Origin of the sequence: Pontibacter ruber (genome assembly GCF_023630205.1) — a bacterium.
Lineage (GTDB): Bacteria > Bacteroidota > Bacteroidia > Cytophagales > Hymenobacteraceae > Pontibacter > Pontibacter ruber.
Genome location: NZ_JALPRR010000006.1, coordinates 115,343 through 166,763, shown reverse-complemented (window position 1 = coordinate 166,763; position 51,421 = coordinate 115,343). Strand labels below are relative to the sequence as shown.

General features: G+C 50.7%; 45 protein-coding genes (1 of these 45 only partly in view). 20 read left to right on the top strand and 25 right to left on the bottom strand.

The window, feature by feature from the left end; all coding sequences use genetic code 11:
• Positions 1-350: hypothetical protein (locus tag MJ611_RS20465; RefSeq protein WP_250432317.1), on the bottom strand; the 350-nt coding region annotated here is incomplete at its 3' end.
• A 259-nt stretch (positions 351-609) separates the two neighbouring features.
• On the bottom strand, positions 610-903 hold the full coding sequence (locus MJ611_RS20460) for an HNH endonuclease (protein WP_250432316.1): 294 nt from the start codon (positions 901-903) through the stop codon (positions 610-612).
• Between the two features lie 158 nt (positions 904-1,061).
• Here MJ611_RS20460 and MJ611_RS20455 point away from each other — a divergent pair, with 158 nt between their 5' ends.
• The gene (locus MJ611_RS20455; protein WP_250432315.1) at positions 1,062-2,312 is read left to right on the top strand and encodes an MFS transporter; all 1,251 of its coding nucleotides are present in this window, start codon (positions 1,062-1,064) and stop codon (positions 2,310-2,312) included.
• Positions 2,313-2,412: 100 nt separating this feature from the next.
• On the opposite strand, the gene MJ611_RS20450 is transcribed toward MJ611_RS20455, so the two are convergent.
• From MJ611_RS20450 to MJ611_RS20435, 4 genes are read right to left on the bottom strand one after another with little or no spacing between them, the layout of a single operon-like run.
• Entirely contained in the window at positions 2,413-2,835 is a 423-nt protein-coding gene (locus MJ611_RS20450; RefSeq protein ID WP_250432314.1) for a response regulator, read from the bottom strand.
• A 30-nt stretch (positions 2,836-2,865) separates the two neighbouring features.
• Entirely contained in the window at positions 2,866-3,660 is a 795-nt protein-coding gene (locus MJ611_RS20445; RefSeq protein WP_250432313.1) for a sensor histidine kinase, read from the bottom strand.
• Positions 3,657-4,316 carry a hypothetical protein gene (locus MJ611_RS20440; RefSeq protein WP_250432312.1) on the bottom strand — a complete coding sequence of 220 codons (660 nt, stop codon included), beginning with the start codon at positions 4,314-4,316 and terminating at the stop codon, positions 3,657-3,659. The genes MJ611_RS20445 and MJ611_RS20440 overlap by 4 nt, the downstream gene beginning before the upstream one ends.
• Positions 4,316-4,645, bottom strand: coding sequence for a hypothetical protein (locus MJ611_RS20435; protein ID WP_250432311.1), 330 nt, complete (start codon positions 4,643-4,645; stop codon positions 4,316-4,318). Before MJ611_RS20435 ends, MJ611_RS20440 begins: the two co-directional genes overlap by 1 nt.
• Positions 4,646-5,082: 437 nt before the next feature.
• On the opposite strand from MJ611_RS20435, the gene MJ611_RS20430 reads away from it, so the two are divergent.
• The 3 genes from MJ611_RS20430 (at position 5,083) to trxA (ending at position 6,897) form a co-directional block, all read left to right on the top strand.
• Positions 5,083-5,655, top strand: a complete 573-nt coding sequence (locus tag MJ611_RS20430) for a hypothetical protein (RefSeq protein ID WP_250432310.1) — start codon at positions 5,083-5,085, stop codon at positions 5,653-5,655.
• Entirely contained in the window at positions 5,636-6,520 is an 885-nt protein-coding gene (locus MJ611_RS20425; protein WP_250432309.1) for a glycerophosphodiester phosphodiesterase, read from the top strand. The genes MJ611_RS20430 and MJ611_RS20425 overlap by 20 nt, the downstream gene beginning before the upstream one ends.
• Before the next feature lie 68 nt (positions 6,521-6,588).
• Complete coding sequence (gene trxA, locus MJ611_RS20420; protein WP_250432308.1) at positions 6,589-6,897, top strand: thioredoxin; 309 nt, start codon at positions 6,589-6,591, stop codon at positions 6,895-6,897.
• A gap of 158 nt (positions 6,898-7,055) precedes the next feature.
• Here the strand turns inward: trxA and MJ611_RS20415 are convergent, their stop codons facing one another.
• Positions 7,056-8,501 (bottom strand): sensor histidine kinase, encoded by a 1,446-nt coding sequence (locus MJ611_RS20415; RefSeq protein WP_250432307.1) that lies wholly within the window; start codon positions 8,499-8,501, stop codon positions 7,056-7,058.
• Positions 8,416-9,792 (bottom strand): sigma-54-dependent transcriptional regulator, encoded by a 1,377-nt coding sequence (locus MJ611_RS20410; RefSeq protein ID WP_250432306.1) that lies wholly within the window; start codon positions 9,790-9,792, stop codon positions 8,416-8,418. Before MJ611_RS20410 ends, MJ611_RS20415 begins: the two co-directional genes overlap by 86 nt.
• A gap of 298 nt (positions 9,793-10,090) precedes the next feature.
• On the opposite strand from MJ611_RS20410, the gene MJ611_RS20405 reads away from it, so the two are divergent.
• The 8 genes from MJ611_RS20405 (at position 10,091) to MJ611_RS20370 (ending at position 21,751) form a co-directional block, all read left to right on the top strand.
• Positions 10,091-11,341: an efflux RND transporter periplasmic adaptor subunit gene (locus MJ611_RS20405; RefSeq protein WP_250432305.1), complete on the top strand. Its 1,251-nt coding sequence runs from the start codon at positions 10,091-10,093 to the stop codon at positions 11,339-11,341.
• A 141-nt stretch (positions 11,342-11,482) separates the two neighbouring features.
• Positions 11,483-12,202 carry an ABC transporter ATP-binding protein gene (locus MJ611_RS20400; protein ID WP_250432304.1) on the top strand — a complete coding sequence of 240 codons (720 nt, stop codon included), beginning with the start codon at positions 11,483-11,485 and terminating at the stop codon, positions 12,200-12,202.
• The gene (locus MJ611_RS20395) at positions 12,183-14,582 is read left to right on the top strand and encodes an ABC transporter permease (RefSeq protein WP_250432303.1); all 2,400 of its coding nucleotides are present in this window, start codon (positions 12,183-12,185) and stop codon (positions 14,580-14,582) included. The genes MJ611_RS20400 and MJ611_RS20395 overlap by 20 nt, the downstream gene beginning before the upstream one ends.
• Before the next feature lie 133 nt (positions 14,583-14,715).
• Positions 14,716-15,027, top strand: a complete 312-nt coding sequence (locus tag MJ611_RS20390) for a hypothetical protein (RefSeq protein WP_250432302.1) — start codon at positions 14,716-14,718, stop codon at positions 15,025-15,027.
• A gap of 23 nt (positions 15,028-15,050) precedes the next feature.
• Positions 15,051-16,946, top strand: coding sequence for a M61 family metallopeptidase (locus MJ611_RS20385; RefSeq protein WP_250432301.1), 1,896 nt, complete (start codon positions 15,051-15,053; stop codon positions 16,944-16,946).
• A gap of 131 nt (positions 16,947-17,077) precedes the next feature.
• Entirely contained in the window at positions 17,078-18,433 is a 1,356-nt protein-coding gene (locus tag MJ611_RS20380; protein WP_250432300.1) for a TolC family protein, read from the top strand.
• A 256-nt stretch (positions 18,434-18,689) separates the two neighbouring features.
• Complete coding sequence (locus tag MJ611_RS20375; protein ID WP_250432299.1) at positions 18,690-20,942, top strand: TonB-dependent receptor; 2,253 nt, start codon at positions 18,690-18,692, stop codon at positions 20,940-20,942.
• Positions 20,942-21,751, top strand: a complete 810-nt coding sequence (locus tag MJ611_RS20370; RefSeq protein ID WP_250432298.1) for a DUF4249 domain-containing protein — start codon at positions 20,942-20,944, stop codon at positions 21,749-21,751. Before MJ611_RS20375 ends, MJ611_RS20370 begins: the two co-directional genes overlap by 1 nt.
• 85 nt (positions 21,752-21,836) lie before the next feature.
• Here MJ611_RS20370 and MJ611_RS20365 read toward each other — a convergent pair whose 3' ends face one another.
• The 4 genes from MJ611_RS20365 to MJ611_RS20350 form a co-directional block, all read right to left on the bottom strand.
• Positions 21,837-22,652: a purine-nucleoside phosphorylase gene (locus MJ611_RS20365; RefSeq protein WP_250432297.1), complete on the bottom strand. Its 816-nt coding sequence runs from the start codon at positions 22,650-22,652 to the stop codon at positions 21,837-21,839.
• Positions 22,653-22,889: 237 nt separating this feature from the next.
• Positions 22,890-24,656 carry a signal peptide peptidase SppA gene (gene sppA, locus MJ611_RS20360; protein ID WP_250432296.1) on the bottom strand — a complete coding sequence of 589 codons (1,767 nt, stop codon included), beginning with the start codon at positions 24,654-24,656 and terminating at the stop codon, positions 22,890-22,892.
• A 322-nt stretch (positions 24,657-24,978) separates the two neighbouring features.
• Positions 24,979-26,247 carry a replication-associated recombination protein A gene (locus tag MJ611_RS20355; RefSeq protein ID WP_250432295.1) on the bottom strand — a complete coding sequence of 423 codons (1,269 nt, stop codon included), beginning with the start codon at positions 26,245-26,247 and terminating at the stop codon, positions 24,979-24,981.
• Between the two features lie 556 nt (positions 26,248-26,803).
• Positions 26,804-27,946 (bottom strand): AI-2E family transporter, encoded by a 1,143-nt coding sequence (locus tag MJ611_RS20350; RefSeq protein WP_250432294.1) that lies wholly within the window; start codon positions 27,944-27,946, stop codon positions 26,804-26,806.
• Positions 27,947-28,022: 76 nt separating this feature from the next.
• On the opposite strand from MJ611_RS20350, the gene MJ611_RS20345 reads away from it, so the two are divergent.
• Positions 28,023-28,934: a DMT family transporter gene (locus tag MJ611_RS20345; protein ID WP_250432293.1), complete on the top strand. Its 912-nt coding sequence runs from the start codon at positions 28,023-28,025 to the stop codon at positions 28,932-28,934.
• A 49-nt stretch (positions 28,935-28,983) separates the two neighbouring features.
• Here the strand turns inward: MJ611_RS20345 and MJ611_RS20340 are convergent, their stop codons facing one another.
• From MJ611_RS20340 to MJ611_RS20315, 6 genes are all read right to left on the bottom strand, one after another.
• Positions 28,984-31,023: a multicopper oxidase domain-containing protein gene (locus MJ611_RS20340; RefSeq protein WP_250432292.1), complete on the bottom strand. Its 2,040-nt coding sequence runs from the start codon at positions 31,021-31,023 to the stop codon at positions 28,984-28,986.
• 294 nt (positions 31,024-31,317) lie between these two features.
• Positions 31,318-32,523: a multidrug effflux MFS transporter gene (locus MJ611_RS20335; RefSeq protein WP_250432291.1), complete on the bottom strand. Its 1,206-nt coding sequence runs from the start codon at positions 32,521-32,523 to the stop codon at positions 31,318-31,320.
• Positions 32,524-32,616: 93 nt separating this feature from the next.
• A complete protein-coding gene (locus tag MJ611_RS20330; RefSeq protein ID WP_250432290.1) occupies positions 32,617-33,261 on the bottom strand; it encodes an NAD(P)-dependent oxidoreductase in 645 nt (214 codons plus the stop codon).
• A gap of 105 nt (positions 33,262-33,366) precedes the next feature.
• Positions 33,367-33,831: a hypothetical protein gene (locus MJ611_RS20325; protein ID WP_250432289.1), complete on the bottom strand. Its 465-nt coding sequence runs from the start codon at positions 33,829-33,831 to the stop codon at positions 33,367-33,369.
• A 79-nt stretch (positions 33,832-33,910) separates the two neighbouring features.
• Positions 33,911-34,891 carry a YpdA family putative bacillithiol disulfide reductase gene (locus MJ611_RS20320; RefSeq protein WP_250432288.1) on the bottom strand — a complete coding sequence of 327 codons (981 nt, stop codon included), beginning with the start codon at positions 34,889-34,891 and terminating at the stop codon, positions 33,911-33,913.
• A gap of 133 nt (positions 34,892-35,024) precedes the next feature.
• A complete protein-coding gene (locus MJ611_RS20315; RefSeq protein ID WP_250432287.1) occupies positions 35,025-35,567 on the bottom strand; it encodes a GNAT family N-acetyltransferase in 543 nt (180 codons plus the stop codon).
• A 244-nt stretch (positions 35,568-35,811) separates the two neighbouring features.
• On the opposite strand from MJ611_RS20315, the gene MJ611_RS20310 reads away from it, so the two are divergent.
• Entirely contained in the window at positions 35,812-36,087 is a 276-nt protein-coding gene (locus MJ611_RS20310; protein ID WP_250432286.1) for a glycine zipper domain-containing protein, read from the top strand.
• A gap of 207 nt (positions 36,088-36,294) precedes the next feature.
• On the opposite strand, the gene MJ611_RS20305 is transcribed toward MJ611_RS20310, so the two are convergent.
• The 5 genes from MJ611_RS20305 to lpdA form a co-directional block, all read right to left on the bottom strand.
• Positions 36,295-37,515 (bottom strand): DEAD/DEAH box helicase, encoded by a 1,221-nt coding sequence (locus tag MJ611_RS20305; protein WP_250432285.1) that lies wholly within the window; start codon positions 37,513-37,515, stop codon positions 36,295-36,297.
• 147 nt (positions 37,516-37,662) lie between these two features.
• A complete protein-coding gene (locus MJ611_RS20300; protein ID WP_250432284.1) occupies positions 37,663-38,781 on the bottom strand; it encodes a fatty acid desaturase family protein in 1,119 nt (372 codons plus the stop codon).
• Positions 38,782-39,026: 245 nt separating this feature from the next.
• Positions 39,027-40,139 carry a fatty acid desaturase family protein gene (locus MJ611_RS20295; protein ID WP_250432283.1) on the bottom strand — a complete coding sequence of 371 codons (1,113 nt, stop codon included), beginning with the start codon at positions 40,137-40,139 and terminating at the stop codon, positions 39,027-39,029.
• Between the two features lie 343 nt (positions 40,140-40,482).
• Positions 40,483-41,241: a DUF3108 domain-containing protein gene (locus MJ611_RS20290; RefSeq protein WP_250432282.1), complete on the bottom strand. Its 759-nt coding sequence runs from the start codon at positions 41,239-41,241 to the stop codon at positions 40,483-40,485.
• Positions 41,242-41,388: 147 nt separating this feature from the next.
• Complete coding sequence (gene lpdA, locus MJ611_RS20285) at positions 41,389-42,783, bottom strand: dihydrolipoyl dehydrogenase (protein ID WP_250432281.1); 1,395 nt, start codon at positions 42,781-42,783, stop codon at positions 41,389-41,391.
• Positions 42,784-42,984: 201 nt separating this feature from the next.
• Between lpdA and MJ611_RS20280 the strand changes: the two genes are divergently transcribed.
• Positions 42,985-43,593 (top strand): tetratricopeptide repeat protein, encoded by a 609-nt coding sequence (locus MJ611_RS20280; protein ID WP_250432280.1) that lies wholly within the window; start codon positions 42,985-42,987, stop codon positions 43,591-43,593.
• 645 nt (positions 43,594-44,238) lie between these two features.
• On the opposite strand, the gene MJ611_RS20275 is transcribed toward MJ611_RS20280, so the two are convergent.
• Positions 44,239-45,561, bottom strand: a complete 1,323-nt coding sequence (locus MJ611_RS20275) for a peptidoglycan DD-metalloendopeptidase family protein (protein WP_250432279.1) — start codon at positions 45,559-45,561, stop codon at positions 44,239-44,241.
• Positions 45,562-45,836: 275 nt separating this feature from the next.
• Between MJ611_RS20275 and fabG the strand changes: the two genes are divergently transcribed.
• The 5 genes from fabG (at position 45,837) to MJ611_RS20250 (ending at position 51,100) form a co-directional block, all read left to right on the top strand.
• On the top strand, positions 45,837-46,583 hold the full coding sequence (gene fabG / locus MJ611_RS20270) for a 3-oxoacyl-[acyl-carrier-protein] reductase (protein ID WP_250432278.1): 747 nt from the start codon (positions 45,837-45,839) through the stop codon (positions 46,581-46,583).
• A 175-nt stretch (positions 46,584-46,758) separates the two neighbouring features.
• Complete coding sequence (locus MJ611_RS20265; RefSeq protein ID WP_250432277.1) at positions 46,759-48,840, top strand: vWA domain-containing protein; 2,082 nt, start codon at positions 46,759-46,761, stop codon at positions 48,838-48,840.
• A gap of 23 nt (positions 48,841-48,863) precedes the next feature.
• The gene (locus MJ611_RS20260) at positions 48,864-49,463 is read left to right on the top strand and encodes a GNAT family N-acetyltransferase (RefSeq protein ID WP_250432276.1); all 600 of its coding nucleotides are present in this window, start codon (positions 48,864-48,866) and stop codon (positions 49,461-49,463) included.
• A gap of 139 nt (positions 49,464-49,602) precedes the next feature.
• Positions 49,603-50,331: a DUF2625 domain-containing protein gene (locus MJ611_RS20255; RefSeq protein WP_250432275.1), complete on the top strand. Its 729-nt coding sequence runs from the start codon at positions 49,603-49,605 to the stop codon at positions 50,329-50,331.
• A 157-nt stretch (positions 50,332-50,488) separates the two neighbouring features.
• Positions 50,489-51,100 carry a pseudouridine synthase gene (locus MJ611_RS20250; protein ID WP_250432274.1) on the top strand — a complete coding sequence of 204 codons (612 nt, stop codon included), beginning with the start codon at positions 50,489-50,491 and terminating at the stop codon, positions 51,098-51,100.
• Positions 51,101-51,167: 67 nt separating this feature from the next.
• Here the strand turns inward: MJ611_RS20250 and MJ611_RS20245 are convergent, their stop codons facing one another.
• Positions 51,168-51,421, bottom strand: partial view of a porin family protein gene (locus tag MJ611_RS20245; RefSeq protein ID WP_250432273.1) — the 3' end only. 334 nt of this gene lie beyond the right edge of the window; 254 of the gene's 588 nt are visible here — the last part of the coding sequence; the start codon falls outside the window, past its right edge — the gene reads right to left on this strand; it ends in the stop codon at positions 51,168-51,170.

Below are 51,421 nucleotides of genomic sequence, written 5' to 3'. Positions count from 1 at the left end.
AAGATATTTAAAATAAACTTTATCCATTTGTCACCTCTGACTATCTGTATCTCAATTACCTGTAACTCAGATTCAGGGGTTAATCTACATAATTCATAGATGTAACCATGCAAATTGTCCCTGCCAAACCATGAAGTTGAAAATGGTGTCTTCTTAAAGCCTTTTTTCTCTAATAAAGGAATCCCAATTTCAAGAACAATTTGATTTCTAGCTTCGAGTAATTCCTTTGTTGTTGCTTTGTAAAAAAGGCCCATTCTTTCTTCTTTATGCCAAGTTGAGGCTTTATTTGTTGAATTAGCGCTAACTACTGTATATACGCCACTATGACGTTTATCTGCACTATATACCAAGTACCGGAGTACGCCAATCTACTGCTCTCATGCGTCACAATGCCTCAACTAAAGCATGATTGCTTCTAGTGACAATATATAGCATACACAATATAACAAATTTCTTGTTATCACAAGGCTATTTTCGTCACACAGGAAACCAAAATATAGGGCAGGCAAAAGTAGAGACAATTGTAAAACTGTAACCAAATCATACTTAAGCTAAAGTATACTTGGCATCACCCAAAACATCAATCTTCAAGTCCTGTGTCCAGCAACCCTACCTCCTGCGGCGGCTGCGTTTGTTTGAGATGCGGTTCAGGCGTTTGTTGCGCACCCACTTCAGGTACTTTTGCAGGGGCTCTGCTGTCTGCAGGGCAGGTATGGTGTTGTACTGGGCTGCCAGCTCTCTGTTGCTGAAGGTAAGGTGAATGGTGCTGTGGCAGGGTTGGCAAAGATCGGCAGTGGCTCCATAGCGGCCTCCCTCCTCCCGCGGCACCAGATGATGCCGCGTTAGGTACTGCACCTCGCGGGCGCATAATTCGCACACCAGTTCTTCTATCTTCTTTGCCATTCCGCTAACGTTATTCGCTGCTAATATCTGCAAGACTTAAACATTTACGCCTGAAGTATGGTTTAGTCAAATTCGGTTGAAAATATTCGGGTAAAAGAAAGGAATGAATGAGCAGGTAATCCCGTATTTTTGCCAGCTTTATTATCAATGTTTAAACTATGAAATCAGATAACAGAACAATACATTTAGACCAGGATAGCACGGAAGGATTGGTCCCGAAGACCGTGATCCGGGAAGGACTCCTGATCTATTTACTTGCGGCCATCCAGTTCACGCACGTGATGGACTTCGTGATCATGATGCCGCTGGGCCCGCAGCTGATGCGCGTTTTCAATATCTCTCCAAGTGAGTTTGGTTTGCTGGTATCGGCTTATACTTTCAGTGCAGCGGTAGCAGGCTTCCTCAGCGCCCTCTTCATCGACCGCTTCGACCGCAAGCATGCTGTGCTGGGTCTGTACCTTGGCTTCGCGGTGGGTACCCTTGCCTGTGCCCTTGCCCCTACTTACATCATGCTGCTGGTAGCCCGCGTGGTGGCCGGTGCATTCGGGGGTGTGCTGGGTGCGCTGGTACTGGCCGTGATCGGGGATGCCATACCGGAGCACCGACGAGGTGCGGCCACAGGCAAAGTAATGGCAGCCTTCTCGGTGGCGTCTATTGCCGGTATTCCGGTTGGCTTGTACCTGGCCAGCGTAACCAGCTGGCATGCTCCTTTTTACCTGCTGGCGGGCCTAAGCTTCCTGGTGCTGCTTGTAGCAGTGCGTTTCCTGCCCAACATGCGCGGGCACCTGACCAACGCCGTGCCGGATAACCCGTTCCTGGTGCTTAAAGAAATTGTGGCAAAACGCAACCTGCAGTGGGCCATGGCCCTGATGATTACGCTAACGATGGCTGGCTTCCTGATCATTCCGTTCGTGAGCCCTTATATGGTTGCCAACGTTGGGTTTACCGAGCAGCAGCTCAGCTACATTTACCTGTTTGGTGGCCTGGCAACGGTTTTCACCTCGCAATGGGCAGGCCGACTGGCCGATAAGTATGGAAAGCACCGGGTGTTTGCCATTGCAGCCATTTTGTCGATACCTGCCATCCTGCTGATAACGACCCTGCCTCCTGTGCCGCTCTATACTGCTCTGGTTGCTACTACGCTCTTTTTCATCTTTTTCGGGGCGCGGTTTGTGCCGGCCATGTCGCTGATCACCTCCAGTGTGGAGCCGCATCTGCGTGGTAGCTTTATGAGCATCAACTCTTCGGTACAGCAGATGAGCGCCGGGGTGGGCGCCTTCGTAGCCGGGCTCATTGTGCAGGAATCTGCCTCGGGCAGCCTGATGCGCTACAGTTGGGTGGGCATTATGGCCAGCGTTATTACCCTGGTAGCTGTAGTGGTAGTGCGCCAGATCAAAACCGTGGGATAGTACAAAGTATAAACCATAAAAGTATGATTCATAAAAAAGGACGCAGGTGGCTGCGTCCTTTTTTATGAATCCTGTATTTCAGACTATTGCCGGTATAATTTCACCTGCTTAAGTGGTGATGGTTTGGCAGGTTGCAGTAATACTCCTGGTTGTTTCTAAGTGCCTGTAGCGCCTTCCGGAGCTCCTCCGGCTCTGCATTTTTGAGCAGGTAACCGTGTACTCCTTCATTCATCAGCTTCACAACTAGCTCCTCCTCCCCATACATCGACATGATCAGGATACGCACCTGCGGATATTTGCTGATCAGGTAACGGGCAGTTGCAATTCCGTCCATTTCGGGCATCTCCAGGTCCAGCATCACCACATCGGGCATGTTATTTTCGATACGCTCCAAAAGCTCAACTCCGTTAATGGCGTCGCATAGCACGGTTACTTCTTCAAAATTCTTGAGTAGTTCCATCACACCTTTTCGGAAAAGCGTGTGGTCATCGGCAATTGCAAGTGTAAGTGGTTGTAGTTCCATGTAGCTGAACTATAAGTAGTATAATCAAATCTATGAAATTGTAAGCAGAATTTCTGCATTTGTTCCGGCTCCTGGCGCTGAAAAATAGGTAAGCGTCCCTTTTAACAACCTTACGCGGCTCTGCAGGTTAGTAAGCCCGAGTCCCAGAGCGCCTCCCGCACCTCCGTCTGCCCCGGCTTTGTACTCAAAGCCCTTGCCATTATCGGCGTAGGCCAGCTTTACTTTTCCGCCTTGGTGTAGTACCGATAAGGTAATTTCAGTAGCCCCGGCATGTTTCAGGGTGTTGTTCAGCAGCTCCTGTACAATGCGGTAAAGCAGCAGTTGTTGTTTCTTATCCAGCTGCACGCCCTCCAGATCGGTGGTAAGCTTGAGCGTGATGTGGGCAGCAGGCGGAATAGAGTATTTTAACGCTTCTAGCGCCTGTACCAGCCCCACTTTTTCCAGCACCACCGGCATAAGGTCATGTGAGATACGGCGGATATTTCCGATCACATCATCGAGCAGCACTTTGGCATTCTGTACGACCTCCCCGGTCGCTTCTGGCGGACTGTTCTGTTTGCCCAGCTGGCTGATGTTGAGGCGCACCAGCGAAAGCATGCCCCCGATCTCATCGTGCAGGTCGCGGGCTACGCGTCTTCGTTCCACTTCCTGCGCCTCCAGCGCTGCCTCCAGCAACTGGTGCTGCTGGCTTGCCTGTAGCTGCTGCAGGTGGTCCTGGTGCAGCAGCATGCGCCGCTGGTACTTGAACACGAACAGGATGATACCTACTGCCAGAACCAAAAGCACAGGCGTGATGATCAGCAGGGGCTGAAGTATCCCGATCATGCCGACGCCCTCTTAAGCATGAAGATCAGACTGGCATAATAAAGTATGTTCAACACCAAGGTTATGGCAATGCAAATGCGTGCGGCATCATACGATATGGCAAGGGCCTGATTGAACATGGCAGAAGACATGGTAGTGCCGGCCTTGTAGATCAGCATTGCACAACTCAGCAAAAAGATCGGGTCCCGATCCAGGTACTTGATGTTCAGGTCATTCGATACTTTGTAAAAGTATAAAACAGCCAGGACGATCAGCAGTGCGTTTTCTACAATTTTGGCAATAGAGTTCATCTGGGTTATACTTTCGAAGAAGACCGCATTGACAATACTGAAAAGAACAAAGCAGATTGCTGCTGCCAGGATACCCCGCTTGTAAGCAGTTTGCCTGAAACTGCAATAATAGATAGCTGCCAGCACACAGAACTCTATCGGAGCATAGAGATGGTGTAACCAGAGGTTGTTTTTGGTACCCAGCATCACCGTTACCTTACCTGCCACCTCTATGGCAACAATAAGTATAACATGTAAATAAAGTAGCCTGAACTGCCAGTTCTTGTGCCTTGCAAACCAGAGCAAGCCGAGCAAAAACGGCAGAATCGGACTGATTGAAGAAACTTGTATCAGCCAGGGGTAAATATTCCGAAGAAAGAACTCCATTAACCGTTAAGTTCTCCTGCTGGTGTGCAGTCCGGCGGGCATACTACGGATCCATCTGCAACTGTGCCTTCCTGCATGTCTTTGCCGTTTGCGTCTGCACCGATCAGTATGAGCTGCTTTTGCCCTTTTTCATCCCGAGCATAGTACATCCGGATGCCCATGCAGCCGGGCTGGTCCAGTATCTGCTGTAGAATGTCGCGGCCGAAGAAGTGTGCTTTTACGACTACGCCCTCTGCACCGGCCACTGCTTTGGAGCGGTAATTTCTTGTCCAGGAGGCAGCCTGTGCCAGTTCTATCGGTGCTCCTTCGCTTCCATTAAAATTTGCCATTGTTTATCTGGGTATAAGTAAATTTTACTCTAAATATATAGAAACTTATATATTAAAAGTCTTACTCTGAAGTAATTTTTTGCTAAAAATCAGAGAAAGCGTCAGTTTATACTTTGTACCTGCAGATGGTGGCCTCACCTGCCTTGTACGCTTTCCTTGTTTTACCTGCCCCTGCCTGCTGCTTACAAAGAAAATATCGCTAAAGCCCCTTGAGTGAGAGCCAATTGTCAGGTACATCCTCTTTAAATGTAACATTAGTAATTATACTCGGTTAAAGGACTCATAAACCAGGCAACTAAACCGGTACTGGTAGAAGTACCCAGGCCTGTAACATGCGTATTGCAGAGGCCATGTTCGTTTAAGTATGAAAACGTGTACTCTCCCAGACTTTTCCAAAGAATTATACTTCTGCAGTTCGATAACATGCAGCTAAACCCGTGCGAAAACTAACCTATCTCCCGCTATACTTGCTGCTACTGCTCAGTCCTTTTTTTGTCAGGGCGCAGGAGCAGGCAACAAATAAAAAGATCATACTTGGTGCCTCTGTTAACACGGGGCTCTCCTACACCGGCTTTGGCATTACGGCTGGTGTCAGCGCCCGCCGTCATAACTTGGAGCTGGTACTGGGCCCGAAGCTATCCTTCACAGAAACCTACCGCCTCACCACCGGGCCCTGGGGCGCAGCAGCCAGTTTATACTTTTACCCTTCCATAAAAAACACCCGGCTGCAAAGCTTTGCCAACCTGGACCTGCAAACCCTTATCCGGAACCCGTACTGCCCCGACAGCAACTGCGACGACAACTTCAGCTATACCCACGAATACACAGTTGGCTATGGCCTGAGCTATGGTTTAAACCGCAACCTGAGTTTGTTCAACGCCATAAATGTTGGCTTCTACCACGAGTCGCTCTACAATGCCAGCCTGCGGAATCGCATGCACGTTAGAGGATTAAACACGATGGTGAAACTAGGCCTGACCTACCGCTTTCATGGAAAAGAGAATCTGTAGACTGCTGCTGTCTGTTGTCATGCTGCTGGTACTTGCCGGGTGCGAAAAGATCGACCTGAATAAAATAGACAACCTCAACAACGGCAAAATCCTGGTGATCGGGCACGGGGGCGGGGGCTTTCAATCCTACTTCAACCCACTGCCTGATAACAGCATGGCCGCTATCAACAGGGCCATCGAGGGCCTGAATGCCGATGGCGTGGAACTGGACGTGCAACTAACCAAAGACAACCAATTGGTGCTTTACCACGACCAGCAGTTACCCACCCTCACCAACTGCTACGGCTGTGTAACCGAGGCTACCTATGCCGAGTTAAAGGACTGCCGCTACAACCACAATGCCGGCACCAACCTGGCCTCCGGAGAACGGCTTGTGCTGCTGGAAGATGTACTGGCTCGTTACGCTACCTTCGCCCGTAAGCCTCTGATTTTTCTGGACATCAAGATGATGAATGCCTGTAATCCAGCAGCCGAACCCACCCCGCTTGCCTTTGCGGCCGCACTTTCAGATCTTATCCTTAAATACGACGCGCAGGATTGGGTCTTTGTGGAAAGCAACTCGTTGGACCTGCTCCTGCTCCTGCAGGAAGAGCATCCGGAATTCAGGTTGCTGCTTTACACAAAAGAAATTGATAAAGATATAGAGGTAGCTGCCCGGAACGGATTTTATGGTATTACTACCTTCAATAACCTCATCTCGAAAGAGCAAACAAAACGTGCGCACCAGCAAAACCTGATGGTAAACGTACTGGGCGTAAAGTCCAGAACAGGATTGACGGAAGCCATTAAAAAGAACCCGGATGGCATACAGACCGACAACATACAGTTGCTGGCCGAATTACTGCGCCGGCATGGCGACGACTAACCGAAACACCTTATGCCGGTTGAAGCGTATGTTCAGTAACAACAAGCGCTACATTTATACTTTGCACTATGGCTAAAAAATCATTTAACGAACTCATCAACAGCCCGGGCATGCCGGTGCTGGTAGACTTCTACGCCGACTGGTGCGGCCCCTGCAAAACCATGAACCCTATTGTGCAGCAGGTGGCCAGTGAGTTTGCAGGTAAGCTGAAGGTACTGAAAGTAAATGTTGATACCAATCAGGCAGCCGCTGCGCAATACAGGGTACAGGGTGTGCCTACGTTTATACTTTTCCATAAAGGGCAGATCGTCTGGAAACAGGCAGGTGCCGTGCCCGGCCACCAGCTCTCACAGATCATCCGGCAGCATGTGGGCTAAACTCTGAATAATTGAAATCTGAATAACTGGAAAGTAAAGTATGATGCACCTGTTCACTGCCGCATGGTAGTAGCATTTATACTTTGAGTAAGCTGCTCCCTGTGCTTGCGCATCTACTATGGCACTCTACTTCATTCAATTATCCAGTTATTCAAAATTCAGTTATGAAACACCAAACTAAACGTAGTCGGCCCTCCTGCCGGGCTGCTGACGCGGATGGTGCCGCCGTGCTGGCGCATGATCTGCCGTGACAGGCTCAGGCCAATACCGGAACCCTGCTTTTTGGTCGTATAAAATGGCAGAAAGATCTTATCCAGCACATCTTCCGGTATGCCCGGTCCGTTGTCCTGCACATCTATCCGGAAGCGGTTTCTGTCCTGCTCATCCCGGTAGGCAATTACCTCGACGTGCGGCTCCGGAACCTCCTGGCAGGCTTCCATCCCGTTCTTGATCAGGTTGATGAGCACCTGCTCCAGTAGTTCCTGGTCGGCCTCAAGTATGGCCTCTTCATTCGGGAGATAAAAAGAGAGCTTTACCCGCCTGGCTTCCATGTCGGGTTGCAGCAGCGTGTTTACACTTTTGAGCAGTTCTTTTACTTTAACCTTGTGCAGCTCCGGGGTTGGCACACGCATCAGGCGGCGGTAATTCTTAACGAAGTGGAGCATACCGGTGCTGCGCTTTTCTATCGTTTGCAGGCCTGCCCGGATGTCATCCAGGGTTTCCTCTTCCGGTACTTCGCCGGCTGCATACTTTGCTATTACTTCTTCCTCTATCAAGCCTCCTACAGTAGAGGTCAAAGAAATAACCGGTGTTACCGAATTCATGATCTCGTGGGTCAGCACCCGGATCATTTTCTGCCAGGTCTGCAGTTCCTGTTCTTCAAGCTCGGAGCGGATGTTCTGCAGCGATACGATTTTAAGTTGCTGCCCCTGCGAGGTCAGCGTGGTGGCGTGCACCGTCAGCAGCAATTGTTCTTCCCGGACCTGCAGGGTAAGCAAGGTTTTCTCGTTATGCCCGATCTGTTGCAGCACCGTAACCAGCTCCTCACTAATGCGGCTCAAGGCCTGAATGTTGTGCAGGTGCGGCGTATGCAGCATGTCTTTTGCTACCTGGTTTACCAGCCGTACCTCGCCCCTGTCATCAAAAGAAAGTATACCGATGCCCACGTGCTCTACCATCGCCTGCAGGTAAAGGTGGTCGGCCTGCTTTTCTGCCTTTATCCGCTGGAAAGAATCGGTAATATCGTTGAAGGCCTGGTAGAGATGGCGGTAAGTCGGGTTGCCGCCTTTTGCGGCAAAACGCTGGGTAAAATCTGAATGGCGGATGGCTTCCAAAAAGCTGGCGATGTCGCGGTTGGTGCGCTCGACGTAGTGCACCAGGTCGTAAAGCTGAAAAAGCACGAGCAGCAGCAGGCACAGCGCTGTAACATACCAGTCGGTGCGGTACAGCACGAGCAGCGTGCACAGGATGATCAGCACGAGTAAACCTACCCGCAGGAGCAGGTATACCCTGAAACGGTTATAAGCCATGTTTTTCGATGCGGCGGTAAAGGGCCGTTCGGGTGATGCCCAGTTCTTTTGCGGCGTGCGTGATATTTCCGGCATGTTTTACCAGCGCCTTCTGCACCATCATTTTCTCGAGCGCCTCTAAGGTATAATCGCTGTCTGTAATGCCGGTGGTGGCAGCTTTCTGCGTGTTGCCGCCGGGGGCAAAATAAAAGTCCTCTTCCTGCAGTTCGTCCTTGTCGCAAAGTATAACAGCCCGCTCCATGGCATGGTCCAGTTCCCGTATGTTGCCCGGCCAGTGGTACTCGGTCAGGCGCCTGATGGTTTCCGGGGCAAGTTTTACGCCTTCTCGGTTATACTTGCGTCCGTATACTTTCAGGAAGTGCTGCGCCAGCAGTTTTATGTCCTCGCGGCGCTCGCGCAGGGGCGGCAGGTATATTTCCACGGTGTTGATTCTGTAAAGCAAATCCTGGCGGAAGGTGCCTTCACGTACCATGTCATACAGCGGCATGTTGGTGGCGCAGATCAGGCGGATGTCCACGGGGCGAGGCTTGTTAGTACCCAGACGGACCACCTGGCGGTTTTGCAGCACGGTCAGGAGTTTGGCCTGCAGTGCCAGCGACAAGTTGCCGATCTCATCCAGGAACAGGGTGCCGCCGTTGGCAGCTTCGATGCGTCCCATTCGGTCTTCTTTGGCGTCGGTAAAGGCGCCTTTGGCATGGCCGAACAATTCGCTTTCAAACAAAGTAGCGCTGATGGCGCCAAGGTCCACGTTCTCAAAAGCGTGATCGGCGCGTTTTGATTTGCGGTGCAGGGCGCGGGCCGCTACTTCTTTGCCGGTTCCGTTCTCGCCAAGTATAAGTACGTTGGCGTCGGTGCCGGCTACTTTATCGATGGTCTGGTATACCCGCTGCATGGCCGGCGATACCCCGATAAAATCCGCATAGTGGTAGGCAGTATCGTTTTTTTCGGAGGCTTCTGCTGTGCGCTGTCCTTTCTGAGTTCCCTGCTCGCAGGCTGTTTTAAGTATGCTGACCAGTTTTTCGTTCTGCCAGGGTTTCAGCACAAAATCGGTGGCTCCTTCTTTCAGGGCGCGTACGGCCAGTTCAATGTCGCCGTAGGCAGTCATCAGGATCACCTTCACCGAAGGCACCAGTTGCAGGATCTGCTTCAGCCAGTGCAGGCCCTCTTTGCTGGAAGTAGCGCCTTTGCTGTAGTTCATATCCAGCAGCACCACATCAAACTGGTGTTCCTGCAGCAGCGCCGGAATGGCATACGGGTCGGATGTAGTAACAACGGTGGTAAAATGCTGTTTCAGGAGTAAGCGGCCTGCAAGCAGAATATCCTCTTCATCGTCTACTATCAGTATTTTACAGGCAAGTTTACGCATGGTCCGCCAGTGAATAAGAAAAATTTATACTTGGTTCGGGGTAAAAGTAAAACTTTCTGAATCAAAAATCCAAGTACTGAACGCTGGAGAAAAAGCTGTTGCTTCACCTCGCTTTATTACCTGTACGGATTACGGATTACAGGTGTCCGCATACAGACAGATACCTGTTCGCAATCGGACACTTGGCACATAGCACAATGGCTATACACCTGCATAAACTGCTGTAAAGCAAACAAATACAAACATGGCACACTTGTTGGCAAAAGGATTTTACAGACTATGAAAATTTTTCTTTCCTATGGATCGCGTTATTGAAAAAAAGAAATACTCTCCTAAAAAGATCGCTACCATTGCCGGAGCTACACTGATTTTGGTGGTGGTACTCTACAACCTGCTGTTTGCCGAGCACTCCTCCAAACTGAACGTAGATACCCAGCGCATCACCGTGGGCAGCGTGCAGGACGGCGTATTCCAGGAGTTCATCGCTATCGACGGTTCTGTAGACCCGCTGAAAACGTTCTTTCTGGATATAACCGAAGGTGGTCGTGTGGAGAAAATTTACACCGACGACGGCCGCACCGTAGAAAAAGGCGACACGATCCTGAAGCTTTCCAACACCACCCTGCAGATCGACTTCATGACACGCGAAACGCAGTTGTTCGACCTGATGAACGAGCGCCAGAACTCCGAGATCACAATGAAGCAGGACCTGATCCGCAAGCAGAATGAACTGGCTGAGACAGAGTACAACCTGGCACTGGCCGAACGCGCCTACAAGCGCAACAAAATGCTGATCGCAGAAAAAGTGATCTCGCAGGAAGAATTCGAAGCATCCAAAGACCAGTACGAGTACCTGAAAAAGCGCAAAGCCCTCGGCGACCGCTCCGTAAAACAGGATGCCCAGCTCATGAACGAACGCCTGAAGCAGCTCGATGAGTCGATCCGTAGGATGGACGCCAACATCAACATGGCCCGCAACACGCTCAACAACCTCTATGTGATCGCGCCGACAAACGGGCAGCTCTCAACGCTGAAAGCGGAAGTAGGCGAGTCGAAAGCGCCGGGCGAAAACATCGGCCAGATCGACGACCTGAACGGCTACAAAGTTAAAGCAGCTATCGACGAGCACTACATTTCCCGCATCTACCCGGGCCTGAAAGGCAGCTTCGATTTCAACGGCAAAACCTATGACGTAACGGTTGCCAAAGTGTTCCCGGAAGTACAGGCCGGCACCTTCCAGGTAGACATGGAGTTTGCCAGCGGCACACCTGAAGGCATCCGTCGCGGACAGACCCTGCAGATCAAACTTAACCTGAACGACGGCGCCAAAGCGGTGCTCCTGCCACGCGGCGGATTCTACCAGAGCACCGGCGGCAGCTGGGTGTTTGTAGTGGATAAATCAGGTGATTTTGCTACGAAGCGAAGTATAAAACTTGGCCGCCAGAACCCGCAGCATTACGAGGTGCTCGAAGGCCTAAAGCCGGGTGAAAAAGTAGTACTCTCCTCCTACGACAGCTACGGCGACATCGACCGGCTGGAGCTAAAATAATTGTTGATTGCTTACTGCTAATTGTTTTTCCTTATATGATTGAGAAAACAACGATCAACAATTAACAATCAGCAATTAAAAACCCATTAGTACAAAATAAAACGAAGAAAAACGAAACGTATAACATCAACTATCAAACCCATGAACAAGGTAGCCAACATCATAGAAGCAAAGCAGTTAGAGAAAAAGTATGTAACCGACACCGTGGAAACAACTGCCCTGGCAGGCGTGGACCTGCGCATAGCCAAAGGCGAGTTTGTGGCGGTAATGGGTCCATCTGGTTGCGGCAAATCCACACTGCTCAACATCCTTGGCCTGCTTGATTCTCCTTCCGGGGGCACGCTCACTTTCCTGGGCCAGGACATCAGCCGAGCTTCCGAGCGCCAGCGTGCCAAGCTGCGCAAGCAGAACCTGGGCTTCGTGTTCCAGAGCTTCAACCTGATTGACGAGCTGACCGTGGAAGAGAACATTGGTCTGCCGCTGGCTTACCTGGGTGTGCCGCGTGCCGAAGCGCAGCGCCGTGTAGAAGAAGCGATGGAGCGTATGGGCATCGCTCACCGCCGCAGCCATTTCCCGCAGCAGCTGTCGGGTGGTCAGCAGCAGCGTGTGGCCATAGCCCGTGCCACAGTATCTAACCCCAGCCTTATACTTGCCGACGAACCTACCGGTAACCTCGACTCGGTGCACGGCCGCGAGGTAATGGCGCTGCTCTCCGAACTGAATGAACAGGGCACGACCGTGGTAATGGTAACACACTCCCCTTCCGATGCCGAGTACGCACACCGCATCGTCAACCTGTTCGATGGCCAGATCGTGACCGAAAGTATAAATGCCCGCAAACATGCTGCAGAACTACTTTAAGATTGCCCTGCGCAATCTTGTCCGCAACAGGGTATACTCTGCTATCAACATAGCCGGGCTGGCTATCGGCGTGGCTTCCTGTATCCTTATTTTCCTGTATGTAAAAGATGAGCTGAGCTACGAAAGCCACTTTACCAATGCAGACAGGATTGTGCGGGTGGCCGGAGAGATAAAGCTGGCGAGCCAGGAAGCTAACAAATTTTCCTTGTCGCCGGCGGCCCTGGAGCCGGCCCTGCGCCGCGATTTTCCGGATATCGAGCATGTAACGCAGCTTGTGCAGGAGCGCAAGCAAACCGTCTGGTACAAAGACAAGAGCTTTAACGAAGACCAACTGGTTTTTGCAGACAGCTCCTTTTTCCATGTTTTTGATTACCCGTTTGTGGTTGGCGACCCAAACACCGCTCTGGACGAGCCGCAAACAATTGTGCTGAGCGAGGAGATGGCAGCCCGCTATTTCGACGATCCTGCACAGGCCATAGGAGAAGTACTCAAATTCAGCCGCCACTCTTACAAGGTAACGGGGGTTTACCGCGACCCGGGCCACTCCCACATCCGGGCAAGAGCTTTCCTGTCCAGGAGCACGCACGATGCCACCCTGGACGAAGAAGAGCGAACAAACCAGTGGTTTGCCATGGGTCGCTATACCTACGTGCTGCTGCAGAGCCCGGAACAGATCCCGGTTTTCCAGGAGAAAATGGATGCTTTCGCCCAACGCCACGTTATCCCGTGGATAAAAGAGCATGAATCAGATGCCAGCATGCGCTTTGTACTGCAGCCGCTCCGCTCCATCCACTTCGACACGGTATACGGCGCCGACATGACAGCGCCCGGCAACATTTCTTATGTGTATATTTTCGGAGCAGTGGCTGTTTTCCTGCTGCTCATTGCCTGCATCAATTACATGAACCTGGCCACCGCCCGCTCGGCCAAGCGCGCCAAAGAGGTTGGATTGCGCAAAGTAGTAGGTGCCTTCCGTAGCCAGATCATCGGTCAGTTCATCGGCGAGTCGCTGCTCATCACCCTGATTGCCGTGGTCCTGGCGTTGGCGCTGGTACAGACGCTGATCCCGGCTTTCAACTCCTTAACCGGTAAAAACTTCGACTCAAACTTTGTGCTGCAGCCGGAGTTCCTGCTCATTGTGCTGGCCATTGTGGTGTTTGTAGGGGTGGTAGCCGGCAGTTACCCAGCTTTCTTCCTTTCCAATTTTAAACCGGCCGATGTACTCAAATCGGACCAGGCACCGAAAGGCGGCAGCGCTTCGCTGCGAAGGGTATTGGTGGTGGTTCAATTCACCATTTCGCTCATCATGATCATCAGCACGATCGTTGTGTTCACCCAAATGCATTTCCTGCGAAACCGCAACCTGGGCTTCAACAAAGAGCAGATCATGGTGATCGATGTTCCGGGCGGAGACTCTACGCTGGTAAAACAACTGCCGAGCTTAAGGCAGCAACTTCTAAGCAACCCGCTCATCGAGAAAGTTTCCAACGCAAATGACATTCCGGCGGAAGAATTATCCAAGCACATGATGCTGGCCGAGCTGGATGGAAAAATGGCTGAGCGTACGTTCCAGATCATGTCTGTGGATTACGACTTTCTGGATGTGATGGGCATAGAACTGAAAGAAGGCCGCAACTACGACCGCCGCATGAAAACCGATGAGACAGAAGGAGTAATCGTGAACGAGGCAGCGGCCCGCTGGATGGGCTGGGACAACCCGATTGGCAAGCGCATCGAGTACAATGATCGTGACCTGCAGGTGATCGGGGTAGTGAAGGATTTCCATGTGCAGTCGCTGCATACCAAAGTAGAGCCCCTGGTGCTGAAGTTGCGCCCGCAGTCTGCCGGATACGTGCTGGTGCGCTTAAAACCGGAGAACATGGCTTCTACGGTTCGTTTTGTCGAAAACCAGTGGCAGGCATTTGATCCGAAGCACCCGATGGAGTATTTCTTCATGGACGAGCACTTCGACAAGCAATACCGCGCCGAGGCCAAAATGCTGACCGTGTTCGGCTACTTTGCCGGGCTCACCATACTTATCGCCTGCCTTGGCTTATTTGGCTTGGCATCGTTCACGGCCGAGCAGCGCACCAAAGAGATCGGCATCCGCAAGGTGCTGGGTTCTTCTACAAGCGACATTGTGGTGCTGCTTTCCAAGGATTTTGCGGTGCTGGTGCTGATTGCTATTGTGCTGGCAAGCCCGATCGCATGGTATGGCATGGACAAATGGCTGCAGGATTTTGCTTACAGAACAGAACTGAACTGGTGGACCTTTGCCCTGGCTGGTTTTGCCGCATTGCTGATCGCACTTGTTACGGTGAGCTTCCAGGCTGTGAAAGCGGCTAGCTTGGATCCTGTTAAAGCCATACGGACGCAGTAATGTATCCGGAAAAACAAATTGTTTGTGTTGAGTGAGGTGAAACTTCGGCGGGTTAAACAAAAGGTTTCCCGCTGAAGCAACCTTTCGGCCACAAACATCATCTTTCCGGTGACCAACACCATAAACTAAAACTATGAAAAGTATCTCTGCTCTCTTGCTTACCTCATTTTTTACCTGGATAATAAGTGTGGCTGATTATACGCCGGGCTTAATGGCTGCTTTCCTGCAGTCTACGGGTGTAGAACTTGCACCCGAACAGTTAACCACGCAAGAGAGGCGCATTGCACGTATCATCTCGGGAAATATCGGCATTCAGCAGGAAGGGCTACGGCAAACGGACAACAATCAGGAAACAGATAACTCCGACTGCTGCCGCATTTTGAATGACATAAAGCTGGCAGTGACCAAACCCTTACACAAGGCCTGCTCGTTAGCTAAGCTATAGTTAACCAGCCACAGAACCTGATCATGACGCTAAAAAGAACCATATTACTACTTGTCCTGGGAATTAACCTGAGCATTGCCGCACGGGCAACCGAACAATCCCGCGCAGCAGATAAGTATGTCTTTACCATTAACCTTACCCAGGTAAAAGATGATATGGTGCAGGTTACGCTGCTGGCACCGCCCATCAAGCAAAACGACATCGTTTACAACATGCCCAAAATTGTGCCGGGCACATATTCGGTTTCCGATTTTGGCAGGTTCCTGACTGATTTTAAAGCCTACGATGCCAAAGGCCGGCCACTGCAGGTAGAGCAGGTAGACGAGAACCGCTGGCGCATACGCAACGCCACCGCGCTGCACAAGATCACCTACTGGACCAACGACACCTTTGACGCGGCAAAAAGAGACAATGCCATTTTTGAGCCGGGCGGCACCAACATCGAAGAGAACAGGAACTTCCTGCTCAACACCTTTGGCTTTATCGGTTATTTCGATAACATGAAGCAGGTGCCGTACGAGCTGAACATCACCAGGCCGGAAAGCTTCTACGGCTCCACCCCGCTGAAGGCGGTATCGTCGACGGCTACTTCTGATACCTACGTAGTGCCCACCTACATGGAGCTGGCCGATTCGCCGCTGATGTATAACAAGCCCGACACAACCGTACTTAACCTCGGCAACACCGAAGTGCTGGTATCGGTTTACTCGCCCAGCGGCCGCGTAACGTCCAAGCCTGTTGCCGGCAACGTGAAGGATATCCTGGAGGCGCAACGCAGTTACCTCGGCGGTACCCTGCCGGTAGACAAGTATGCTTTCCTGATCTATGTGCCGGAGCGGCCGGGCATTTCCGGATCTTACGGGGCACTGGAGCATTCCTATTCATCGGTATATTTTCTGCCGGAGATGCCGGAGCAGCAATTCAGCAGCACCATCCGGGATGTGGCAGCCCATGAGTTTTTCCATGTGGTGACGCCGCTTGCCATCCATTCGGAAGAGATCCACAACTTCGATTACATCGAGCCAAAAATGTCGAAGCACCTGTGGCTGTACGAAGGCGTAACCGAATACTTTGCCACGCATGTGCAGGCTTATGAAAAGCTCTACCCGCAGGAAGAATACCTAGAAAAACTGCGCGACTACATCATCACTTCAAAGGCCTACTACAACGACACGCTGCCTTTTACCGAACTGAGCCGCAACTGCTTGGACGAGTACGAAGAAGAATACCCCAATGTATACCAGAAAGGCGCCCTGATCGGCATGTCGCTGGATATAAGATTACTGGAACTGTCGGGAGGAAAGTATAGCCTGCGCAACCTGATGCAGGACCTGGCCAAAACCTACGGCAAAGACAAGCCTTTCAAGGATGACGAGCTGTTCGACAAGATCACGGAGCTGACCTTTCCGCAGATACGGGAATTCTTTGCAAAGTATGTGGAAGGCCCGGAGCCGCTGCCCCTGCAGCAAACATTCCGCACGGTGGGCATTCGCTACGAGCCGGTGTCCAAGCAACTGGTGAACTCTTACGGGGGCTTTATACCCGGTTACGACAGAGAGGCCGACAAGATCACGGTGGCAGAAGACGAAGAGATGGATGCGTTCGGAAAGAAAATGGGCTTCAAGGCCGGCGATCAGCTTCTGGCGATGAACGGCAAAGAAATTACACCCTTGAATGTGCGTGAGATTATCGGGGAAGACCTGCAGCAGGCAAAACCCGGAAGCAGGATCGAATTTATGGTTGGCCGCAAAGACAGCAAAGGAAAGCTGCAGAAGAAAAAACTGAAAGGCCGCGTTACAGCCGTTGAACGCGAAGTGCTGCACGTGCTGGAACCCGACACAAACGCTACCCCGCAACAGCTGCAACTACGCTCTGTATGGCTGAACGAAGGAAACACAAGCGGGGAGGTAGAAAGGTAGAAAGTTAAAGAGGTAGAGAGGTAGAGAGTTAAAATGCAATTAAGCTGCTTACGTCTGACTTATAACTGCTTATTGGTAACTGTTTACTGATCACTGTTTCCTGCAAAACGCCACTAGTATAAAATAAACCTATGAAAAATGTTACAACCGGAGCCCTGCTCAAAAAGCTGGGAGGGCTACTCTTTTGCGCTTTTCTGATCGTGGAAGTGCAGGCGCAACAGGCACTCACACTGGAGCAAAGCCTGGAACTGGCACGGCAGCACAACGTAGCCCTGCGCCAGGCGCAGCACAATGCCACCAAGTCCAACATCAACCTGCGCCGGAGCCAGTTTGCCTACTTGCCAACCGTTTCAGCCCAGGCCGACGCCAGCCGCGTGAACGGTCTGACCTTCGATAACGTGTCGGGGGAAGTGAAACGGGGTAATACCACCACCTCCAACCCCTATATGGTCGGGCAACTGGTGCTGTTCGATGGTTTTACACGGTACTTTGAATTAAAGCAGGCAGACAAATATGCGGAGGCCGGAAAGTACCAGCAGGCACAGGCCGAGATTGACCTGGAAGCCAATGTAACGGGCTATTTCCTGCAGGCTATACTTGACCGGGAGAACGCCACCATCACCAGAGACCGGATCACGCTCCTGCAATCGCAACTGGAAAAGATAGAGAAACTGGAACGGGCCGGGGTTCGCACAGAAGCCGATGTGTACCAGATCAAATCGCAGCTGGCCACCGAAAAGCTCAACCTCATCACAAACGAAAACAGCTACCGCCGCTCCATGCTGGCCCTGGTGCAGGAAATCAACGCCGGCGCCGAAACAGCCTACCAGTTGCAGGTACCAACTGCTCCCGTTGACATCAACTCAGAGCTACTGCCACTGGAATCCGTAATGGAACGTGCCGTTGCTTATTCGCCACAACTGAAAGCTGCAAAAGCCAGCCTGGAGGCTTCCAGGCATGGCCTGAGTGTAGCCCGCAGCGGCCTGTCTCCTACCCTGTCGGTGGAAGGAATTCTGGGATCCCGCTTCTCGAGCAACGTGAAAGAACTGAAGCAGGAAACCAACACGTTCGAGCAGATTAACTACTTCGATCAGCTGGATCAGAACCGGCAGAAGATCGTGCAGTTGAGCCTGCGCATACCGGTGTTCAATGGCTTTACCAGCCACCTGGATGCACAAACGGCCAAAGTAGATATGCGCAAAGCCGAGCTCGATTATATAACTTCGCAAAATACCCTACGCCAAACCATAGAGCAGGCGTACCAGGAGGTACTATCGGCACGCGAACGCTACAACACAGTGCAGGCAAGTATAGAATATTCCGAAAAAGCCTTTGAGGCAGCCAAACGCAAGTATGAATCCGGCACCCTCGACTTCTTCTCCTACATGGAATCACTTAACAATAAGAACAGAGCCCAGATAGAGCTCCTGCAAAGCAAATGCGAGTTTTATTTCCGGCACCGCATCCTCGAACTCTACCAGGGCTAAGCCATTTCATATTACTGATACCTGAAAGGCCGGACCCATTGGGTGCGGCTTTTCTTTTATAGCCTCAAAATTATGCGGCCTCTATAAACAATCAGGTCCTGAGGGCGTTACTTAGGCAACCTTTCGGGTTATACTTTCAGTTTATACTTTATAATAGATAACTTGCATTGCTCTAGAAATACTGCCTGTATCCATGCGACTACCTGCCTACCTGTTACCTCTTCTTTTGCTGCTGTTTTGCCTTTATTCCAAAGTTATGGCCCAGTCCAATTATACTATCAGCGGCTATGTGCGTTCGGCAACAGGCAATGAACCCTTAGTGGGGGCTACTGTAGGCGTACCAAGTATGAACGTGGGCACCATCACCAACGAGAACGGATTTTACAGTATCAGCCTGCCACCCGGTAGTTATACCCTGCAGGCGAGCTATGTTGGGTACCAGACCAGTTCCTGGCCTGTGGTGGTAAGTAATGTGAATCAAACTGTGGCCATCACGATGACAGCGGCTGCCAACCAACTGAAGGAGGTGGTAGTAGAAACGAACACACTGGAGCAGAAGCTGAACCAGAACCAGATGAGCGTGGAGAAGCTGACAACGCGCGAAGTTAAATTGCTGCCGGCCCTTTTTGGGGAGGTAGACTTGCTGAAGACGCTGCAACTGAAACCGGGTGTCCAGTCAGGTGGCGAAGGAACATCCGGACTGTACGTACGCGGCGGTGGCCCTGACCAAAACCTGGTGCTGTTGGATGATGCCATCGTATACAATGCTTCGCACTTGTTCGGTTTCTTCAGCGTATTCAACTCAGATGCAGTTGAAAGTGTAGAGCTATACAAAGGAGGCTTTCCGGCTGAATTCGGAGGCAGGCTATCGTCGGTGGTGGATGTTAAGATGAGAGAAGGCAACCAGGAACGGATCAGCGCCACGGGCGGCATCGGTTTAATTGCTTCCCGCCTGACCATTGACGGGCCCATCGTAAAAGATAAAGCATCATTTATCGTATCCGGTCGCCGTACGTATTCCGACATCTTCACGCGGCAGATCAACCGGTTAAAGGAAGGTGACGAAGACTACAACCCGATCCCGGATTACTATTTTTACGACCTGAACGGCAAGGTGAATTATAAACTTGGCGAGGACGATGAGTTAAGCCTGAGCGGCTATTTTGGGCGTGACTTTTTCGGGTTCAAGGACGATGACTTTAAGTTTGGCTTTGACTGGGGCAACAAAGTAGCGGCACTTAGCTGGCGCCACAAGTTCAGCCCGCGCCTGTACGCCAACACCACGGCCAGTTCCTCCAGCTACCAGTATACCATCAAGAACGAGATCAATGTTTTCTCCTTTCGCCTTACCTCCGACATCAAAGACTTTGGCCTTAAAACAGATTTCGACCTGATCCTGGATGGCGGCCACAGCCTGAAGTTCGGAGCGATGGCCTCCAAGCATGATTTTACCATTGGGCGCCTCAACTTCGACAGCGAAGACAACAGCATCTCGCTTGGGGCCGGCAGTAACTATAAAGCCACAGAATTCGGCACCTACGTGTCAGACGATTACCTGATAAATGCCAGATGGTCGTTGAACTACGGATTACGCTTTTCCGGCTTCAACAGTGGGGGCAAAACGTACGTTGGGCTGGAGCCACGGGCCTCTGCCAAGTATAACATCAGCGAGAGCGTGGCCCTGAAAGGCAGCTTTGCCAGCATGATGCAATACATTCACCTGGTAGCCAATTCAGGGGCCTCCCTCCCTACGGATGTGTGGTATCCATCTAACCCGGGGGTGTACCCGCAACGCTCGCAGCAAGTGGCCTTAGGCATTAGCAAGCTGTTTGGCGCGGGGCGTTTTCTGCTTACCAACGAAGTATACTACAAATGGATGCGCCGGCAGATCGACTTCCGTGACGGCGCCAACTTGTTTGTGAACGACAACCTGGAGCAGGAATTTTTGTTTGGTAAAGGCGAGAGCTACGGCAACGAACTATACTTTGAAAAAATCAATGGCAAAACCACCGGCTGGGTGGGCTATACGCTTTCCTGGACTTACCGTACGTTCCCGGATATCAACGAAGGCCGCCGCTTTCCGACCCGCTACGACCGCCGTCACGACATCAGTGTGGTGTTGCTGCACAAGCTAAACAAACGGCTGAGCCTGACGGGAGCCTTTGTGTATGGTACAGGTAATGCTTACTCGCTGCCGGTAGCTCGCTTTGCTTTCCAGGATGTAGAGGGGGAGAACCCATCGGTCGTGCCTATTTACTCTGACCGCAACAGCTTCCGGCTTGCGCCATTTCACCGCCTCGACCTGGGCGTAGTGCTGAAGATGCGGCCAAAGCACGGCGAATCCGACCTGACGTTTAGCGTGTACAATGCCTACAACCGGCGCAACCCATACTTTGTATACTTTGAGCAATTAAAAGACGAGCAGGACCAGGAAACCCTGAATTTTCAGGCGAAGCAGGTGTCGTTATTCCCGGTTATACCGTCTGTTACCTATAATTTTAAGTTCTGATGAAACTGAAATCAAGCCTATATTTCCTGTTGCCCCTGCTGTTGCTGCTTACCGCCTGTGACCTGGAAAAAGCCATTGACGTGGAGCTGCCGCCTCACGAGGCGCAACTGGTAGTGGAGTGCTACCTGGAGCCTGGCAAACCCATGCGCGCCACGGTGCTGGAGAGCGTGAGTTATTTTGACGAGCCGCAGCCCCCGCTGGTACCCGATGCTGAGGTATTCATCACCTACAACGGCAAAACCACCCGTCTTAATTATGCCCCTTTTATAGACAAAGAGATAAACAAATTCTACACCCACCGCTCTGATGAACTGGTGGAAGGCAAGCCCGGTGAAATGTATAGTCTGGAAGTAAAAGATGGCAAAGGCCGCCGGGTAACCGGCTTCACCACGATGTTGCCGCGGGTTCCTATCGATACCCTGGAATACCGTTTTAACGAGAAAGAAGAGGCGCTGCTGCTTACGTCTTACCAGGACGACCCGAATAGCCGCAACTTTTACAGGTACATGACACATATCGATAGCCTGCATGAAGGTTCTGATCGGGAGTTTACAGTATCAGATGAGCTGACCAACGGCACACGTGTTACACTCGGCTCGGCTTATGACTATGATAAAGGCGATTCGTTAACAGTTACGCTTTACCACATCGAGGAGCAATACTATAATTTCCTCCGCTCTACCTCCGATGCTAAAAACGCCAACGGCAACCCGTTTGCACAGCCTTCTAAAATCGCATCAACCGTGCAGGGCGGAATTGGGGTATTTACCAACCTGGCCTATGACCGGCAGACGGTGATCATTAAATAAGAAATAACCTGATCTGGAAGTATAAAGTATAAATAGGAAGCGGGGCCATCTGGCCCCGCTTCCTATTTATACTTTATACTTTACGTTATTGCTGACGTACCAGCTCACGGATCAGCATGGCTAAGCGGGGTTCCGCCACAGCAGCGGCATCCAGGATGTCTTTCAGTACTACTTTCTTGATACGATCCGGCGTACCCATATCCGTGATCACTGAAATGCCAAATACCGGCATGCCCATGTGGCGCGCTGCAATTACTTCCGGCACCGTAGACATACCCACGGCATCGGCACCGATACGGGCAATGTAGTTATACTCTGCTTTGGTCTCCAGCATGGGGCCCGGCACGCTGGCATAAACCCCTTCGCGCAGGTCAAAATCGGCATCCTCTGCAATTACCATCGCCTGGCGGATCATGTGCTCGTCGTATACATCGCTCATATCCGGGAAGCGCGGACCCAGCTCGTCAATATTTTTGCCGATAAGCGGGTTAGAGGGCTGCAGGTTGATGTGGTCGGTAATCACCATCAGGTCTGTTGTATTGAACTGCGGGTTCAGGCCACCGGCTGCGTTAGACACAAACAGTTTCTTCACGTTCAACAGCTTCATCACGCGGACCGGGAACACCACCTGGTTCATGGTATAGCCTTCGTAGTAATGGAAGCGTCCCTGCATCACGATCACGTTGCGGCCTGCCAGCGTTCCCAGGATCAGCCTGCCAGAGTGGCTTTCCACTGTCGACACCGGGAAGTGCGGGATATCCGCGTAAGACAAACTATACTTTATTTCGATCTCCTTTACCAAAGCGCCAAGGCCGGTGCCTAGTATAATGCCGAATTCCGGAGCAAAGCCCTCTGTGTGTGCCTGTATATAAGCTGCTGATTCCTGTAATTGCTGTATCATAATTTTAGGTTAATGTGCGGTCTTGTGATGAATGAATGTGCGAATTAGAGCATTTTATACTTTAGAATAAATGACATTTGTCAGGTGTCGGGTTTATTCACTCTCTCAAAATTCTACCTTTATACTTGCCGGCAAGTTGCAAAAAATACACCGGCTATAAAACAAAAGCCGCTCCCGGGTTATCCGGAAGCGGCTTTTGTAAATCACTTATTTGATTACTCAGTCATTCAAAGTTGCTTATTGAATGCTGAGGTCGAACGGCATACGTGCCTGTACGCCCTGAATGTGCTCTACTTTCTTGTACATCTTGTAGATCGGGTACAGCTCGCCCAGCTCAGCTTTCACAGCGCTTTCTTTCACCTGCGAACCGGCATCTCCGAACAGCTCGTCGAAGAACGTCTTGCGGCGTGGCAGCTCTTTCAGGCGATAATCATCCTTGATACCGGCTTTGGCGGCGGCAATCTCGATGGCAGTTTCCAGGCCACCGTGCACGTCTACCAGCTTGCGCTCTTTCGCTTCGATACCAGACCATACACGGCCCGAAGCATACTCTTTCAGCTTGTCCTGCGGCATATGACGGCCCTGAGCTGCTTTGCCGGTAAAGGTCTCGTAGATCTTGTTGATCTCGCGCTGTACCACTTCCTGCTCAAACGCAGTCATGGGGCGCGTTACAGTTGGCATATCAGAGAACTTGCCGGTGCTTACGCGGTCCACTGTAATGCCCAGTTTGTCGTTGAAGAAGCCCTGCATGTTCGGGATCACACCAAACACACCGATACTACCGGTGATGGTGTTCGGGTGCGCAACGATCGTGTCGCAGCCCATGGCGATGTAGTAACCGCCGGATGCTGCCACATCAGACATGGATGCGATGATCGGCTTCTCTTTTTTCGTTAACTGTACCTCACGCCAGATCACATCTGAAGCCAGCGCACTACCTCCCGGCGAGCTGATGCGCAGCACTACGGCCTTTACGTTATCATCTACACGGGCCTGGCGGATAGCTTCCGCAAAGCGCAGGCTACCGATGTTGTCTTCGTCGCCTTCGCCATCCACAATATCGCCTTCAGCATAGATCACGGCAATGCGGTTCTTAGAAGATTTTGCATCTTCGTCCTTCACGTCAGCTTTTTTATACTTTGCCAGCTCTACCAGTTGCAGCTTATCTCCTTTCTTGATGCCGGCTTTCGCCTTCATATAATCGATGGCCTGGTCGTAATAACCAACGTCAGTGATCAGGCCATACTTCTTGGCGTCTTCGGCTTCCCGGATCAGCAGGTTATCCGAAACATTCTTCAGCTCCTGGTAAGTTTTGCCTCTTGATTTGGCAATGTTACGCAGCTGGTAATCGTTGATCGAGTTCAGGAAAGAGTTCAGCTGAAGGCGGGCCGGCTCGCTCATTTTATCAAGGAAGAATGGCTCCACCGCACTTTTGAATTCGCCTACTTTGAAGATCTGCGGCTTGATGTTCAGCTTTTCCAGAGTGCCTTTGAAGAAGTATACTTCTGAGCTCATGCCATTGAATTCCAGCGCTCCCAAGGGGTTCAGGTAGATCTTATCTGCCACAGAAGCCAGGTAATAGCCTTTTTCGGTGGTGATGTCGCCGTACGAAACGATGAATTTGCCCGATTTCTTGAAGTCGATGAGTTCGTTGCGGATTTCTTCCAGCTTACCCATGCCAGCGTCGATGAAGCCCAGGTTCAGGAAAATACCTTTGATGTTGTCGTCTTTCTTAGCCTTGCGGATAGAAGCTTTGATCTGGTCCAAGCCGTCGCTGCTGGAGAAGCCGCCGAAAGAAAAGCCAAGTTCCTGCAGCGGGTTGTTCGGGTCGCGCTCGGCAATGGGCTTATCCAGCTTGAGCTCCAGCACAGAATTCTCCACGATTTCTACCTCACTTTTGGAGGCAGAACTGGCTGCGATCCCGATCAGGATCAGGATGGAAATGAAGAAGAATATGAGCAGGCCAACAATGGTAGCGAGCACATATTTCAGGAAATTTAACATATAAGAAACAGGTTTGTTGTGTTGTTTTTGAGTAGCAGAAGAAAGTTGCCTCTGCATACAATATGCAAATTTACCGCATATAGTTCAATACCGGCTTACCCCTTCCCCACTATTCGACTAACCTGCCGTTTTTATAGACAAACGATTAGAGTTAGAGAGTTAGAAAGTTAGAGAGTTAGAGAGTTGGTTTTTCAGTGCAATTTATACTTGCAGGCCTCAGAGGCTTTTAGCCTTTCTACCACAGCTAGCAAGTACAGCTATTCTCCTTCTTTACTTTTCTACCTCTTTACCTTTCTAACTTTCTAACTCCTAAACTCTCTAACTAATAATTATACTTCTTCCCCCACTGCGCCTGCAGTTGCTTGCGCATTTCGTTTTCGCGGCCGTTCTGGCCGGGTTCGTAAAAACGCGTCTGGCTAAGGCCTTCGGGCATGAATTCCTGCTGCACAAAATTGCCTTCGTAGTCGTGGGCATACTTGTAATCGTTGCCGTAGCCGATCTCTTTCATCAGCTTGGTAGGCGCGTTGCGGATGTGCAGCGGCACCGGCAAATTACCGGTTTGCTGCACCAACTGGCGCGCCGTTTTGATGGCCTTGTACGAGGCATTGCTCTTTGGGGATGTGGCCAGGTAAACGGTACACTGCGAAAGTATGATTTCCGCCTCTGGGTAACCGATCATCTGCACCGCCTGAAAGCAGGAAGTTGCCATCAGCAGCGCATTGGAATTAGCCAGGCCGATGTCTTCTGAAGCAGCGATCAACAACCTGCGGGCAATAAACTTTGGATCTTCGCCCCCCTCGATCATGCGGGCCAGCCAGTACACCGCCGCGTTGGGATCAGAGCCGCGTATGGACTTGATAAAAGCCGACACCAGGTCGTAGTGCATCTCCCCGGACTTGTCGTACATCACGATGTTCTGCTGCGCTACCTGTTTTACCAGCTCGTTGGTCACCACCACTTCGTCGCCCTTCACGCCTTCAGCCACGATCTCGAGCAGGTTAAGCAGCTTGCGGGCATCGCCTCCGGAAATGGTCAGAAGCGCCTCGTACTCCTCTACCCGCACGTTGCGGTGGCGCATCCACTCATCATCGGCCAGCGCTTTGTCCACCAGTTCGATCAGTTCGTCTTTGCTAAGGTGCTTGAGGATGTATACCTGGCAGCGCGACAGCAAGGCCGAAATTACTTCAAAGGAAGGGTTCTCGGTCGTAGCGCCCACCAGGGTTACGGTGCCTTTCTCCACAGCGCCCAGCAGCGCATCCTGCTGCGACTTGTTAAAGCGGTGAATCTCGTCGATGAACAGCACGGTGCCCTGTCGCTTCCTGGCCTGCTCGATCACCTCACGGATGTCTTTCACACCGGAGTTGATGGCACTCAGCGCCACGAAGGGCACTTTCATCTGGTTGGCAATGATGTTGGCCAGCGTGGTTTTACCTACGCCCGGTGGGCCCCACAAAATCATACTTGGTATTACGCCGCCTTCGATGTAGCGGCGCAGGATACCCGTAGGCCCTACCAGGTGTTTTTGTCCGTAATACTGATCCAGGTTATGTGGCCGCATGCGTTCGGCCAATGGTATGTTCGGGTGGTTCATTCTGCTCTCTACTTTCTCCCGTTCCGGGTTCAGACAAAGCTACGAATTTGAGCGCAAAGAGGTGGTATACTTGTTGGGGTTGAGCAGGTCTTGACAATTTGGGTGAATTATGAATGGAGTAAACCCCTCCCCAGCCCTCCCCTAAAAACAGGGGAGGGAGTTTTATACTTTCTTTGTCATCCCGACTACTCTTGAGGCGAGAGCCGAAAAGAGCCGGCGTAGCTGTGAGAGATCTGGATCTGATCAAGTATAAACCCACCCCTGAGAGCTACGCTCGCTCGCTCAAAACTCTCGTTTTGGCTAGTCCACAGGAGGGGAATTTCCGCTTTTGTACAGGAGAGGCTATACTTCATCTTGCGCGAGCGTCCTCGCTTGTGTCCGGCAATAGTTGGGCCTCTGCCCCAGTTGAGTCAGAGATTCAACTGCACCTTAGGACACGGGAATAATTCCCGCGCCAGTAACTGTAGAACTCGATTATTCTACTCCCGAAGAGAGGCTGGCAGCGGCAATGCAACTACCGGTCATGCGCAGTTTTACGTCCTGTGTCTAAAGTCTACTATTTATGCGGCGGTTCTATCTTGTTTTCGGCTTCGAGTTTTTCCCGCACCCGCTCGCTTTTGCGCCTGAGTATGGGTACTTCCATCGGGCTGCGGCCCGGGCGCTCGTCCCCAAACAAAACGCCCCACTGCTTAAATGGCTCGCTCCTGTCGAAGATAACTTTGAGCACGGCAATGATCGGCAGTGACAGGAACATGCCGGCTATACCTGCAATTTCGCCACCCACTATCACCCCAACAATGGTAGCCAGCGCATTGATCTTTACTTTGGAGCCTACAATGCGCGGCATGAGGATGTTGTTGTCCAGGAACTGCACACCGGCAATTGTACCCAACACTACCAAAATCGGCCATAACTCCGAAGAAGATGCCAGTGTCAGCAACACGCCGATGATGTTACCCAGCAAAGCACCTACGTACGGGATCAGGTTCAGGAAAGCGAAGATCAGCCCGATGAGCAGGGCATGCTTGATGCCAATGATCAGGAGAATACCGCCCAGCAGCACCGTCATGTACGACACCTGTATCAGCAGGCCAAACAGGTAGCTTTTGATGATCACCTGCATCTCGCGCAGGGTCTCCTCCACTTTCTCGTGGCTATCGCGCGGGAACCACAGGAAAACAAAGCGCAGCAGCAGGTTTCGGTAAAACAGGACCAGGAAGATGTAAATGGGCAGCAAACCCAGCAGGATCAGGACAGAGGTTACCGAACCGGCAGCCCCGGTCAGCAAATTACCGGCAAAGCCCAGTAACTTATTGCTTTGCTCGTTAATGAACCGAAGCTGCTCTTCTGAAGAATAGGGGGTTTTAGACTCGATCCAGGCGCTCAGCGCGTTCAAGTGGTTTGTCACGTTTTTCTGGATGACAGGAAAATCCTGTATCAGGTTTGCGATCTGGGAAGAGAAGAACCAGACAACAAGCCCCACCGCTATGCCCAGCAATAACAGGCTCAGCACAATGGCCAGCGCTTCCGGCACCCTTCTTTTATGAAAGAACCGGTATACGGGCAGCAGCATGATGCTGATAAAAAAAGCCAAAAGCAGCGGCGTCAGCAATCCTTTTCCCAGCACGATGATCCATCCCAGAAAAAACAGACCCATAACCTCCAGAGAGCGCCGCACAGACAGGGGCATATTGTTCATATAATTGTCAGTTTTGCGTAATTTTTGTTTCTTTTCCTTATACGGTGGAGTTGTAATAAGCACGTACCTTTGCGCCATGAATAGACAGGTGCAGGTGCATGCGTCGCTTTTTCTGGTGGCGCTTATTTACGGAAGCAATTATAGTATCGCCAAGGAGGTAATGCCGGAATACGTCGGCCCGTTTGGCCTGATTGTGATCAGGGTGGTGTCGGCAGCGCTCTTTTTCGGGATATTTTCGCGTTTCGTGGTGCAGGAGAAAATTGTGGGACGTGCGGATAACCTTCGTGTTATACTTTGTGGGATAACCGGTGTAGCTGTAAACCAATTGTGCTTCTTTGCAGGCCTTAACCTTACTGCCCCCATCAATGCCGCCCTGCTGATGGTGATCGTGCCGGTCGTGGTGCTCATATTCTCGGCTATACTTCTGAAAGAGCGGGTCGGTAAACGGAAAATTTCCGGCATTTTGCTTGCCTGCACTGGAGCTTTGCTGCTGATCTACAACTCGCGTGGCGAAAGTACGACCGGCAATATCTGGGGCGATCTGCTCATCATCCTGAATGCGACTTCGTTTGGCATGTACCTGGTGCTGGTAAAACCGCTCATGCAGAAGTATAAAGCCATTACCATCGTGAGCCGCATTTTTACAGTAGGTGCCGTGCTGGTGGTACCTTTTGGCTGGCAGCAACTTCTCACCCCTGACTATAGCGCCTTCCCGGTATCGATCTGGTTGGCGCTCGTTTTCATGGTCTTTGCTGTTACAATCCTTGCCTACCTGCTCAACACCTGGGCCCTGCGCTATGCCAACCCGTCGCTGGTAGGCGCTTATATTTACCTGCAGCCCGTGATGGCTATACTGATAGCGGTGTTTATGGGCAAGGATGTTTTCACATTGGAGAAAGCGTTGTACGCGCTGCTCATATTTGCAGGCGTATACCTGGTGAGCCGGACACGGCAGCACGCGGTTCCAAAAGTCGGATCGGAAGTATAAAAGAAGAAGCCCCACAAATAGTGGGGCTTTTCTTTTATACACAAACAGCTTAGTCTGTCAGGATGAGCTTTTCGCGGTACCGGCGGTTATTTATAGCTACTTCGCATACATAAACGCCCTTAGGTAGCTTGCTGCCATTTAGTTCGAGCTGGTGCTCGCCTTTCTCCAACTGCTTTCTTAGCACGTCCAGCACCTGGTTTCCGTTCAGGTCCAGCAGGCGTAATGCAACCTCCGAAGCTGGCTCATCTATCTTTACCTGCAGCGTTGCAGAGCCTGAGAACGGGTTAGGATATACTGTAAAGATCTTTTCGCCGGCCTGCATCAGGTCCTCGAGTAATTGACCAGTGTTGGCCAGCATGCTTTTCGGCATCGTTCCGACATAGTATGGGCGCATCATATCATGGTCTTCGTGCGAGAGTATGTGGCAATGCCAGGCATACAAGCCTTCTTTATCGAAGGTGGCAACCAAGCGGGTCACTTCGCCGGGTGCTATCGGATAGGTGTCTTTTTTACCTGCCTGCCCGGGCTCCGGCTTTTTAACCGACCCCACGAGCTGCACATTCGAGAGTTTGCCTGTTTCCCCGTCCACATCGCCGGTAAACTCCTGCGAACTAAGCACCCTGAAAGTTACCAGGTGCAGGTGTATCGGGTGTGCATCAGGCGTCAGGTTGTAGATCTCCCATATCTCAGTGCTGTTCAGCATAGGGTTTTCTGTGATCGGATCATAAAACGTCAGGGCACCATCCTCCATAGTACCCAGCATGGGCTTCAGCCTGCCGTATTCATCCTCTCCTTCAAATAAGATCAGTTTTCTGACATTGGTAGCAGTTGCTATCTCCGGCAGAGGCTTGTTGAATGATTTTTGTATCTGCGTAAGCGGATACGCTTTATTCAGTTCCAGACCAACTTGAAACGCCATGATCTGTGCCGCGCCATCACTTTCGTCCACATCATCTCCATTCGGGTAAGGGGTTGCGGCATCGTTCTGAATGATTATGGTCTTGCCCCTGAGATCGCTATCAGAGAAGTCAATGATCACATCTTTTCGCTCTCCGGGTGCGATCAGCAGCTCTTCCTGTTCCACAGGCTTTGGCAGAAAACCACTGTCGGATCCGATCTGCCACATCTTCACACCCCTGGTAAGTTTCAGGTTGTAGAACCTTGAATCAGACCCGTTCAGCAAGCGGAAGCGGTACTGCCTTGGCTCTACATTCAAGATGGGCCAGGCCTTGCCATTCACCAGTATGATATCGCCGAAAAACTCCGGTAGTATGCTGGGCGTAGGAGCGCCCTCTGCTTTAGGCTCAGCGGGGTAAAACAACTGCCCATCGGTGGTGAACATGCGATCCTGTATGGCTAAACCTATGTCATAGCGCGGGTCTGGCAACCTGTTGGTTTGCCTCATGCCATTTTCAAAGCCATCGGTCAGCAGGTAAAAGCCTGCCAGGCCAGCATATACGTTCAGGCGTGTAAGACCAAGCGTATGGTCGTGGTACCAGATAGTGGCTGCTTCCTGGTTGTTGTCATAGTAGTAAGGGATGTCTTCTCCTTTCACAAACACAGGTCCTCGGTCCCGGGCAAAAGGTGTATACCAAGCCTCGGGCAGGCCGTCGCTGGCAGATTCGTTGTGGCCCCCGTGCAGGTGCGTTACGACAGGCACTCCCTCCCCTTCCGGATCTGCCCAGGTAATGGACCTGTCGATCGGCAACAGGTGCGGCAGCGGCTGGTTGTTTTCATCTACCAGCCTGTTGAGCCACTTTACCGTTACCGGCTGGTCTCTTTTTGCAAGTATGGTTGGCCCCGGGTACTGGCCATTGTACCCCCATACTTTGGTAAGCAACGGTTGGCCGGAATTATCTTTCAGCCCTAAGCCAAGGTCCTGCTCAAACTGGGAAATGGTCATTGTGATCGACCTGTTGCCTGAGTTGGTAGCATCGATGACGGCAGGAATCGGCAGCGGGTTAACAAACCGGGGTACATCCTCCGGGTTTAACAGCGGAGCCTGCGCGAAAAGCGAAAAAGCAGGCAGCAGCAAGGCGATAAAGGTTGCAACGAACAGGCCGGTGTGTCGGGTGTGTAAATGTTTCATCTTTCATAGCAATTAGGTTGCCTAGTAACAGTGCGGTCAGGAAAAGAAGCCGGTTGGCCAAAGGAATTCTGTATTATTATACGACTAAAACTTATAAATAAAATATGATTGTTATCACTAAAATGTGGCTTGGCACTCCGCCTTTCACTTGCATCCGGGCGAAGTATAAATTAGATGGGTGAAGCCTCTTGTAAATGAAGGCAACAGTTTGGGATTAAAAGAAAACGGCAAGTAAAAGGAAGGCTGATCAGCCTTCCTTTTACCTGCCGCTCAGGTTATACTTTCCTTGCTGTTTTACGCAGATACTTCCAATGCTCTTTTTGAGTACTTGCAGAAACCCAGCAACAAGCTCAGGCTGACGACAGTTGCTCCCGCCATCACGGATGTCATGGGCAAGGCAGTACCGTTATGCAGCGTACTTACCAAAGCCGAGGCCAGCGCACCTATGGCCATCTGGAAACTTCCCATCAAGGCGGAAGCGCTCCCGGCGTTACGGGCAAAGGGTGCCAGCGCCAGTGCGGTCGCATTCGGCCCGATAAAACCCAGCGAGAACATATAACAGAAGATCAGCAACAGGGAGCCATCGGCATTCAGGAAGCCGGTATAATTGCCGACCAGCAGCAGCATACCTGCCAGGAACTGCACCACGCCTGCCGTTTGGGTTACCTCTGCCGAAGTTCTTCGTTTCAGCGCCAGCCTGTTTACCTGGCTGCCGGTTATAAAGCCGAACGCGTTAAGACCAAAGGCCCAACCGTAGTGTGTTTCAGAAAGTCCGAAAATTTCCATAAACACGAAAGGTGATCCGGAGATGTAGGCAAACATACCCGCCTGCGCCGCGCTTGCAGCAAGCGCATAGGTAAGAAAAACTGGCTCTTTGAGTACACTTAAAAAGTCGCCGAGTACCCGTTTTGGCTTCAACGACAGAGTGGGATCTGCCCCCCGGCTCTCAGGCAGCAGAAAGCCTACTGCCAGCAGCACCAGAAAACCGATGAGGGTGAGCACGGCAAAGATGTAGCGCCAGCCCAGGTGTGCCGTAACAAAACCACCAATGGTAGGAGCCACAATGGGAGCTACGCCCATAACCAGCACCAGCATCGAGAATACTTTCGGGATATCTTCTACCGGGAATACGTCGCGCACCACGGCCCTGCTGGCCACCATGCCCACGCAGCCGCCCAATGCCAACAGCAGGCGCAAAGCAATCAGCCACTCCACCGTTGGTACAAACGCACAGCCAATGGCTGCCAGCACAAACAGGCTAAGGCCAAACACCAGCGGTTTTTTTCTGCCGTAGCGGTCTACCAGCGGGCCGTAGATCAGCTGCCCCACCGAAATGCCGATAAAGTAACTCGTCAGCGACAAGGTAACATGCGAAATATCGGTTTTGAGGTCTTTGGCAATAGCCGGGAAGCCCGGCAGGTACATATCGATCGCAAAAGGACCAAGCGCCGCCAGAGCTCCAAGTATAAGTATGATTGAATTCTGTTGTTTTTTATTCATTACTTAGCTTACACCATCCAGAGGATGGCTTATCAAAACGAAAAAAGCAGACCCGTTCTTCCGGATCTGCAAGTAAAAATTTAAGTACAGTCCCTAATACCCGATGGTAAAACGTTGCCGGATATACTGCGGATTTTCCAGTTCATCGAGCACGGCTACAGCGAAATCTTCGTAGGAGATCAAGCTTTTGCCTTTTTCATCCACGACCGGGTTTTCTGTGCCTAAGCGGAACCTGCCGGTGCGTTTTCCCGGCCCGATCTGAAAAGCAGGGCTGAAGAAGGTCCATTCCAGGTCCTGTTCATTGCGGTATATTTCCAGGGAGTCACGCATGGCAGCTGCGCCTTCTTTCCACTCAGCAGGGAAATCAGGGGTATCCACGGCCTGAACGCCCTCTGCCACATACAAACTGCCGGCTCCGCCAACGTTTAAGATGCGCTTCACGCCTGCTTTCTTAGCTGCTTCAATAACTGCGTAGGCTACCTCCGTATACTTGTGGTAATCGGTTCCGGGTCCCCAACCCGGGCTGTACGACACCACCACGGCATCATGGTCTTCTATCTTGGCTGCCAGATCATCTACCTGCAGCACATCTCCTTTGGTTACCGTCAGGCTTTCGTTCTCCAAAGTATACTTATCCGGATGCCGCACAATTACGGTTACCTCATGGCCTCTGCTCAACGCCTCGTGCGTAATGCGGGAGCCGATGTTTCCACTTCCTCCGATGATGGCTATTTTCATAGTTACACTGTTTTCAGGTTCGGTCAAATCATACCTGCTTTACGGCTGCAGCGGCAGGATGGTAGAGGCAACAAGGGCTGGCGATTGTTTATACCTGATCCTGTGCTACTCGTCCTGGTAGGTGATCGGGAAACGCTTTTTTGAAGTATACTGGTAGCCGAGGCTGTCCTGCTCCTGCCCGCGCGCGGCGTGCATGATGGCCAGACTGTCGCCTTCCTGGATGGCATAGTAAAAATTGCCGTGCCCGGCCCACCAGCCACCAGCCGCCGAGAGCGCTCCCAACGGAATGTTGTAGGTGGTATACATCTCGCGGGCAATTACGGAGCAGGTGCTGATGGTATCGATCACGTGCTGCGTATCGTTGTGAAGCAGGTATAAAACGGCTTCCGGATTATCTTCGTCAGCGCCTCTTATTTCCTCGCAGCTGAAATTTGCCTTCACCGTAAAACTATTGCGGTCAGGAACTACGCTGACAGGAGCTTTTTTCTCTTCGCCTTCCTGATCGTTGCTACAGGAAAACAGGAAAGGGCCCAGCAGAAGTATCAAAAGAAAAGGGTGCAGGTATCGCATGGCTTTGTAACTACAGAAACAAAGGGCAAAGTAAAGGCACGCCGGCACATTTATGCAACACTAGCTCCGCCCCGGCGCCTTATTTATTTTCCACACCTGCCAGCGACGCAATGTTGCGGATAATTTTGACAGCATGCTCCCTTGAGTTTTCGATGAACCATACGTGCGTATCCATCCCGCCACAGATCACACCTGCCAGGTAAACGCCCGGCAGGTTGGTTTCCATGGTGTCGGGGTCGTACTGCGGGTAGCGTTTGTTGTCGTTGGTCAGGTTAACACCGATCTTCTGCAGAAAGCTGAAATCCGGGCGGTAGCCTGTCATGGCCAGCACAAAATCGTTCGGAATGGTTACCTTGCCCTCCGGTGTCTGGATATCGACTTCGTGCTCCCTGATTTCGGATAAGTTGGAGCTGAAGTATGCTTTGATCGAGCCTTCCTTGATGCGGTTCTCCAGGTCGGGTTTGGTCCAGTATTTTATACTTCCCAATTCCGGCTCACGCACTACCATCGTCACATCCGCTCCCTTGCGCCAGGTTTCGAGGGCTGCGTCGGCGGCCGAGTTGTTGGCCCCGATCACCACCACCTTTTGCCGGTAGTAATAATGCGGATCGAAGTAGTAATGTCGCACTTTGGGCAGGTTCTCCCCTTTTATGTTCAGCAGATTTGGGATACCATAAAAGCCAATGGCAATTACAATATGCTTTGCCCGGTACTGTGCCTTGCTGGTGCTTATGACGTAATGCTCCTGCTCCGGAGTTACAGCGGTTACCTCTTCAAACAGATTTACCTTCAGTTGCTCGGAGTCTGTCACACGGCGGTAGTATTCCAGTGCCTCAGCCCGGTTTGGCTTGGCATGTATGGAGGCGAACGGAATGCCACCGATTTCCAGCCTGTCGGCGGTGGAGAAGAAAGTCATGTAGAGCGGGTAGTTGTAGAGCGAGTTCACGAGGCAGCCCTTCTCCACAATCAGGTAGCTTAGACCGGCTTTTTTCGCTTCCAGGCCACAGGCCAGCCCAATCGGGCCAGCGCCAATGATGAGTATATCAAGTATGTCTTCCAATTATCTTTTGCTTGCGTTATCAGGAAAAACAAATCTGCGGCCCTGGATGGTTTCCTTTCTACTGCGCTCGGGTGGTGCTTCGTAGCTAGCAAGACGCTCACAGGTCTGGAAGACGCTGTGAGGTCAGCGTAGACTAGCTTAAAGTATAAGCTACGCCTAGTTCCCGCTTCAGCACGTACATGCCGCGGTACTCTTCCTTCATCGCTTCAAAGTCCAGCTGATAGGTGCCGCACTTCACAAACCCGTTCTGCTCGTAAAAGTTTACCGACTGGCTGCTGTCCATTGCTTTCAGCCAGATAACACGCTTGTTGCGTTCACGGGCAAAAGCAACTGTAAAATCCACCACGGCCCTGCCGATTCCTTTGCCCGATGCTTTCTTGAGTAGGTAAATTCGCTCCAGTTCCAGGCTTTCCGCTTCGGTATACCCTTCCAGCGCCTTGTCGATGTTCAGTTTCAGGAAGCCCACCAGTTCCTGTGCGTCATAGATCAGGAAAAAAGCAGCATTCGGGTCGGCAAGTTCTTTTTTAAGAGCGCTGTCGCTGAAGCTTTTGTCGATGTACCACATGCCGCCATCGTACCATAAGTATAAATAATGATCGCCGTAGGAGTTGATGGCAATATCCTGGAGCGTGTGCAAATCGGCAGCAGTGCAGGGGGTGATGGTTATGTCGGGCATGTAAAAATTCTTTTATAAATGATTTGCGAAGGTATAAACCCAAAGGTTTTGATCCTTACAGGAAGACGGGAATTATATGCTGCGGTTAAAACCAGGCAAGCTCTCAAATTGCAATAATCTCAACATACCTGGATCACATATTCACCACCACTACTGATGTAAACTATACAAAATCAAAACACTACAACAAAAACAGTCGAAAATTTTTAACGTAAAAAATAGGAACAAAAAAACTTAGAAGACTATGAAAAACTTGAAAATAGTATTTACAATGTTATTGACTGTATTTATGTTGGCTGGTTGTGCCAACACCGACAGCTGGAGTAGCAAAAAGAAAGGCGCTGTGATAGGCGGTGCGGCTGGTGCCGCAACGGGTGCTGCGGTAGGTGGCACCTCAGGTGCGGTAATTGGTGGCGCGGCTGGCGCAGTGGGAGGCGGTGCCATTGGCCGCAAAAAAGATAAGAAGAAGAAAGAAAAACAGAACCAACAGGAAAACCAGGAGCAAAACGACAACAGGTAAAGTATAAAATGAGGTTGAACTGAAACAGGCTGCTTAACTAATTAAGCAGCCTGTTTTGTTATCAGGATTCGCAGGATTGATTCAGGATTAAAAGGAGGACCTCACAGTATCTTTCAGAACTGTGGGTGACTTGCTGGCAACAGCGCAACAGCTGCTGGCACTACAACATCAGAGGTGTAGAACACGCAGCCAAGATTCATTATCCATTTACCTTCTGCGTTTGCCTTTGCCGCCTCTTCCCGAACCTTTGCGGTTATCATTCTTTGCAGACGAAGCTGCTTCCATAAAATCCTGTGCTGTGAGCGGATAAGGATGCTTATCTACCACAGGTATCGCCTTACCCGTAAGCTGCTGTATGGCAATAAGCAGGGGCGTCTCGCTCGCCCCGCAAAAGGTAATGGCTACGCCTGCAGCCCCTGCCCTGCCTGTGCGGCCGATGCGGTGCACGTAGGTTTCGGGCTCAAAAGGCATTTCATAGTTGATCACATGCGAGAGCTCCTCCACATCAATGCCCCGGGCGGCCACGTCTGTCGCTACCAATACACGTAATTGGTTATTCTTGAAGCCTTCCAAAGCTGCTTCCCGGGCTCGTTGTGCTTTATCGGCATGTATGGCTTCGGTGGGAATACCCGCAGTGGTAAGTTCTTTTGCTACTTTATCGGCCGCCTCTTTGGTGCGTGTAAAAACCAGCGCCCGATGTATACCGCTATCCTGCAACAGGTGCAGCAGCAGGTTTGTCTTGTTGGCTTTCTTTACATAGTATAACTGCTGTGTAACCGTACCTGCCGCTGAGGACACAGGCGTTACCTCTACCCTTTCCGGTTCGGTAAGTATACTTTTGGCCAGCTTCACGATTTCAGTGGGCATGGTAGCCGAGAAAAGAAGCGTTTGCCGCTGCTCCGGCATTACGTTGAGCAGGCGCCGGATGTCCTGGATAAAGCCCATGTCCAGCATGCGGTCGGCTTCGTCGAGCACCAGCACCTGCACCTGCTGCAGGTCTACAAAGCCCTGGTCCAGCTGGTCGAGCAAGCGGCCTGGTGTTGCCACCAGTATATCCACGCCTGCCTCCAATGCCTCCGTCTGCACCCTGTAAGGCACACCGCCATACACCACCGCATGCTTCAGCCCGGTATACTTGCCATACGCCGCCAGGCTGTCGCTAACCTGGCTGGCCAGCTCGCGCGTAGGCGCCAGGATGAGTGCTCTTATACTTCTGGCACCTGTTATACTTTGCTCATGCAGCAGTTGCAGAACAGGCAGCACAAAAGCCGCTGTTTTCCCGGTACCCGTTTGGGCACAGCCCAGCAGGTCCCGCTTCTGTAGTATAACCGGTATTGCCTGCTGTTGAATTGGTGTAGGCGAAGTATAACCTTCTGCCTCCAGAGCCTGCAGGATCGGCTCAATCAGGTATAATTCTTTAAATGTCATGGCAGCGTAACGTATCAAGCAACATGGATTGCCAACCAGGTTGCAAAGGTATGGTGAAAGTGCGCATCCTCCCAAACGCATACTTGGGAGCAACAAAAACGGCGGGAGTATGCTTCCCGCCGTTTTCCATTATTTTATACGTACATCCTAAGCCATCACCTCATTCAGATCAGGTAACCGTAACCTGCCGAAACGGTGCAGGGTGCTCAGGTGCGAGCGCACAGCCTGCATAAATGTTTTGCTTTCGATGTAAGGTATGTTGTACTCCTGGGCGGTTTTCTTCACGATGTCCGCAATGGCCGGGTAATGCACGTGGCTGATGCGCGGGAACAGGTGGTGCTCGATCTGGAAGTTAAGTCCGCCTACGTACCAGGAGAGTAATTTGCTCTTGCGTGAAAAATTAGCCGTGGTATTCAGCTGGTGGATAGCCCAATCGTTTTCGATGATGCCGCGCTCGCAAGGCAGCGGATGGCTGGTGCCCTCCACGGTATGCGCCAGCTGGAACACAACGGAAAGTATGATACCAGTTACAAAATGCATCAGCAGGAACCCTCCTAAAACTTCCAGGAAAGGAATGCCAAAAATAAGCGTTGGCGCCACCAACATCGAGAAGAAATAGAGCACCTTAAAAGCAACAATTTTTGCAAAAGCCACCGTGTTCTCGGCCCTCGAATTAGCATTAACCCCGCTTCGGATATAACCGAAGAATTGTATAAAATCTTTTAAAGTAACCCAGTAAAGTGTTAATAAACCATAAAAGAAGAGGGCATATACCTGTTGCACTCTGTGATAAAACCGAACCTTGGTGTGCGGCGAAAAGCGCAGAAACACGATATCGTCTATGTCTTCATCCATTTCCACCACGTTGGTGTAAGTATGGTGCAGGATGTTGTGCTGCAGTTTCCAGTTAAAGGCAGAAGCGCCCAGCAGGTTCACCGAATGCGCCATCAGGTAATTCAGCGTTTTGCTCCTGGAAAAAGCGCCGTGGTTGGCATCGTGCATCACGCTCATTGCCACACCGGCTACCCCTATCCCCATTACAAACCAAAGGGCTAAGCTAACAGCCAGTCCGGGTGTAAAAGCGAGCAACCCGGCAAAAGGCACCAGGTAAAGGAGCAGCAATACAATGCTCTTGATCAGCAAGCGGGAGTTGCCCGATTTAGGTAAATTATTTTCTGTAAAGTAAGCGTCTACCCGTTTGCGGAGCGTCGGAAAAAACAGGCTTTTATCCCTGTTAACGAATTTTACTTTGCCTTTGAGCTTCATTAAGTATGCTGACTAGTATTAAAAACTGCTTCACATTGCCCACTCACTAGCAGGTATTATGAAGTATATTAATTGATGTCGTAAATACGATCTCTTCCTACTTGAGGCATGGTTTGCTTTACAACATCAAGCGCCTCCAACAGAAGCCTTCGCTTTTACACGGTCGGGATGCGCACGTGCAATCGGGGTGCAAATATAAGGGGAAATGCAGTACGACAAGCTGCCGAAACCAACTGAATTGTTTCTCAGGCAATGGCTTCATTGATGTCAGGCAACCTGCCGAAGCGGTGGAGCGTGGCAATATGCGAGCGTACAGCCTGCATAAAGGTCTTATTTTCGAGGTAAGGTATGTTAAACTCAGCGGCTGTTTCTTTCACGATGCCCGCAATGCCCGGGTAATGTACGTGGCACACCCGCGGAAACAGGTGGTGTTCGATCTGGAAGTTCAGCCCGCCCACATACCACGACAAGAGCTTGTTGTTGCGCGAAAAATTCACCGTCGTGTTCATCTGGTGGATTGCCCAGTCGTTCTCGATGGTGCCGTTCTCATCCGGCCTTGGGTGGCTCGTACCCTCCACCGTATGCGCCAACTGGAACACCACCGTAAGTATAATGCCAGCTACAAAGTGCATCAGCAAGAAGCCAAGCAAAACTTCCAGGAAGGGAATTGCAAAGAACAGCGTAGGCACGGCCAGCACCACAAAGAAGTACAGCACTTTCATCGTGATGATCTTCAAAAGCATGGCTCTATTCTCTGCTGGTGTGTTGGCATTCACTCCGTTCCTGATGAATAACTTGTATTGCACAAAGTCTTTTGCCACTACCCAGTACAGCGTCAGCAGCCCGTAAAAAACGAACGCATACACCCACTGCAGCTGGTGGAAGAACTTAACTTTAGTATGCGGCGAGAATCGTAACACCAGCCTGTCCTGTATGTCCTCGTCCATCTCTACCACATTGGTATAGGTATGGTGCAGGATGTTGTGCTGCAGCTTCCAGTTAAAAGCAGAGCCACCTACCAGGTTCAGCGTATGCCCCATCATCGAATTCACTCTTTTACTGCTGGAAAAAGCGCCGTGGTTGGCATCGTGCATCACGCTCATGCCAATGCCTGCCACGCCCATGCCCATTACAAGCCAAAGCAGTAAGCTAAGCGGGAACGCCGGCTGGAAAACCAGAAGCGCAACAAACGGCAACACATAGCCCATCAGCAGCACCACGCTTTTTACCACCATTGCCGTGTTGGCAGTTTTGGGCAGATTATTTTCGATAAAATAGGCGTCTACCCGTTTGCGGAGTGTGGGGAAAAACAGGCTTTTATCTTTGTTGACGAATTTTACTTGGCCTTTAAGCTTCATTTGAATGGGTTGATGAGTGAAAAAAAGAAACTCACACAACAGAGGCGAAGGCTCACGGGTGAATTGCCGGTAACAGGTTGTTAATTTAAGCTATTAAACTGGTTATAAGTTCATACTAAATCCGTATTTAAACGCTCCTGGGGCTATTCTCTTTAAATAGAATCATTAAATAGCAAAAACGTTATAGATAGACGCTTTGCAAACTTTTATGATTCTCTAGAAATGCTATACTGTTGCCATAATGTCCGACACCTTGAACAGTTACGGAGCCGAGCAAATACTAAATTAAAAGCGGCAGAAAGTTCTATCCTTCTGCCGCTTTCCGCCTATGTGTTTATACGTGCTAGATATACTTTCCTGCTACCGTTCCGAGCTTGATCTTATTGCGTTTTACCCCATCAAAAACTTCTTCCATCTTCAGCACTTCTTGTGATCTTTTGCTGATCCAGAAAGTGGCGTAATTGGTATTGCTGTAGTCAATTTTAAGCAGCCAGCAATCAGTTTTAGTGTTGTTGATGGTTTCCAGTTTTTCAGAGCCGATTACTTTGTAGCGGTAGTATTGCGGGCTGGTTTTGCTGCCCGGGTGATAAAAGTTGATCAGGTACACGGTGTTTGCTTTCAGCGGCAGGCTCTCAAAGGTTTCCATGTCCAGTTCCCAGTCAAAAGCGGGTGCAGGCGAGGCCATAATAAAATTTTTGAATGCGTTGGCTTTGGTCGTGTCGGAGCCGGTTATCTTATCTGTATAAAAATTGAAAGCGGCTACGCCACGGGCACTGGTGCTGGTCTGGTAAATTGGGGTAAAATCTTTTTCGCACACCGAGAAGATCGTTCTGTTCGAAAGCGTATCGGCCCCGATCCAGTTCTGGCGAATCACCAGGCGCTCTTTCCCCTGAAAGTTTTCAAAACTTACATTCCGGTTCCAGAGGCTTTGCCGGAGTACTTTCGGGTTGGCAGGTGTTTGCACTGTGACCAGGTACTGACGGGTGCCGGGCCTCAGTTGCTTTACTTTAAGATCTTTGGCCGTAATGCGTACGGTATCTACCTGGGCATAAGCAGCAGTAAACAGGAAAAGGGTAATGGCTAAAAGGAAAATCTTCTTCATAGTTTTAAATAGGTATGTAAAACAGCCTGATGACCCTAAAACAGATCAAAAGGCTGCAAGGCCAGTAATATTTTCCTGAAAAGCCTGAAAAAGAAAAAGGCTGACCATGTACCGGTCAGCCTTATTTAGCTTATTTCTAAGTATAAACTACAAGTGGATCACTTCGCCGTAAGCAGCCGCAGTCGCTTCCATTACCGCTTCGCTCATGGTTGGGTGCGGGTGCACCGCCTTGATGATCTCGTGGCCGGTAGTCTCCAGTTTACGGGCAACCACGATCTCCGCGATCATCTCCGTTACGTTCGCTCCGATCATGTGCGCGCCCAGGAACTCGCCATACTTGGCATCGAAGATCACTTTTACGAAACCATCTTTTGCACCGGCAGCACTAGCCTTACCAGACGCAGAGAACGGGAACTTACCAACTTTAATATCCAAACCTTGCTCACGGGCAGCTTTCTCGGTTAAACCAACAGAAGCTACTTCAGGAGAGCAGTAGGTACAGCCCGGGATGTTGCCATAATTGAGTGGCTCCGGATGATGACCAGCAATGGCCTCCACGCAGATAATACCTTCAGCAGACGCCACGTGCGCCAGCGCAGGACCCGGCACGATGTCACCGATTGCGTAGATGCCGTCCACGTTGGTCTTGTAGTACTCGTCCACGATCACGCGGCCTTTATCTACTTTAATGCCCAGCTCTTCGATGCCGATGTTTTCCAGGTTGGTCTGGATACCTACCGCAGAAAGCACTACTTCAGCTTCCAGGGTTTCTTCGCCTTTGGCTGTTTTAACACGTACTTTGCTGATATCGCCGCTCGTATCAACCGCCTCAACAGAAGCATTGGTCATGATGTTGATGCCGGCTTTCTTGAAGGATTTCTCCAGCTGCTTCGATACTTCTTCGTCCTCAACCGGCACGATGTTCGGCATGTATTCCACAACCGTTACTTTCGTACCCATCGCGTTGTAGAAGTAAGCGAACTCTACACCAATCGCACCAGAACCTACCACAACCATTGAAGCAGGTTTTTTGTCCAGCGCCATCGCCTGGCGGTAACCGATGATCTTCTTGCCATCAATTGGCAGGTTAGGAAGCTCGCGTGAGCGGGCACCTGTTGCCAGGATAATATTCGTAGCTTCTACGATATCTTTTTTACCTTCAGCGTTGGTAACTTCTACTTTGCCTTTGCCTACTACTTTACCCGTTCCCATGATCGAGTCGATCTTGTTTTTGCGGAACAGGAACTGGATACCTTTGCTCATGCCGTCGGCAACGCCACGGCTGCGCTTGATCACAGCACCAAAATCTACAGAAGCTTCGCCAATGGTGATACCATAGTCAGCAGCATGGTTAATGTACTCGAACACGTTTGCGCTTTTCAGCAATGCTTTAGTAGGAATACAGCCCCAGTTCAGGCAGATACCGCCCAGCGACTCGCGCTCGACAACACCTACTTTCATACCCAGCTGTGACGCACGAATGGCCGCCACATAACCGCCCGGGCCGCTACCAATCACTACTAAATCGTATTTTGATGCCATAATGTCTTTGTTATAGTTGATGAGCAAAATTAAACGATAATCCCAACTTCACAAAACGCAGTCTCAGCCCGGCCAGATAGCACTTAAGCTCCTATAATTTTGGACGATTAAAAGAAAATCAGGCTTTTACTATATTTTTCTTTTATCATTCTGCTGATCTGCTGAACTTTACACCGACAAAGTATAATTTAGCCCTATTGCATGAGAAAATTTTTACTCGCCGTTTTACTCTTATTGGTTTCCTTTTCAGCCTTCTCGCAGAAGTCGGCCAAGGATTATTTTATGAGCGGAAACCTGAAGTTTAAAGCCGGAAAATATATTGAGGCCATTAAAGACTACGACCAGGTACTGAAGCAGGAACCGGAGCATGTCGTAACGCTTACCAACCGCGGTGTAGCCAAAGACCGCCTTTTAGACTACCGCAGCGCCATCGAGGATTTCAGCAAAGCCATCGCTCTCGACCCGAAACACGCCGAAGCCTGGTTCAGCCGGGGCCTGTCAAAGTATAACCTGAAGGATTACCGGGGAGCCATACTTGATTTCAACAAAGCCACTGAGCTTTCTCCGAAAGAAGCCAAGATTTTCAACAACCGTGGCCTGGCCCGTTACGGTATAAAGGACTACAGCGGTGCCTCCGCCGATTACACCAAAGCCATACTGCTAAAGCCAAACTATGCAGAGGCCTACTATAACCGGGGTGCACCCAAGTATAACCTCGGCGACAAAACCGGCGCCTGTGCCGACTGGACCAAAGCCCGCTCCCTCGGCCTGAGAGACGCCGATCAGTACCTGAAGAATTACTGCAAGTAAGGTTTTATACTTTAACTGAAGAAGCGTAGACTGCAAAGTCTGCGCTTTTTGTTTTTACCGGCGGTATACAGCTTCACTTGTGGCTTTCTCTGTGTATTTAACCACTCATGCCTAAAAGTATGAGTCGTGCGCCAGTTACAAACTGGCCTCACAAATAACCACAAGTTGCGCTGACGCTAAACTTGCGGCATGAGGCGTCTAGCCTTGGGGTTGTGATTGACACTGCTGCGTAAGTGGCTATGAAACTTCAACTAAGTGTCCTCTTGGGGACAAGCGAGAACGTGAGTAAGGTAGCGAGCATAGCTCTGAGGGTAGGGGTGGTTGGACCACAGCAACTATGAAATTTACACCTGCAAAAAGGTAAAGGCAGAAATTCCCCTCTTGAGAGGGGGCAGAGGTGTGTTTATACTTTATACCTAATTCATAATCCTCAAGCGGTAGCCCACAAGCGAATCTGGAGATTCGCGTTTATACTTTGTCACCGGAATAATTCCGGCGCCAGAACCATTGCTTCGTAGCCACCCAGACACTCACAGGTCTGGAAGACACTGTGAGGTCATCCTGTACATCCTAAAATCCTGATCAAAAAAGAAAGGGCGCCTTGCAGCGCCCTCCCATCTAAACTAACTACTGAATACAATTATATTACGCTCCGGCTTTGTTTTTATTATCTTCCGAAGCAAGTAAATCCTGTGGTTGTATGTCTTTCAGGTTAATGGCTTCCATTTTCTGCATCACCTCCTCTTTTAGCGCAGTGAATACTGCTTTCTGCTTTTTATTGATCGGCTCGGCCAATGGCAGCTTCACGCGAAGGGCGTCTACTTGCCTGCCGTTTTTCCAGAAGCGGTAGCAAAGGTGCGGGCCGGTAGCCAGTCCGGTACTGCCCACGTAGCCAATTGTCTGGCCCTGGTGCACACGGGCTCCTCTGCGGATGCCTTTGGCAAATTTAGACATGTGCAGGTATTGGGTGGTATAGGTCTTGTTGTGCTTGATCTTAACATAATAGCCATTGCCACTTGTATAGGCAGCCTCCAGCACCACGCCATCGCCCACTGTCCGGATCGGAGTACCGCGTCGGGCGGCAAAATCGGTGCCCAGGTGCGGCTTGTAGCGGCGTTGCACCGGATGGAAACGGCTCTTGGAGAAACGGGAGCTGATGCGGCTGAACTCAAGTGGCTCGCGCAGAAATGCCTTTTTCAGGCTTTTGCCATCCTGATCGTAATACGTGATGCCTTTGCCCTGATCCAGCCCAATGGCATATAGCGGCTTGCCTTCGTGCTCAAAATAAGCAGCTTTTATCTTCCCAAACCCAATGGTGCTGCCGTTCACCACTTTCTCCTCGTAAATCAGTTTGAAATGATCGCCGGGCTGCAACTGGCTCAGGTTGAGGCGCCAGGCATAGATATCGGCAAAAGCATTAACGAGCTGCGGAGAACCGCCTGCCGCCAGCATCGACTCAAACAGCGACGACTGGATCATACCGGCAATGGTTTTTTCTACTACTTCCACTTCGCGTTTTACCTTGGTCACGGCCAGTGTGTCGCGCAGGTCAAAGATCACATACTCTACCTCGCTTGGTTCATAAATAAAATATTGGGCAGTCTGGGCTGAATCCTGGGCATGCAGGAGAATGTAGTTTCGGTTGGCACTGATGCGGCGCACATTGTAAACGTCCCGGGCTTTTTTAGCCAATGCATCGATGGTGGTGGGCGTGATGTTATAGTTTTCCAGTATCTCAGAAAGATTTTCGCCCCGCTCCACAATTCCTTCCACTATTTCAAGGGAGTCGGTAGCTATGCCAAAAACTACAGGGGCCGGTTTCTTCTCGATTTTCGGAGGGGTATTTACTTCCTCCTGCTTCTCCGGCAAAACACTGTAGCTCTTAAAGTTAAGCGTTTGGGCGGCGGTAAAAAATACAAAGAGCGAAATGGCAATCAGGGTGGCTAGTCCGATACTGCGTTTGAACATTACTAAGTGGCTAAAGTTGAAAGATCGCCACGAAAATATAGCTTAACCAATAAAAATAAAAATCAACCACAACACAATATTCACATTACAAATGTGTTACAATCATTTTACAAAGCCATTATGTTGAATAAATACCATCACAAAAACAAACAACATATTGCACTTTATCTCTTTAACCCTGCTTAAAGTTACTAATACTCAGTGGCTTAAAGTATAAACCACTTATACTTAGCACCTTCTTCGCATTATAAAAATCTTTTATAACTTTGGCCACCATGAAAACACTAGAAGGAAAAGTAGCTCTGGTAACAGGAGCATCTAAAGGAATAGGCCGCGCCATCGCACAAAAGTTTGTGGAGGCCGGTGCACAGGTAGCATTCACGTACTTATCAAGCGTAGAAAAAGGACAGCAGCTGGAGCAGGAGCTTTCGGCCAACGGCGGCAAAGCAAAAGGTTACCGTTCTGATGCGTCGGACATGGCGCAGGCAGAAAAGCTGATCGAGGATGTGGTCGCAGAGTTCGGCAAGATCGATATCCTGGTGAACAATGCCGGTATTACGCGCGATGGCTTGCTGATGCGCATGAGCGAAGAGCAGTGGGATGCGGTGATCAACACCAACCTGAAGTCTGTGTTCAACCTGACCAAAGGTGCTACCAAGCACATGATGCGTGCCAAGTCTGGCTCCATCATCAACATCACGTCGGTGGTAGGTATCAAAGGCAACGCGGGCCAGGCCAACTATGCGGCTTCCAAGGCAGGCAGCATTGGCTTTACCAAGTCGGTAGCGCTGGAACTTGGCTCACGCAACATCCGCTGCAACGCCATTGCTCCGGGCTTTATCGAAACAGAAATGACTGGTGAGCTGGACCAGAAGGTGGTAGACGAGTGGAGAAAGGCCATTCCGCTTAAGCGTGGCGGCACGCCGGAAGATGTGGCCAACTGTGCCGTTTTCCTGGCTTCTGATCAGTCGTCGTACATCACGGGTCAGGTGCTGCAGGTAGACGGCGGCATGCTGACTTAATTATGAATGATGAATGACGAATTATGAATTAACAGCATGTAATTTATACTTCGTAAAACTATAACAAGACCAATGCAGTAGCGTTTACGTTAGTAGCATTGGTCTTTTTCTTTTATCTTTAATTCTCAGATTAGTTAACTTTTTAACGCTCTAACTCTTTAACTTTCTAACTGGCTTGTTTTCCTTAAAGCTCATAACCACGTACTCTCCCTGGCTTATACTTGCCTGCCTGGCAGTTGGCGCATTATATGCATGGCTGCTGTACAGCAAGCGTGCGCCCTGGCCTAAAGGTATAAACTATGGCCTGGCCGTGTTGCGCTTTGTAGTGGTTAGTTTCCTGAGCTTCCTGCTGTTGGGACCGTTGGTACGTTACATCTCCAACACCACCCTGAAACCAACCATCGTGTTTGCCGTGGATAACTCCCGCTCCGTTTCGCTTTTCTCCGACTCGGTGCAACTAAAGCAAACACAGCAGAACCTGCAGCAACTTATCGATAAACTACAGGACAAGGGCTACAACACCAGCATCCGAACACTGGCAACCACACAGCCACCACAAAGCCTGCCCCAGGTAAAGTTTGAGGAAGAGGTTACCAACCTGAGCCAGCTCTTGCGCAATGTGCAAAGCGATTATGAGAACCAGAACCTGGCCGGCGTGGTGCTGCTTTCGGATGGCATCGTGAACCAGGGCATCTCCCCTACTTACGCCCACTACAACTTTGCAGTATACCCGGTAGCCCTCGGCGATACAGTGCCGAAGAAAGATGTGGTGCTGGCCTCGTTGCGCTACAACAAGGTGAACTACAGCGGCAACCGTTTTCCACTGGAGGCGGAGCTACAGCACGATGGTTTTGGCGGCGCGCGCGCTACGGTGCTGCTGAAAGAGAACGGCAAGGTAGTGGAACGTAAAAACATAACGATAGATCAAAGGCAAGCCATCCAGCAGGTGCCTTTCCAGGTGATGGCCAGCGGGCTGGGCAAGCGCCATTACGAAGTAGAAGTGGTGCCGCAGCAAGGCGAGTTCACCACCCTTAACAACACCAAGCATGCCTACATCGATGTAGTAAAAGGCAAGATAAAAGTGCTGGTGGCCGCTGCCTCTCCGCACCCGGATATCAAAGCTTTAAGGGCTGCCATCGAATCGAACGAGAACTATGAAACAGAGCTGTACATACCCGGGCTGACGCCACTCAAGCAGCAGGACTACGATGTGGCGGTGCTGCACCAGTTGCCGGGCAGAACGGCCGGTGGCGAGGCCGCTATTAACCTGGTGCGCCGCAAGCAATTGCCTGCGCTTTATATACTGGGTCCGCAAAGCGACATGAGCGCTTTTAACAGCCTGCGCGTTGGGCTCAACATCAACGGCGCCGCCACTACCGACGAAGTGACCAGTGCAGTGAATGCTAACTTCAGTACCTTTAAAATTGCCGAAGAAGCCACCGAACGCATGCAGAAATACCCGCCGGCTACGGTGCCGTATGCCAACTACCAGCTCACGCCCAACACCGAGACGGTGCTGTACCAGCAGGTGGGGCGCGTAAAAACCAACCGGCCGCTGCTCACTATCCATACTTCCGGCGACGTACGCTCGGCTACCCTGCTGGCCTCCGGCACCTGGCAATGGCGCCTGGCCGAGGCTGCCGCACACCAGAACCCGGTCGTTTACGACAAACTGATCACGAACCTGATCCAGTTGCTCAGCGCGCCCCGTAACAAAAAGCGCCTGAACGTGTACCCGGTGCAGAACGAATATACCAGCTCCGACGAGATCCGCTTTGAAGCAGAAACCTACAACGAGGCGCTGGAGCCCATCTACGGCCAGAACATCACGTTGAAAGTAACCGGCGAAGACGGTGCTGCCAAATCCTTTACCTTTGCCAACGGCGAAAACCAGGCGGGCGTCAACATTGGCTCCCTGTCCGGCGGCCGCTATACGTACACGGCCACTGCCCGCATTGGCGGACAGCTGCAACAGGACAAGGGCGAGTTTGTAGTGGAAGAGCTGCAACTGGAAGCGCTCAATGCCGTGGCCAACCACACGCTGCTTTACCAAGTTGCATCTGGCTCCGGCTCCCGGTTATACTACCCCACCCAACTGCAGCAACTGGAGGAAGACCTGCTGAAAGCCGACTACAAAGACCTGATCTATAGCACGGAAGAAATGCACGATCTTGTAGATATGAAATGGCTGTTCTTTGTTGTTCTGGCACTGGTAAGTATAGAATGGTTTACCCGGAAGTATAACGGCAGTTACTAATCTCGAAGGCACAAGTATACCCCATGCAAAAGGCAGCACCAAAACCCATCATCATAGAAACAGAGCGCCTGCAACTAAGCGAACTGACACCAGCGATTTACGATTACCTCTTCACCACCTGCAGCGATAACAGGGAAATAATGGAGTACCTGGGCCTGAAAACAACAGCCGAGCTCGCCGAAGAAAAAGACAAATACAGCAAAGGACTCTCTACCTATTACCAATCTTTGAAGAACTTCCGGCTGCTGCGTAAATCTGATGGTAAGATGATAGGCCGCTGCGGTTTCCATACCTGGATCGTGTCGCACCGACGGGCAGAGGTGGGCTACGCTCTGCTCGACGACAAGTATAAACAACAGGGTTATATGAAAGAAGCGCTAGGCCCTATACTTGCCTATGGTTTCGAGGAGATGGACCTGCGCCGTATTGAGGCTTACATTGCCGACTACAACATTCCGTCGGCTAAGCTTTTGCAACACTTCGGCTTTCAGCGGGAAGGTGTGGCGCGGGAGCATTATGTTGTTGATGGCGTGAACGAAGATTCCACGCTCCTCTCCCTCATCCGCCCGGAGTATGACCAACTGAAAAGCTCCTGGAACTTGAAGTATAAAGTGGTAAAGTAGTCGGTATTTTGTTATCCGATTTTATACTTTCTTTTGCAAGTTGCTTAACGCCGTATTCTCCAGTCGCCCTTGCTGCGTGTTTTCACCAGCAAGCGTATTAGCGCTGAAGTGAACAATTGGCATTAATATAAATCAAGAATTGAAAAAGATAGTTGTCATCATCATCCTGCTTTTATCTTCTTTAACTATGGCTAACGCTCAGAGCAATAAAGCTCACCCATTATCAGAACTGGTAAACAATGAAGACCCAGGATGGGCTTTAGTACAGGAATGGATAAAAGAAGGGAGCAACAAGGTTGAAGTTCTGCCTAAACAACATCAGAGCGCAGAGAAAGCTTTGTTACAGCTGCAAGTCACCACCCGTTCTCCAATGGGAGCAATAGTTTATGAAACTGGCGGTATACTGGTGGATGATGGTTGGATACGCATCTTGGGTTCTGGCTCAGAAAAACTTGACAGGAGCATCATGGAGTGGAACAAGGGAAAATCATTTACAAATGATGGGGAACAGCCTTCTTTTTTACTAATTGCGGACGATGTAATTGGTGGCTTCTTTGCCATTAATGCAGGAGCATTCGGGCAGGAAGAGATTGGTAAGACCTTCTACTTCTCGCCTGATAATTTGGAGTGGGAGCCATTGGGTTTGGGTTATTCCGAATTTTTGACCTTTTGCTTTTCAGGAGATATTGACAAGTTCTATGAAGGACTAAGATGGACAAACTGGAGAGAAGAAGTAAGAAAAATCGATGGACAGAAAGGTATTCATTGCTTTCCTTTCCTCTGGACAGCAGAAGGCAAAGATTTAAATAAAGTGAGCAGAAGAGCTGTACCAGTGCAGGAGCTTTGGAGCTTATATATGGAACAGTAGTAATAAAAAAACTCATGCCAACACAGCACATGAGCAAAGCTTCATCTACACCTTACTCATCTTAAATATGGAAGCTTTATAATCTTAAGCATAGCTTAGTATCTAATGTTGCCTTCCCCTCATTCATAATTCAAAATTCCTAATTCATAATTCTACCTTGAACTACATCCTTCTCAACAAGCCCTACGAAGTGCTAACGCAGTTTACCGACGAGGCCGGCCGCGCTACCTTGAAAGACTATGTGAAAGTGCCAGGTATTTACCCCGTTGGTCGGCTGGACTACGACAGCGAAGGCCTTGTGCTGCTTACGGATGACAAAGCGCTGCAGCACCGCCTCTCCGACCCCAAGTTCAAGATCGAGAAAACCTATTGGGTGCAGGTAGATGGCGTTCCGACAGAAGAAGCGCTGCAGGAATTGAGAAGAGGAGTTCTGATTAAAAACGTAAAAACAGCACCGGCAAAAGCCAGGATACTGGAAGAAGAGCCGCAGGTATGGGAGCGCTCCAAGCCCATCCGCTACCGCAAAGAGATCCCGACTACGTGGGTAGAGATCAAGATTTCGCAGGGCATGAACCGTCAGGTGCGCCGCATGACGGCTGCCGTTGGCTACCCCACACTACGCCTTATCCGGCCAAGTATAGGTCCGCTCAAGCTGGGCGAGCTGCAGCCTGGCGAGTACCGCGAGCTGACACCCGCGGAAGTAGCCCAACTGAAAGGATTAGCTGCAGGCCCCAGCCGACCAGCCCCAGCCCGGAAAAGGCGCTTTTAAAGTGATAAAGATCATACTTCAGAATTCCTTTGAGAAACAAAGTCCTGCGTCTTATGTCTTGCGTTCCCTAAATTCTGAATCCTACAGACAATGACACGGCTCTGCCTTTTCCTTCGGAAGTGCCGGTTTTCATGATTGTGGAGATGCCGTGGTGATACACCAAGTCTAAGCTTATCGCCCAGAAATCGAAACCAATGCCGCCGTTGAGCGCAAACACCGATTTACGAACATCACTCAGATCATAGCCCAGGTCATTTTCCTTCACTTTTACTGCATACGAGAACGACGGCCCTGCCTGTATCCTGAAAGCTGAATGCATGC

Bases quoted from the DNA above. Each gene is read 5' to 3' on its own strand.
- MJ611_RS20370 (WP_250432298.1), top strand. From the start codon at position 20,942: ATGAAACTGAAATCAAGCCTATATTTCCTGTTGCCCCTGCTGTTGCTG.
- MJ611_RS20295 (WP_250432283.1), bottom strand. From the start codon at position 40,139: ATGAAGCTTAAAGGCCAAGTAAAATTCGTCAACAAAGATAAAAGCCTG.
- MJ611_RS20305 (WP_250432285.1), bottom strand. From the start codon at position 37,515: ATGACATTTAAAGAATTATACCTGATTGAGCCGATCCTGCAGGCTCTG.
- MJ611_RS20280 (WP_250432280.1), top strand. From the start codon at position 42,985: ATGAGAAAATTTTTACTCGCCGTTTTACTCTTATTGGTTTCCTTTTCA.
- MJ611_RS20435 (WP_250432311.1), bottom strand. From the start codon at position 4,645: ATGGCAAATTTTAATGGAAGCGAAGGAGCACCGATAGAACTGGCACAG.
- MJ611_RS20355 (WP_250432295.1), bottom strand. From the start codon at position 26,247: ATGAACCACCCGAACATACCATTGGCCGAACGCATGCGGCCACATAAC.
- MJ611_RS20385 (WP_250432301.1), top strand. From the start codon at position 15,051: ATGACGCTAAAAAGAACCATATTACTACTTGTCCTGGGAATTAACCTG.
- sppA (WP_250432296.1), bottom strand. From the start codon at position 24,656: ATGTTAAATTTCCTGAAATATGTGCTCGCTACCATTGTTGGCCTGCTC.
- MJ611_RS20395 (WP_250432303.1), top strand. From the start codon at position 12,183: ATGCTGCAGAACTACTTTAAGATTGCCCTGCGCAATCTTGTCCGCAAC.
- MJ611_RS20375 (WP_250432299.1), top strand. From the start codon at position 18,690: ATGGCCCAGTCCAATTATACTATCAGCGGCTATGTGCGTTCGGCAACA.
- MJ611_RS20415 (WP_250432307.1), bottom strand. From the start codon at position 8,501: ATGCCGGAAATATCACGCACGCCGCAAAAGAACTGGGCATCACCCGAA.
- MJ611_RS20410 (WP_250432306.1), bottom strand. From the start codon at position 9,792: ATGCGTAAACTTGCCTGTAAAATACTGATAGTAGACGATGAAGAGGAT.
- MJ611_RS20260 (WP_250432276.1), top strand. From the start codon at position 48,864: ATGCAAAAGGCAGCACCAAAACCCATCATCATAGAAACAGAGCGCCTG.
- MJ611_RS20325 (WP_250432289.1), bottom strand. From the start codon at position 33,831: ATGCGATACCTGCACCCTTTTCTTTTGATACTTCTGCTGGGCCCTTTC.
- MJ611_RS20455 (WP_250432315.1), top strand. From the start codon at position 1,062: ATGAAATCAGATAACAGAACAATACATTTAGACCAGGATAGCACGGAA.
- MJ611_RS20440 (WP_250432312.1), bottom strand. From the start codon at position 4,316: ATGGAGTTCTTTCTTCGGAATATTTACCCCTGGCTGATACAAGTTTCT.
- trxA (WP_250432308.1), top strand. From the start codon at position 6,589: ATGGCTAAAAAATCATTTAACGAACTCATCAACAGCCCGGGCATGCCG.
- MJ611_RS20380 (WP_250432300.1), top strand. From the start codon at position 17,078: ATGAAAAATGTTACAACCGGAGCCCTGCTCAAAAAGCTGGGAGGGCTA.
- MJ611_RS20350 (WP_250432294.1), bottom strand. From the start codon at position 27,946: ATGAACAATATGCCCCTGTCTGTGCGGCGCTCTCTGGAGGTTATGGGT.
- MJ611_RS20330 (WP_250432290.1), bottom strand. From the start codon at position 33,261: ATGAAAATAGCCATCATCGGAGGAAGTGGAAACATCGGCTCCCGCATT.
- MJ611_RS20460 (WP_250432316.1), bottom strand. From the start codon at position 903: ATGGCAAAGAAGATAGAAGAACTGGTGTGCGAATTATGCGCCCGCGAG.
- MJ611_RS20315 (WP_250432287.1), bottom strand. From the start codon at position 35,567: ATGCCCGACATAACCATCACCCCCTGCACTGCTGCCGATTTGCACACG.
- MJ611_RS20345 (WP_250432293.1), top strand. From the start codon at position 28,023: ATGAATAGACAGGTGCAGGTGCATGCGTCGCTTTTTCTGGTGGCGCTT.
- lpdA (WP_250432281.1), bottom strand. From the start codon at position 42,783: ATGGCATCAAAATACGATTTAGTAGTGATTGGTAGCGGCCCGGGCGGT.
- MJ611_RS20425 (WP_250432309.1), top strand. From the start codon at position 5,636: ATGGAAAAGAGAATCTGTAGACTGCTGCTGTCTGTTGTCATGCTGCTG.
- MJ611_RS20450 (WP_250432314.1), bottom strand. From the start codon at position 2,835: ATGGAACTACAACCACTTACACTTGCAATTGCCGATGACCACACGCTT.
- MJ611_RS20405 (WP_250432305.1), top strand. From the start codon at position 10,091: ATGGATCGCGTTATTGAAAAAAAGAAATACTCTCCTAAAAAGATCGCT.
- MJ611_RS20275 (WP_250432279.1), bottom strand. From the start codon at position 45,561: ATGTTCAAACGCAGTATCGGACTAGCCACCCTGATTGCCATTTCGCTC.
- MJ611_RS20335 (WP_250432291.1), bottom strand. From the start codon at position 32,523: ATGAATAAAAAACAACAGAATTCAATCATACTTATACTTGGAGCTCTG.
- MJ611_RS20400 (WP_250432304.1), top strand. From the start codon at position 11,483: ATGAACAAGGTAGCCAACATCATAGAAGCAAAGCAGTTAGAGAAAAAG.
- MJ611_RS20365 (WP_250432297.1), bottom strand. From the start codon at position 22,652: ATGATACAGCAATTACAGGAATCAGCAGCTTATATACAGGCACACACA.
- MJ611_RS20290 (WP_250432282.1), bottom strand. From the start codon at position 41,241: ATGAAGAAGATTTTCCTTTTAGCCATTACCCTTTTCCTGTTTACTGCT.
- fabG (WP_250432278.1), top strand. From the start codon at position 45,837: ATGAAAACACTAGAAGGAAAAGTAGCTCTGGTAACAGGAGCATCTAAA.
- MJ611_RS20300 (WP_250432284.1), bottom strand. From the start codon at position 38,781: ATGAAGCTCAAAGGCAAAGTAAAATTCGTTAACAGGGATAAAAGCCTG.
- MJ611_RS20390 (WP_250432302.1), top strand. From the start codon at position 14,716: ATGAAAAGTATCTCTGCTCTCTTGCTTACCTCATTTTTTACCTGGATA.
- MJ611_RS20310 (WP_250432286.1), top strand. From the start codon at position 35,812: ATGAAAAACTTGAAAATAGTATTTACAATGTTATTGACTGTATTTATG.
- MJ611_RS20445 (WP_250432313.1), bottom strand. From the start codon at position 3,660: ATGATCGGGATACTTCAGCCCCTGCTGATCATCACGCCTGTGCTTTTG.
- MJ611_RS20340 (WP_250432292.1), bottom strand. From the start codon at position 31,023: ATGAAACATTTACACACCCGACACACCGGCCTGTTCGTTGCAACCTTT.